The 56371-nt window shown below is 72.4% G+C and carries 50 protein-coding genes and 1 rRNA gene (1 of these 51 cut by a window edge); 15 read left to right on the top strand and 36 right to left on the bottom strand.

Annotated features, from left to right (window positions below; genetic code table 11):
• The 4 genes from ABD298_RS17045 to ABD298_RS17060 form a co-directional block, all read right to left on the bottom strand.
• Window positions 1-64, bottom strand: a 16S ribosomal RNA gene (locus ABD298_RS17045); the annotation flags it as partial.
• Between the two features lie 468 nt (window positions 65-532).
• Complete coding sequence (gene tyrS / locus ABD298_RS17050; RefSeq protein ID WP_344301007.1) at window positions 533-1843, bottom strand: tyrosine--tRNA ligase; 1311 nt, start codon at window positions 1841-1843, stop codon at window positions 533-535.
• A gap of 51 nt (window positions 1844-1894) precedes the next feature.
• Window positions 1895-4141, bottom strand: coding sequence for a HelD family protein (locus ABD298_RS17055; protein WP_344301008.1), 2247 nt, complete (start codon window positions 4139-4141; stop codon window positions 1895-1897).
• An 85-nt stretch (window positions 4142-4226) separates the two neighbouring features.
• Window positions 4227-4745, bottom strand: coding sequence for an adenine phosphoribosyltransferase (locus tag ABD298_RS17060; protein ID WP_344301075.1), 519 nt, complete (start codon window positions 4743-4745; stop codon window positions 4227-4229).
• 156 nt (window positions 4746-4901) lie between these two features.
• Here ABD298_RS17060 and ABD298_RS17065 point away from each other — a divergent pair, with 156 nt between their 5' ends.
• Window positions 4902-5528 carry a GNAT family N-acetyltransferase gene (locus tag ABD298_RS17065; protein WP_344301009.1) on the top strand — a complete coding sequence of 209 codons (627 nt, stop codon included), beginning with the start codon at window positions 4902-4904 and terminating at the stop codon, window positions 5526-5528.
• A 36-nt stretch (window positions 5529-5564) separates the two neighbouring features.
• Here ABD298_RS17065 and ABD298_RS17070 read toward each other — a convergent pair whose 3' ends face one another.
• On the bottom strand, window positions 5565-6200 hold the full coding sequence (locus ABD298_RS17070) for a DNA-3-methyladenine glycosylase (protein WP_344301011.1): 636 nt from the start codon (window positions 6198-6200) through the stop codon (window positions 5565-5567).
• 3 nt (window positions 6201-6203) lie between these two features.
• Complete coding sequence (locus ABD298_RS17075) at window positions 6204-6965, bottom strand: maleylpyruvate isomerase family mycothiol-dependent enzyme (RefSeq protein WP_344301012.1); 762 nt, start codon at window positions 6963-6965, stop codon at window positions 6204-6206.
• A gap of 123 nt (window positions 6966-7088) precedes the next feature.
• Between ABD298_RS17075 and ABD298_RS17080 the strand changes: the two genes are divergently transcribed.
• Window positions 7089-9794, top strand: a complete 2706-nt coding sequence (locus tag ABD298_RS17080; protein WP_425564479.1) for a PEP/pyruvate-binding domain-containing protein — start codon at window positions 7089-7091, stop codon at window positions 9792-9794.
• On the opposite strand, the gene ABD298_RS17085 is transcribed toward ABD298_RS17080, so the two are convergent.
• The 3 genes from ABD298_RS17085 to ABD298_RS17095 are packed head-to-tail and all read right to left on the bottom strand — an operon-like array spanning window position 9791 to window position 13270.
• Complete coding sequence (locus tag ABD298_RS17085; RefSeq protein ID WP_344301014.1) at window positions 9791-10579, bottom strand: PIG-L deacetylase family protein; 789 nt, start codon at window positions 10577-10579, stop codon at window positions 9791-9793. The two genes, ABD298_RS17080 and ABD298_RS17085, sit on opposite strands and share 4 nt — an antisense overlap.
• A gap of 39 nt (window positions 10580-10618) precedes the next feature.
• Window positions 10619-12058, bottom strand: coding sequence for an argininosuccinate lyase (argH, locus tag ABD298_RS17090; protein WP_425564476.1), 1440 nt, complete (start codon window positions 12056-12058; stop codon window positions 10619-10621).
• 6 nt (window positions 12059-12064) lie between these two features.
• The gene (locus tag ABD298_RS17095) at window positions 12065-13270 is read right to left on the bottom strand and encodes an argininosuccinate synthase (RefSeq protein WP_208712266.1); all 1206 of its coding nucleotides are present in this window, start codon (window positions 13268-13270) and stop codon (window positions 12065-12067) included.
• A gap of 180 nt (window positions 13271-13450) precedes the next feature.
• Here ABD298_RS17095 and ABD298_RS17100 point away from each other — a divergent pair, with 180 nt between their 5' ends.
• Window positions 13451-14827, top strand: a complete 1377-nt coding sequence (locus ABD298_RS17100) for a M20/M25/M40 family metallo-hydrolase (protein WP_344301016.1) — start codon at window positions 13451-13453, stop codon at window positions 14825-14827.
• Between the two features lie 20 nt (window positions 14828-14847).
• Here the strand turns inward: ABD298_RS17100 and ABD298_RS17105 are convergent, their stop codons facing one another.
• The 8 genes from ABD298_RS17105 to argC form a co-directional block, all read right to left on the bottom strand.
• Window positions 14848-15744: an RNA polymerase sigma-70 factor gene (locus tag ABD298_RS17105; RefSeq protein WP_344301017.1), complete on the bottom strand. Its 897-nt coding sequence runs from the start codon at window positions 15742-15744 to the stop codon at window positions 14848-14850.
• 24 nt (window positions 15745-15768) lie between these two features.
• Complete coding sequence (locus tag ABD298_RS17110) at window positions 15769-16998, bottom strand: NAD(P)/FAD-dependent oxidoreductase (RefSeq protein WP_344301018.1); 1230 nt, start codon at window positions 16996-16998, stop codon at window positions 15769-15771.
• A gap of 121 nt (window positions 16999-17119) precedes the next feature.
• Window positions 17120-17638, bottom strand: coding sequence for an arginine repressor (locus tag ABD298_RS17115; protein WP_344301020.1), 519 nt, complete (start codon window positions 17636-17638; stop codon window positions 17120-17122).
• Window positions 17639-17643: 5 nt separating this feature from the next.
• Window positions 17644-18621, bottom strand: coding sequence for an ornithine carbamoyltransferase (gene argF / locus ABD298_RS17120; protein WP_344301021.1), 978 nt, complete (start codon window positions 18619-18621; stop codon window positions 17644-17646).
• The gene (locus ABD298_RS17125) at window positions 18618-20015 is read right to left on the bottom strand and encodes an acetylornithine transaminase (protein ID WP_344301022.1); all 1398 of its coding nucleotides are present in this window, start codon (window positions 20013-20015) and stop codon (window positions 18618-18620) included. Before ABD298_RS17125 ends, argF begins: the two co-directional genes overlap by 4 nt.
• Window positions 20012-20929: an acetylglutamate kinase gene (gene argB / locus ABD298_RS17130; protein ID WP_344301076.1), complete on the bottom strand. Its 918-nt coding sequence runs from the start codon at window positions 20927-20929 to the stop codon at window positions 20012-20014. The genes ABD298_RS17125 and argB overlap by 4 nt, the downstream gene beginning before the upstream one ends.
• 63 nt (window positions 20930-20992) lie before the next feature.
• Entirely contained in the window at window positions 20993-22159 is a 1167-nt protein-coding gene (argJ, locus tag ABD298_RS17135) for a bifunctional glutamate N-acetyltransferase/amino-acid acetyltransferase ArgJ (protein ID WP_344301023.1), read from the bottom strand.
• Entirely contained in the window at window positions 22156-23202 is a 1047-nt protein-coding gene (argC, locus tag ABD298_RS17140; RefSeq protein ID WP_344301024.1) for an N-acetyl-gamma-glutamyl-phosphate reductase, read from the bottom strand. The genes argJ and argC overlap by 4 nt, the downstream gene beginning before the upstream one ends.
• 112 nt (window positions 23203-23314) lie before the next feature.
• Here argC and ABD298_RS17145 point away from each other — a divergent pair, with 112 nt between their 5' ends.
• The 3 genes from ABD298_RS17145 to ABD298_RS17155 all read left to right on the top strand — a co-directional run bounded on the left by ABD298_RS17145 (window position 23315) and on the right by ABD298_RS17155 (window position 29691).
• Window positions 23315-24280 (top strand): quinone oxidoreductase family protein, encoded by a 966-nt coding sequence (locus tag ABD298_RS17145; RefSeq protein WP_344301026.1) that lies wholly within the window; start codon window positions 23315-23317, stop codon window positions 24278-24280.
• Between the two features lie 78 nt (window positions 24281-24358).
• Entirely contained in the window at window positions 24359-28321 is a 3963-nt protein-coding gene (locus tag ABD298_RS17150; RefSeq protein WP_344301027.1) for a Pls/PosA family non-ribosomal peptide synthetase, read from the top strand.
• The gene (locus ABD298_RS17155; protein ID WP_344301028.1) at window positions 28318-29691 is read left to right on the top strand and encodes a M1 family metallopeptidase; all 1374 of its coding nucleotides are present in this window, start codon (window positions 28318-28320) and stop codon (window positions 29689-29691) included. The genes ABD298_RS17150 and ABD298_RS17155 overlap by 4 nt, the downstream gene beginning before the upstream one ends.
• Before the next feature lie 88 nt (window positions 29692-29779).
• Here ABD298_RS17155 and ABD298_RS17160 read toward each other — a convergent pair whose 3' ends face one another.
• Genes ABD298_RS17160 through pheS form a run of 3 tightly spaced genes read right to left on the bottom strand, consistent with a single transcriptional unit; the run spans window position 29780 to window position 34195 of the window.
• On the bottom strand, window positions 29780-30577 hold the full coding sequence (locus ABD298_RS17160) for a 4'-phosphopantetheinyl transferase family protein (RefSeq protein ID WP_344301029.1): 798 nt from the start codon (window positions 30575-30577) through the stop codon (window positions 29780-29782).
• Window positions 30578-30591: 14 nt separating this feature from the next.
• Window positions 30592-33141, bottom strand: a complete 2550-nt coding sequence (gene pheT, locus ABD298_RS17165) for a phenylalanine--tRNA ligase subunit beta (protein ID WP_344301030.1) — start codon at window positions 33139-33141, stop codon at window positions 30592-30594.
• A gap of 4 nt (window positions 33142-33145) precedes the next feature.
• Complete coding sequence (gene pheS, locus ABD298_RS17170) at window positions 33146-34195, bottom strand: phenylalanine--tRNA ligase subunit alpha (RefSeq protein ID WP_344301077.1); 1050 nt, start codon at window positions 34193-34195, stop codon at window positions 33146-33148.
• A 75-nt stretch (window positions 34196-34270) separates the two neighbouring features.
• Here pheS and ABD298_RS17175 point away from each other — a divergent pair, with 75 nt between their 5' ends.
• Genes ABD298_RS17175 through ABD298_RS17185 form a run of 3 tightly spaced genes read left to right on the top strand, consistent with a single transcriptional unit; the run spans window position 34271 to window position 36453 of the window.
• Window positions 34271-34696: a hypothetical protein gene (locus ABD298_RS17175; RefSeq protein WP_344301031.1), complete on the top strand. Its 426-nt coding sequence runs from the start codon at window positions 34271-34273 to the stop codon at window positions 34694-34696.
• Complete coding sequence (locus ABD298_RS17180) at window positions 34693-35328, top strand: SIMPL domain-containing protein (protein WP_344301032.1); 636 nt, start codon at window positions 34693-34695, stop codon at window positions 35326-35328. The genes ABD298_RS17175 and ABD298_RS17180 overlap by 4 nt, the downstream gene beginning before the upstream one ends.
• Window positions 35329-35385: 57 nt before the next feature.
• Entirely contained in the window at window positions 35386-36453 is a 1068-nt protein-coding gene (locus ABD298_RS17185) for an Rv2578c family radical SAM protein (RefSeq protein ID WP_344301033.1), read from the top strand.
• Window positions 36454-36487: 34 nt separating this feature from the next.
• Here the strand turns inward: ABD298_RS17185 and ABD298_RS17190 are convergent, their stop codons facing one another.
• Window positions 36488-36958 carry a (deoxy)nucleoside triphosphate pyrophosphohydrolase gene (locus tag ABD298_RS17190; RefSeq protein WP_344301034.1) on the bottom strand — a complete coding sequence of 157 codons (471 nt, stop codon included), beginning with the start codon at window positions 36956-36958 and terminating at the stop codon, window positions 36488-36490.
• 259 nt (window positions 36959-37217) lie between these two features.
• Here ABD298_RS17190 and ABD298_RS17195 point away from each other — a divergent pair, with 259 nt between their 5' ends.
• Window positions 37218-38360, top strand: a complete 1143-nt coding sequence (locus tag ABD298_RS17195; RefSeq protein ID WP_344301078.1) for an MFS transporter — start codon at window positions 37218-37220, stop codon at window positions 38358-38360.
• 126 nt (window positions 38361-38486) lie between these two features.
• Here the strand turns inward: ABD298_RS17195 and ABD298_RS17200 are convergent, their stop codons facing one another.
• The 5 genes from ABD298_RS17200 to infC all read right to left on the bottom strand — a co-directional run bounded on the left by ABD298_RS17200 (window position 38487) and on the right by infC (window position 42560).
• The gene (locus ABD298_RS17200) at window positions 38487-39455 is read right to left on the bottom strand and encodes a cation diffusion facilitator family transporter (protein ID WP_344301035.1); all 969 of its coding nucleotides are present in this window, start codon (window positions 39453-39455) and stop codon (window positions 38487-38489) included.
• An 89-nt stretch (window positions 39456-39544) separates the two neighbouring features.
• Window positions 39545-40408, bottom strand: a complete 864-nt coding sequence (locus ABD298_RS17205; protein WP_344301079.1) for a TrmH family RNA methyltransferase — start codon at window positions 40406-40408, stop codon at window positions 39545-39547.
• Window positions 40409-40531: 123 nt separating this feature from the next.
• Window positions 40532-40915: a 50S ribosomal protein L20 gene (rplT, locus tag ABD298_RS17210; protein ID WP_208712247.1), complete on the bottom strand. Its 384-nt coding sequence runs from the start codon at window positions 40913-40915 to the stop codon at window positions 40532-40534.
• 93 nt (window positions 40916-41008) lie between these two features.
• Complete coding sequence (gene rpmI / locus ABD298_RS17215) at window positions 41009-41203, bottom strand: 50S ribosomal protein L35 (protein WP_208712246.1); 195 nt, start codon at window positions 41201-41203, stop codon at window positions 41009-41011.
• A 163-nt stretch (window positions 41204-41366) separates the two neighbouring features.
• Window positions 41367-42560 (bottom strand): translation initiation factor IF-3, encoded by a 1194-nt coding sequence (infC, locus tag ABD298_RS17220; protein WP_344301036.1) that lies wholly within the window; start codon window positions 42558-42560, stop codon window positions 41367-41369.
• A gap of 332 nt (window positions 42561-42892) precedes the next feature.
• On the opposite strand from infC, the gene ABD298_RS17225 reads away from it, so the two are divergent.
• Complete coding sequence (locus ABD298_RS17225) at window positions 42893-43324, top strand: DUF1844 domain-containing protein (RefSeq protein ID WP_344301037.1); 432 nt, start codon at window positions 42893-42895, stop codon at window positions 43322-43324.
• Between the two features lie 103 nt (window positions 43325-43427).
• Here the strand turns inward: ABD298_RS17225 and ABD298_RS17230 are convergent, their stop codons facing one another.
• From ABD298_RS17230 to ABD298_RS17265, 8 genes are all read right to left on the bottom strand, one after another.
• The gene (locus ABD298_RS17230) at window positions 43428-44777 is read right to left on the bottom strand and encodes an MFS transporter (RefSeq protein ID WP_344301038.1); all 1350 of its coding nucleotides are present in this window, start codon (window positions 44775-44777) and stop codon (window positions 43428-43430) included.
• 33 nt (window positions 44778-44810) lie between these two features.
• Window positions 44811-45728 (bottom strand): SseB family protein, encoded by a 918-nt coding sequence (locus ABD298_RS17235; RefSeq protein ID WP_344301039.1) that lies wholly within the window; start codon window positions 45726-45728, stop codon window positions 44811-44813.
• Window positions 45728-46468 carry a bifunctional 1-(5-phosphoribosyl)-5-((5-phosphoribosylamino)methylideneamino)imidazole-4-carboxamide isomerase/phosphoribosylanthranilate isomerase PriA gene (gene priA, locus ABD298_RS17240; RefSeq protein WP_344301040.1) on the bottom strand — a complete coding sequence of 247 codons (741 nt, stop codon included), beginning with the start codon at window positions 46466-46468 and terminating at the stop codon, window positions 45728-45730. Before priA ends, ABD298_RS17235 begins: the two co-directional genes overlap by 1 nt.
• Before the next feature lie 43 nt (window positions 46469-46511).
• Window positions 46512-46670 (bottom strand): hypothetical protein, encoded by a 159-nt coding sequence (locus ABD298_RS17245; protein WP_208712240.1) that lies wholly within the window; start codon window positions 46668-46670, stop codon window positions 46512-46514.
• Complete coding sequence (hisH, locus tag ABD298_RS17250) at window positions 46671-47387, bottom strand: imidazole glycerol phosphate synthase subunit HisH (RefSeq protein ID WP_344301082.1); 717 nt, start codon at window positions 47385-47387, stop codon at window positions 46671-46673. It lies immediately after the preceding gene.
• 56 nt (window positions 47388-47443) lie between these two features.
• Window positions 47444-48085, bottom strand: a complete 642-nt coding sequence (gene hisB / locus ABD298_RS17255) for an imidazoleglycerol-phosphate dehydratase HisB (protein ID WP_208712239.1) — start codon at window positions 48083-48085, stop codon at window positions 47444-47446.
• Between the two features lie 103 nt (window positions 48086-48188).
• Window positions 48189-49289, bottom strand: coding sequence for a histidinol-phosphate transaminase (locus ABD298_RS17260; protein WP_344301041.1), 1101 nt, complete (start codon window positions 49287-49289; stop codon window positions 48189-48191).
• Between the two features lie 112 nt (window positions 49290-49401).
• Window positions 49402-49845 (bottom strand): LysM peptidoglycan-binding domain-containing protein, encoded by a 444-nt coding sequence (locus ABD298_RS17265; RefSeq protein ID WP_344301042.1) that lies wholly within the window; start codon window positions 49843-49845, stop codon window positions 49402-49404.
• Window positions 49846-50178: 333 nt separating this feature from the next.
• On the opposite strand from ABD298_RS17265, the gene lexA reads away from it, so the two are divergent.
• A complete protein-coding gene (gene lexA / locus ABD298_RS17270) occupies window positions 50179-50886 on the top strand; it encodes a transcriptional repressor LexA (RefSeq protein ID WP_208712236.1) in 708 nt (235 codons plus the stop codon).
• A 25-nt stretch (window positions 50887-50911) separates the two neighbouring features.
• On the opposite strand, the gene ABD298_RS17275 is transcribed toward lexA, so the two are convergent.
• Window positions 50912-52969 (bottom strand): ATP-dependent DNA helicase, encoded by a 2058-nt coding sequence (locus ABD298_RS17275; RefSeq protein WP_344301043.1) that lies wholly within the window; start codon window positions 52967-52969, stop codon window positions 50912-50914.
• Window positions 52962-54596, bottom strand: a complete 1635-nt coding sequence (hflX, locus tag ABD298_RS17280; RefSeq protein WP_344301044.1) for a GTPase HflX — start codon at window positions 54594-54596, stop codon at window positions 52962-52964. Before hflX ends, ABD298_RS17275 begins: the two co-directional genes overlap by 8 nt.
• A 302-nt stretch (window positions 54597-54898) precedes the next feature.
• On the opposite strand from hflX, the gene ABD298_RS17285 reads away from it, so the two are divergent.
• The 3 genes in view from ABD298_RS17285 to ABD298_RS17295 are tightly spaced (at most 60 nt apart) and all read left to right on the top strand, a layout consistent with a single transcriptional unit that may run on beyond the window.
• Window positions 54899-55510, top strand: coding sequence for a class I SAM-dependent methyltransferase (locus ABD298_RS17285; protein ID WP_344301045.1), 612 nt, complete (start codon window positions 54899-54901; stop codon window positions 55508-55510).
• 60 nt (window positions 55511-55570) lie between these two features.
• Window positions 55571-55912: a VOC family protein gene (locus tag ABD298_RS17290; protein ID WP_208712232.1), complete on the top strand. Its 342-nt coding sequence runs from the start codon at window positions 55571-55573 to the stop codon at window positions 55910-55912.
• A gap of 15 nt (window positions 55913-55927) precedes the next feature.
• Window positions 55928-56371 carry the 5' portion of a DUF488 domain-containing protein gene (locus ABD298_RS17295; RefSeq protein WP_344301046.1) on the top strand. It continues 75 nt past the right edge of the window, so the window shows 444 of its 519 coding nt (coding positions 1-444); the start codon lies at window positions 55928-55930; its stop codon lies beyond the right edge, outside the window.

The following is a 56371-nucleotide window of genomic DNA, read 5'->3' on the forward strand; positions in this document are numbered from 1 at the left end:
CGACTTGCATGTGTTAAGCACGCCGCCAGCGTTCATCCTGAGCCAGGATCAAACTCTCCGTCAAAAACAGAAGAACCAGCCGGCAAGGCGGGAAAACACCCAAACCGGCCAGCACAATCCAAAACTGGCATAAAAACCCGGCCACGCACACGGGGGTGCACGCAACCAGGCAATCAACACCATCAAAAAAATGGCATCAACGAACTTGGCACACTATTGAGTTCTCAAACAACAGGCCCCCCGGGTAACGCGCTCAGCCGTTCCGGCCTTGCGCCTCCCCGAAGCACGATCCATAACTCTACCGGTTTTCATCCGCGGAATCAAATCCGCGTCTTCTTCGAAAACCTGATCCGGGGCGCTGCAGGAAGGCCGGAATTCCGGCAGTCCGAGCATTTCCCGGTTGAGTTCTGGGGTTTTTCGCCTCCGCTCTGCGTTGGCGACTCGGAATACATTACCCCCCGGCTGCTGCCCTCGCAAGTCGGGCGTACCGCCCGGGCGTGTCGGCTGGCGGCGCGGCCCGCCAGCGCGACCGTCAGTCCTCGAGGACAGCCGTGGCCAGGTGCTTCTTTCCCCGGCGGACGAGGAAGTACCTGCCATGCAGGGCGTCCTCGGCGGGGATCACGGCCTCCGGATCGGTGACCTTGGTGTTGTTCACGTACGCTCCGCCTTCGCCGACGGTGCGCCGCGCCGCGGACTTGCTCTCGGCCAAGCCCGTGGCGACCAGGAGCTCGACGATCCCGAGCTGCTCGGGCGTCACGGCCGCCGTCGAGAGCTCGGCTGTCGCGGCGGAGAGCGTGCCCTCGTCGAGGACACCCAGGTCGCCGTTGCCGAACAGCGCGGCCGAGGCCGCGATGACCTTCTCGGTGGCCCCGACGCCGTGGACCAGCGAGGTGACTTCGTAGGCGAGCCGGCGCTGGGCCTCCCGGGCGAACGGGCGCTCCGCGACCGACGCCGCGAGCTCCTCGATCTGCGCACGCGTGAGGAAGGTGAACACCTTGAGCCGGTCCACGACATCGGCGTCCTGCGTGTTGAGCCAGAACTGGTAGAAGGTGTACGGCGAGCACATCGCCGGGTCGAGCCAGATGGCATTGCCCTCGCTCTTGCCGAACTTCGTCCCGTCCGAATTCGTGATGAGGGGCGTGCCCAAGGCGTGCACGGTCTTGCCCTCGACCTTGCGGATGAGCTCCGTCCCGCTCGTCAGGTTGCCCCACTGGTCTGAGCCGCCGGTTTCCAGGAGGCAGTCGTACTGGCGGAACAGCTCCAGGTAGTCCATGCCCTGGAGGATCTGGTAGCTGAACTCGGTGTAGGAGATGCCCTCGTCCGAGGAGAGCCTCGATGCCACCGCGTCCTTGCGCAGCATCGTCCCGACACGGAAGTGCTTGCCAACCTCACGCAGGAAGTCGATCGCCGAGAGCGGCGCCGTCCAGTCGAGGTTGTTGACGATCCGTGCCGCGTTGTCCCCCTCGAAGGAGAGGAAGCGGCTCACCTGCGCCTTGAGGTAGCCCACCCACTCCGCCACGGTGTCCTTGGTGTTGAGGGTGCGCTCGGCCGTGGGGCGCGGGTCGCCGATGAGCCCGGTGGAGCCTCCCACGAGGCCCAGCGGCTTGTGGCCTGCGAGCTGCAGCCTGCGCAGCACGAGCAGCTGCACGAGGTTGCCCAAGTGGAGGCTCGGAGCGGTGGGATCGAAGCCGCAGTAGTACGTGATCGGCTCACCGGCGAGGAGCTTCTCGAGCTCGGCCTCATCTGTGGAGACGTGGACGAGTCCCCTCCACTTGAGCTCCTGCCAGATGTTCGGGAAGCTCGGATCGTTCTTCTGGGAGTCGAGAATTGCTGTCTGCGGCACGGCTTCTACGGTATCAGCGCCCGTGGTCGCCCAGCGCATCCCTGCCCTGCTTCAGCGGCCCTGCTCGATGCCGGCGGGGATGGGTCCCTCGGCGATGAGCCGGAGGCGCTGGGTGGGCCGCGTCATGGCGACGTACAGGTCGCCGACCTTGCCGTGCTCGTGGTCCAGCAGCGCCGCGGGCTCGAGCACCACGACGACGTCGAACTCGAGGCCCTTCGCCTCCCGTGGGTCGATCACCACGATGTCCTGCTCGAAGCTGCCCGCGCCGCTGCCGACGCGGGCCCCGTAGGCGCCGCGCAGCGCCTCCCGCGCGGTGCCGGCGAGGCTCCCCTCCGCGATCACGGCGACCAGACCGCCGTCGGCCGCCTCGATTTCCTCCGGCAGGACGGCGAGGAGACGTTCGACGACGCCTCCCGGGCCCACGCGGTCGACGATCGGCTCCCAGCGGCCCTCCCGCACGGCCTTGGGCGCGGAGACGACGAGGCCGGCCGCGGCCGCCATCCGGGCGGCGGCCTCCGCGATCTGGGCCGGCGTGCGGTAGTTGACGGTGAGCTCCTCGAGCGTCCAGCGGTCGCCGAAGAACGGCGTGAGTGCCCGACTCCAGGAGGACGCGCCGGCAGCCGACGACGTCTGGGCGATGTCGCCCACGATGGTGAAGGACTTGAGCGGGCAGCGGCGCACGAGCAGGCGCCACTGCATGTAGGAGAGCTCCTGCGCCTCGTCCACGATGATGTGGCCGTAGGCCCAGGTGCGGTCTCCCACAGCGCGCTCAGCCGCCGTCATCCGCGCTTCGGGGCCCTGCTGGTAGTCAGCGAGGTCCTCCGCGTCGATCACTCCGTTCAGCCCGACCTCGCGGAGCGCGGCGTCCACGTTCTTCAGGGCCTGCTGCGCGTTCTCGAGGTCGCGGCGGCGCTCGGCCTCGCGCCGGGCCGCCTCGTGGCCCGTGGTCGCGTCGAGCTCCCCGAGGAGCTCTGCCGCCTCGTCCAGAAGGGGGACGTCGGCCTCGGTCCACGGCGAGTCCGCGGGCCGCCGTAGGAGGTCGCGCTCCTCCTCCGTGAGGGCCGAGCCGACCGCGTCGAGGATGCTGCGCCTGCTGAAGAGCTCCGAGACCAGCTGCTCCGGCGTCATGGGCATCCAGCACAGGTTGACGGCGACGCGCACGTCGCGGGACTGCCGGACGTCCTCGGCCAGGTAGGAGCGGTCCGCGGTGTTGCCCGCGTTGCTCGCCTCGACCTTGGACTGCAGCTGCTCCGTGAGCTCACGCAGAAGGATCTTGACGAAGGTGTTGCGGGCCTCGTTGTACGGCTTGCCCGTGGCCCGGGCCTTGTCCCGGGCCCGGCGCACCTGCCGCGGGGTGAGGAGGAGCTTGTAGCCCTCGACCTCGAGGATCCTGTCCCCCGCCGGCACACGCTGGCGGTTCGCGACCGCGGCCGCGACGAGGTCGACCATGCGCTTGCTGCCCTTGAGCGCGGCGACACGGGCATCCGCCTCGGGGACGGCCGTGATTCCCGGCATGAGCCTGCCGACGCTGGACATCACGACGCCGGTCTCGCCGAGCGACGGAAGCACCCTCTCGATGTACTTCATGAACGACGACGATGGGCCGACGAGGAGCACACCCGCGCTCTTGAGGCGCTCCCGGTGGGAGTAGAGGAGGTATGCGGCACGGTGGAGCGCGACCGCCGTCTTGCCGGTACCCGGACCGCCCTGCACCACCAGGGCCCCGGGCATGGGAGCGCGGATGATCCGGTCCTGCTCGGCCTGGATGGTGCTCACGATGTCGGCCATGCGGCCGGTGCGCTTGGAGTTCAGGGCCGCCAGGAGCGCGCCCTCGCCCTGGTGGCTGGTCGAGCCGTCGAGCATCTCGGCATCGAGCACGTCGTCCTCGATCGCCTTGACCTCCCGCCCCTGGAGGATGAGATGACGGCGGCGGCGGACGCCCTGCCGGTCGAAGGCCGTGGCCTGGTAGAAGTGGCTGGCCTCAGGGGCGCGCCAGTCGACCATGAGCCTGCGAAGGTCGTCGGTGCTCAGGCCGATGCGGCCGATGTACTGCTGCTCGCCGCCGTCGAAGTCCAGCCGGCCAAACACGAGCCGGTTCTCGACAGCGTCGAGCTGGGCGAGGCGGTCCTCGTACATCGCGGCGAACGCGTCACGCTCGGAAACATTCTGCATCGACCCGATTGCCCCGGCCTTGCGGACGGCGTCGAGCTGACCCCTCTTCTCCTCGCGCAGCTCGTCGAGCCGCGCGTAGAGGCCCCGGACGTATTCCCGTTCGTGGGACAGGTCGGCGTCGAGCATCTGTGCGTTCCCCTCATACTGAAAAGCTGGACCGTCCATTCTACAGCGATTTGGGTGAACGACGGCGAAACCTGCCCTCCAGCGGTCAGTCGACCCGCTGGAGCGAGTGCACCGGGCGGCCTGCGAGCGCGGCGCGGCCGCCGAGGGCCGGCAGTTCGAGGACGACGCCGATGCCGACCACGTGCGCCCCGCACCGCTCGACGAGCCGTGCGGCAGCCCCCACCGTGCCGCCTGTCGCGAGCACGTCGTCGAGGATCAGGACGCGGGCGCCGGGGGCGAGGTCGGTCGTGTGGATCTCGAGGGTCGCGGCCCCGTACTCGAGCGCGTACTCCTCGGCGTAGGTCTCCCGGGGCAGCTTGCCGGCCTTGCGGATCGTGAGCACTCCGGTGCCCGTCGCGTAGGCCGCCGCCGCGGCGAGGAGGAAGCCTCTGGCCTCGATGCCCGCGATGAGGTCGAAGTGGCCGACGAAGGGCTCGACGATGGCGTCGACAACGGCTCTCAGACCCTCCGCATCCGCGAACACCGGGGTGAGGTCCTTGAACGAGACCCCCGGCGCGGGATAGTCGGCGACCGTGGCGCACAGGCGGTCGAGAATGTCCTCCACAGGGTGCTCCGCGAAGGCAGCGGGGCGGGCCTCGTCGTCACTCTGCGGCGTGATGCCGGGGTGGGGTTCAGTCACGCCTCCACGTTACCCAAAGTTCATATCCACATCCGCCGCCGCGGCGTACCGGACGGGTTTCCCGGGTGCTTCAATGTCGGCATGCATCACGCGCTCACGCTCGCCGGGCACGGCGTCCGGCTGGTGCCGCTTGCGCCCCTGCACGCGGAGCACCTCTTCCGCCACGTCGACGTCCCGATGTGGTCCGGGATGGCCGCGCGCCGGCCCCAGTGCGTCGAGGACCTGGCAGAGATCTTCTCCTCGCGGCTCGAGGACCCCTCGGCTCTGCCCTTCGCCGCCTGCGATCCCGGCACCGGGGCCGTGGCGGGGACGACCGGGCTCTACGATCTCGACGTGCGGCTGGGCCGTGCCGAGGTGGGCGGGACGTTCTTCGCCCGAGAGCACTGGGGCTCCGGCATGAATCCGGCGACGAAGCTGCTCCTGCTGGGCCATGCCTTCGACGATCTAGGCCTGAGCCGGGTCGCCTTCCGGGTGGACACGCGCAACGGGCGCAGCGTGAACGCCCTGCTCAAGCTCGGAGCGGTGCACGAAGGAACCCTGCGCGCATATCGGCCAGGGCACGACGGCGCGAGGGTGGACACGGCGGTGTTCTCGGTCCTCGGAGCCGAGTGGCCGCTCGTTCGCGCCAGACTCCTGGCCCGGCTCGAGCGCCGGGACCTCACGGGCGCGGACCGTGTGGGCGCGACGGCTCCAGTCGACGCGGCCTAGCCGTCAGACGGCCGGGGTATCAGACGGCCGTGGGTGTCAGGCTTGGGGCCGTGGGCGGGGCTTCGCCGGGCGGTAGGCGGAGACACTGGGCTCGCCGGGGAGCCAGAACCGCCAGGGGTAGTCCGCCGACCCTCCGGGGCCGGCAACCCCGACCCGCGGACCGGAGAGCACCCCGGCACCACGGTGGGATGGCGGCTCGAGCCGGAACCGCCCGCCGTCGAGCGCGGCGCCGTTGTCCCCTCGGCCGATCGCGAGGGCCTGGGCGAGCCGGGCCGGGCCGCGGGCCAGATCCGCATCGCGCTTGGCGGCCGGACGTCGGGAGCGGGCGAGGTCGATGCCCTCGACGACCTCGCCGGCCCGCAGGAGGCAGCCGGAGGAGCTGCCGGCAGGGCCGCACACGACGTTCGCGCAGAAGTGCATCCCATACGTGAAGTAGACGTAGAGGTGCCCGGGCGGTCCCCACATGACCTCGTTGCGGGGCGTGCGCCCGTTGTAGGAGTGCGAGCCCGGGTCGGGATGCTCGGAGTCACGGTGCCCGCGGTACGCCTCGACCTCGGTGAGCCGGACGGAGACGGCGCCTTCCGGAGACGTGTGGGTCAGCACGGCGCCGAGAAGGTCCGGGGCCACGAGCACGGGGTCCCGGAGCAGCCACGCGGCCAGATCGTCGGGCATGCCCTACTTCGCCGACGACGCGGCCGGCCACGGGCCGATCTGCGGCAGCGGCACGGCCTCGCCCGCGTGCTCCGCGCGCACCGAGGCATGGTCGACCGGCCGGCCGGCGAGCCACGCGAGGATGTCCGCCAGACGCCCGTGGACGTCCACGGTGTCCGGGCCCGAGCCGATGAGCAGGTCCGGACGGCCCTGGGGATGCAGCGCGAAGGACATGCCCTCGGGCACGCGCGCGGCGAGGAAGCCGAGGAGATGGCCGCAGAACGCCTCGTCCCAGCCCTGCTGGCTCGCACCGGTGCCGAGATCGGTGCGATGGATGACGAGCTCGCGCCAGAGGGCGAGGCCGCCGTCCCGGACCACACCGTTGCGGTACGTGATGGGCCGGTCCCACCCCTCGGGGCCGAGGCCGCGGAACGCCTCGAGGGCGCGGTCCAGCGCGGCGCCCGTCCGCTCGCGGTGCTCCTCGGCACTCGACGCCGCGCCCGCTTCGATCTCCTTGGTGCGCCCCTCCTGGCCGCCGTCGTACAGCTCGATGAGCTCGCCCCGCTCCGCGTACTCGAGCTGGCGGGCCATCCCGCGGCACACCCCAGCCACGTGCGCGAGGACGTGCCCGCGGGTCCAGCCGGGCAGCAGGGAGTCCTCTGAGACCGAGGTGTCCGTGAGGTGCGCGAGCTCGGTGCGGATGCCCTCGGCGGCGCTCTCGATGCCTGCGAGGAGGCGCTCGTCGTCGAGGCCGGCCGGCGAGGTGGGGGCAGCAGCGGTATCCATGGGGCCAGCGTACCGCCGGCCCACGACACGCGAGCGAGCCGGGTCTATCCTGAGGCCGTGCTCGGCAGCGGCGCATCGCCCGCGCTGCCCGTGGTCCTGCCACTGGAGGCTCTGCGGGCGACCATGGCCGCCGAGGCTGGCGGGAAGGCCGCCAACCTCGGCGAGATGCTGTCCGCGGGCTTCGACGTCCCGGCCGGGTTCTGCGTCCTGGCCGCCGCCTACCGGGAAGCGCTCGGGGCGGCCGGCCAGAGCCTCGCCGAAGAGGTCGACGCGGCGGACGACGACGAGCGGCGACGCGCGCTCTCCGCCCGCCTGCGCCGCCTGCTCGCCACCGCGGACCTGTCCCCCACCACCGCTGCCGCGGTCCTGGAGGCCTACGCGGCCCTCGTGCCCGCCAGCGCCCCGTCCGCCGGTGCCCCGTCGCCGGGCAGCCGGGGTGTCCCGGTCGCCGTCCGCTCCTCGGCCACGACCGAGGACCTGCCCGGAGCCAGCTTCGCGGGCCAGCAGGAGACGTTCCTCAACGTGGTCGGCGGCGACGCCGTGCTCGACGCCGTCCGCCGCTGCTGGGCCTCGCTGTGGACAGACCGCGCCGTCGCCTACCGCCGCCGCGCGGGATTCCGGGGAGCGGAGGCGGCGCTGGCCGTCGTCGTCCAGCCGCTCGTGGACGCGGCCGTGGCCGGCGTCCTGTTCACGGCCGACCCGGTGGCAGGGACTCGGACGAGGATGGCCATCGACGCGAGCCCGGGACTCGGCGAGGCGGTGGTCTCCGGGGCGGTGGACCCCGACCACTTCGTGGCGGACGCGGCCACTGGCAGGATCATCGAGAGCCGGGTGGGCGCGAAGGCGCTGGCCGTCAGGCCCACCCCGGGCGGCGGCACCGAGCGGCTCGTGCTCGCCGGCGCAGATCCGCGGCTGTGCCTGGGCGCGCACGACGTCGAGACGCTCGTCACGCTGGGGCGTCGCCTCGAGGAGCACTTCGGCGGACCTCAGGACGCGGAATGGGCAATCTCAGCGGACGCAAAGGTCTGGCTCACCCAGACCCGTCCCATCACGACCCTGCATCCCATCCCGACGCGCACGGACCAGACGAGCGGGACGCGGGCGTGGTTCTGCTTCTCCCTCGCCCAGGGCCTCACGCGGCCGCTCACGCCGATGGGCCATGCGTGCATCCGCCTGCTGGCCTCCTCGGTAGCCCGGCAGGCGGGATTCCGCGCCACCGACCGTGAGGACGGCCCGGCCGTGGTCGCCGAGGCCGGTGGCCGGCTCTTCGTCGATGTGACGGCCGTGCTGCGCAGCCGCGCGGGCCGGCAGCTCGCACCCCGCGTGCTGGACGTCATGGAGACCCGCTCCGCCGCAGTGCTGCGGAGCCTCGCGTCCGATCCGCGCTTCCCGCTCGCCGCCCGCTCCCCCCTTGGGCTCGTACGCCGGATAGGGCCGATGGCTCTGAGGAACCGGGTGCCCGAGACACTGCTCGGCGCCGTCCTCCGTCCTGACTCCGGCCGAGCCGCTGTCCGGCGCTTCGGCGCCGGCCTCGAGGCGCGCCTGCACGTCCCGACGCCCGCGGAGCCCGCCGCGCGCCTGGCCCGCGCGCAGGAGCTCATGGCTCGCGAGGCCTTCCCCATCGTGCCGGCGACCCTGCCGGTTGCGGCCGCCGGGTTCGTGAGCCTCGGGCTCGCCGCGGCACTGCTGCGGGGCATCGCCCGGCCGGGCGAGGTCCAGGAGGTCCTGCGCGGCCTCCCGGGCAATGCCACGACGCTCATGGACGAGGAGCTCCGCGTGCTCGCCGAGCGCGTCCGCCGCGAGGCTCCCGACGCCGCCCGGGACCTTGCCGGGCGCATCGGAGAGGACCTCGCCGGACGGCTCGCCGCGGGCACGCTCCCGGAGGTTCTCGCGGACGGCATCGCCGGGTTCCTCCGGCGGTACGGGCAGCGGGCCGCGGCCGAGATCGACGTCGGTGTCCCGCGCTGGCGGGAGGACCCCGCACCCGTGCTGTCGATGGTCGCCGCACTGCTCCGGCGTGACCCGGGTACCGGCGCCCTCGCCGCTGCGGCCCGCGCCGGCCAGGACGCCGCGAGCACGCTGTCCGCCCGCGCGAAGGACCGCAGCCGGCTCCGCGGAGCCGCGGCCGAAGCGTTCCTGAAGCGGGCGCGGGCCCTCGCCGGCCTGCGGGAGGAGCCGAAGTTCCTCCTTGTCCGCGTCTTCGACGCAGTCCGCACGGAGCTGCTGGCCGTCGGACGGCACCTCGCCGACACGGGCGTCCTCCCCGACCGGGACGCCATCTTCTTCCTCACGTTCGCAGAAGCCCGCTCGGCGCTCGCACTCGCGCAGCCCTCCCGTACCGCCGGCGGGGCGGCGGACGACGGCGTGCGGCGGCTGCGCGCCGTCGTCGCCCGCCGCCGGGCCGACTACGCGCGCGAGATGCGCCGCCGCCATGTGCCGCGGGTCCTGCTCTCGGACGGGACGGAACCCGAGGCGGCGCTCGGAGCGGGGACGGCGGGAGTGCCGCAGGAACCGGGAATCCTGAGGGGCGTTCCCGCGTCCGCCGGTACGGTCGCCGCGGCGGCGCGCGTGGTCCTCGATCCGGGGAACGCGTCGCTGCTGCCCGGGGAGGTGCTCGTCGCGCCGTCGACCGATCCGGGGTGGACGCCGCTCTTCCTGACAGCAGGAGCGCTCGTCATGGAGATGGGCGGGTCGAACTCGCACGGGGCCGTCGTGGCGCGGGAGTACGGCATCCCGGCTGTCGTGGGGGTGCCGGGCGCCACCGAGCGGATCGCCACCGGGGACCGGATCGAGGTGGACGGCGGCGCCGGGACCGTGCGGCTGCCCTAGAGCCCTTCGAAGATGTCCCTCAGCATGGGCATCCCGCGCTCGCGAGGGGGCCACGCCTGGACGAAGTACTCCCGCGCGGCGATCGAGTGCCACGCATCGAGGCCCGCCGGCGGGGCCATGAGGGAGAGCTGCTGGCTGCGGTGCTCCACGACCCCGGCGACAACGCGCCCGGCGACGGTGCGGGTGTCGACCCGCATGTCGATGAGGTCGTCCGGGACGCCGCGGAAGTGGTAGACCTCCTTCGGGTCCCACGGGGGAAGGCCGAGCCGCAGCCGGGCCCGGTTCATCGTGAGCCACGAGGAGTGCTTCACGGCCCAGTGCAGGAGCCTGCGGAAGCCGGGGCCGCCGTCCGAGGCAAGTCCCAGGAACGCGGCGTCGGCGGCCTGGCCGACCGCGATGTGGTCAGGGTGTCCCGTGATGCCGTCCGGCCCGAAGGTGTAGACCACATCGGGGCGCTCCTCGGCCATGATCGCCCGGATCCGCAGGGCCAGATCGGACGGATCTGCGTCGGCGACGCGCCCGTCGTCGTACTCGAGCCACTCGTGGCGGTCCGGCTCGCGCCCGTGGGCGAGCCAGGCGCGGCGGTCCTCCTCCCGGCGGACCGAGCCGAGGGTCGACGGCGTCGCGTCCACTCCGGGAGCGATCTGGCCCGCGGCGCCGTCGGTCGCGTGGACCAGCACGAAGCGGAACGCCGGCTCGTCGCCGTGGAGGGCGATCGAGCCGGCGATCCCGTACGCGTCGTCGTCGGGATGGGCCACGACGACCATGAGCGTGCGCGACTGCACGCAATGATGATGCGCCCGGCGGATGCCCGCCGGGAAGGGTCAGCCCGCGAAGGCGCGCGCGTCGGCGAGCTGGGCCTTGAGCGCCGTGAGCTGGCGTGCGACGGCGGACGGCGCGGTGCCGCCCTGCGCGCTCCGGCTCGCGAGCGAGCCCTCGGTCGAGAGCACCGTGCGGACCTCCGGGGTGAGGGCGGGACTGATCGCCGCGTACTCCTCGTCCGTCAGGTCCCAGAGCTCGACGCCGCGCGACTCGGCCTGCTTCACGGCGGCGCCGGAGAGCTCGTGCGCCTCCCGGAACGGCACGCCCTGACGGACGAGCCACTCGGCGATGTCGGTCGCGAGGGCGAAGCCCTGCGGGGCGAGCGAGGCCATGCGCTCGGTGTTGAAGACGAGCGTGGCGACCATGCCCGAGACCGCCGGAAGCAGGAGCTCGAGGGTGTCCGCCGCATCGAAGACCGGCTCCTTGTCCTCCTGCAGGTCCCGGTTGTAGGCGAGCGGAAGCCCCTTGAGTGTCGCGAGCAGGCCGGTGAGGTCGCCGATGAGGCGCCCCGCCTTGCCGCGCGCGAGCTCGGCCACGTCCGGGTTCTTCTTCTGCGGCATGATGCTCGACCCCGTGGAGTAGGCGTCGTCGAGCGTGACGAAGGAGAACTCCTTCGTGGCCCAGAGGATGACCTCCTCGGAGATCCGCGAGAGGTCCACCCCGATCATCGCCGCGACCCACGCGAACTCGGCGAAGACGTCCCGCGAGGCGGTGCCGTCGATCGAGTTGTGCACTGCGGAGTCGAAGCCGAGGTCCGCGGCGACGGCCTCGGGGTCGAGTCCGAGCGAGGAGCCCGCGAGCGCGCCGGATCCGTACGGCGAGACCGCGGCGCGCCTGTCCCAGTCCTGCAGTCGCTGGACGTCGCGGAGCAGCGCCCAGGCGTGGGCGAGGAGGTGGTGGCTGAGCAGGACGGGCTGGGCGTGCTGGAGGTGGGTCCGGCCCGGCATCGCCGCCTCCGGGTGCGCCTCCGCCTGGGCCACGAGCGCGTCGACGGTGGCGAGGACGCCGCGGGCGACGATCCGGGCGTGGTCGCGCAGGAACATGCGCCCGAGCGTCGCGATCTGGTCGTTGCGGGAGCGCCCGGCGCGGAGCTTGCCGCCCAGGTGGGTGCCCGCACGCTCGATGAGGCCGCGCTCGAGTGAGCCGTGCACGTCCTCGTCGGACTCGGCGGCGGTGTAAGCGCCTGAGGTGACGTCCGCATCGAGCCGGTCCAGGGCGTCGAGCATCCCGGCGAGCTCGGCGTCGTCGAGCAGGCCGGCCCGGTGCAGGACCCGCGCGTGGGCGCGGGAGCCCGCGATGTCGTAGCGGGCCAGGCGCCAGTCGAAGTGCGTCGACTTGCTCAGCGCGGCGAGCGCGTCCGCCGGTCCCCCAGCGAAGCGCCCGCCCCAGAGGGCGCCCTCATTGGTGGCGGGTTTCGACTCCGCCGCTTCGCTCCGCTCCACCACTGTCTACTCGCCCGCGACGCGCTGGTCGCGGCTCGAGGCCACCTTCGAGGACATGCCCCAGATGTCGATGAAGCCCTTCGCGTTGGACTGGTCGAACGTGTCGCCCGTGTCGTAGGTGGCGAGGTTGAAGTCGTACAGCGACGTGTCCGAGCGGCGTCCGTTGACCACGGCGGTGCCGCCGTGGAGGACCATGCGGATGTCGCCGGAGACGTACTGCTGGGAGTCCTCGATGAAGGTGTCGAGGGCGCGCTTGAGCGGGGAGAACCACTGGCCGTCGTAGACGAGCTCGCTCCAGCGGCGGTCCACGCCGGCCTTGAAGCGGGCGTGCTCGCGCTCGATCGTGATGTCCTCGAGGTGCTTGTGCGCCGTGATGAGCGCCATCGCGCCGGGGGCCTCGTAGATCTCGCGGCTCTTGATGCCGACGAGGCGGTCCTCGACGACGTCGATGCGGCCCACGCCCTGGGCGCCGGCGCGGCGGTTGAGCTCCTGGATGATCTGCAGCGGGGACATCGCGACGCCGTCGAGCGCGGTGGGCGTGCCCTTCACGAAGGTGATCGTGACCTCGTCCGGGGCCGGCGGGAACTCCGGCGTCTGGGTGTAGTCGTAGATGTCCTTGGTCGGGGCGTTCCAGATGTCCTCGAGGTAGCCCGTCTCGACGGCGCGGCCCCAGACGTTCTGGTCGATCGAGTAGGGGTTCTTCTTGGTCGTGATGATCGGGAGGTGCTTCTCCTCCGCGTACGCGATGGCCTTGTCGCGGGTCAGGGCAAGGTCGCGGACCGGGGCGATGCACTTCAGGTCCGGGCCGAGGGTCTGGATGCCGACCTCGAAGCGGACCTGGTCGTTGCCCTTGCCGGTGCAGCCGTGCGCGACGGTGGACGCGCCGAACTCGCGGGCGGCCTTGACCAGGTGCTTGACGATGACCGGGCGGGAGATCGCGGAGACCAGCGGGTAGTGGCCCTGGTACAGGCCGTTGGCCTTCAGGGTCGGCATGCAGTACTCGTCCGCGAACTCATCTCGCGCGTCGGCGACGTAGGCCTCGACGGCGCCGCAGCCCAGAGCCCGCTGGCGGATCGTCTCCATGTTCTCGCCGCCCTGCCCGACGTCGACGGCGACGGCGACGACCTCGGCGCCCGTCGCGTCGGCGATCCAGCCGATCGCGACGGAGGTGTCCAGACCGCCCGAGTAGGCGAGGACGATGCGATCCTTCACGGTGTTCTCCTTAGGCACAGGTTCCCTGGAAGCAGGGCAAGCACGAATTGTTATGCATCAGTCTACATAGATATGCATGGCGCGCAATCCGCAGGGGAGACGGCACTCAGGCATTCTCCGCCGCGCGGCGCCGGGCGTACAGTGCTTGGCTCGGCCGAGCCCCTCTGGGAGGGTGGGCGCATGATGCCTTTCACGGCTGCACTGCGCGCCGAGACGGAAGCAGGCTTCGACGACGCCATCGCGAACCTCGGACAGCTGGTGGCCATCCCGGGCTCGGCGTGGGCCGCGCTCGACCCGGCCCCGCTCGAGCGCAGCGCGCAGCTCGTGGCGGAGCTGTTCGAGGGGGCTGGCTTCCGGGAAGTCGGCATCGTTCGCGAAGCCCGCCCCGACGGCGCCCCCGGCGCCCCGTCGGTCCTCGCCAGCAGGCCAGCCGCGCCCGGGCGCCCGACCGTGCTCCTCTACGCGCACCACGACGTCCAGCCGGCCGGCGATCCCCACGCCTGGCACACCCCTCCCTTCGAGGCGACCCGACGGGACGGACGGCTGTTCGGCCGCGGCGTCGCCGACAACAAGGGCGGGGTGGTCCTCCATCTGGCCGCGTACCGTGCCTTCGCCCGGGCGGCGGGGGCGGAGAACGGGCTCGGCGTCGTCGTGTTCATCGACGGAGAGGAGGAGATCGGCTCGCCGTCGCTGCCGCAGCTGCTGCGCAACCGCGGGGACCTCCTGCGCGCCGACGTCGTGGTGGTCGCCGACTCCGGCAACTGGCGCGTGGGGGTGCCCGCGCTGACCACGAGCCTCCGGGGCATCGCGACAGCGGTCATCGAGGTCCGCGTGCTCGACCACGCCCTCCATTCCGGCACGTTCGGCGGCCCCGTCCTCGACGCGCTCGCGGTCACGTCCCAGCTGGTCGCGAGCCTGTACGGACCCGACGGCAGCGTCGCCGTCGCCGGGCTGGGCGGGTGGGACTCGAGCCAGGTGGACCTGAGCGAGGACGATTACCGGGCGGACGCGGGCGTCCTCCCGGGCGTGCGGCTGGCCGGCTCCGGAAGCATCGCCTCCCGACTCTGGACGAAGCCGGCGCTGTCCGTGGTCGGCATCGACGCCCCGGGCGTGGACGTCTCCTCCGACGCCATCGTGCCTGCCGCCCGGGCGAAGATCAGCCTGCGGCTTGCCCCCGGGGACGAACCGCTGCGGGCGCTGGAGGCCGTGCGGGCCCATCTGGAGGCCCACACGCCCCTGGGCGCGCACGTCTCGCTCGTGCCCGGGAGCGCGACCAAGTCCTTCGCCGGCGACGGCGAATCGCCGGCCGCCCGCACCATGCGCCGTGCCATGGAGGAGGCGTGGGGCGTGGCCCCGGTGCTCATGGGCGTGGGCGGCTCGATCCCCGCCGCGGCCGAGCTCGCGGCGTCGTTCCCTCACGCGCAGGTGCTCATCAACGGGGCCGAGGACCCCGATTCGCGCGCCCACGGCGCCGACGAGTCCATTGACCTGGCCGACTACCGCCGCGCCATCTTCGCCGAGGCGCTGCTCCTGGCGTCATTGGAGCAGGGCGCGTGAATCGGGGCGGCGGGGAGGCGTCACCGACGGGTGAGCACGGTGTTCGAGGCGAGTCGGGTCAGCTTCTCCGGATTGCGCACGTAGTAGAGGCCCGTGGCCAGCCCCTCCTCGACGCGGACCATGAGGACGCCGTCGAGCTCGCCGCTGATGCGGAACTCGAGCGCCGGCGTCCCGTTGACCGAGGCGAGCTCGCACGTGATGCGCCCTGGGGTCTTGGCCGAGATGCCGGCGAGGAACCGGACGGCCTTCTCGGCCCCGACGATCGGCCGGAGCGCAGCCTGCTTGAGGCCTCCGCCGTCGCTGACAAGGACGACGTCGGGGGCGAGGACGCCGAGCAGGCCCTGGAGGTCGCCGGTATCGACCGCGTGCTGGAACGAGGCGAGCGTCGTGGCGACCTGGCGCGGCGACACGGTCTCCCGCGGCCGGCGCGCCTCGACGTGCTGGCGCGCGCGGGACGCAATCTGCCGGACGGCGGCCGGGCTCTTGTCGACGGCGGCCGCGATGTCGTCGTAGCCGACCTCGAAGACCTCGCGCAGGACGAAGACGGCGCGCTCAGTCGGCGAGAGCGTCTCGAGCACGAGCAGGAGGGCCATCGAGACGCTTTCGGCGAGCTCGACGTCGTCGGCCACATCCGGCGAGGTGAGCAGCGGCTCGGGGAGCCAGGGGCCGATGTAGGCCTCCCTGCGGCGCGCCATGGTCCGCAGCCGGTTGAGCGCCTGCCTCGTCACGATCCTGACCAGGTACGCGCGCTCGTCCCGGATCTGGTCGGGATCGACGGCGACCCAGCGGAGCCATGACTCCTGCAGGACATCCTCGGCGTCGGCCGCCGAGCCGAGCATCTCGTAGGCCACCGTGAACAGCAGGTTCCGCTGGTCGACGAAGGCCTGAGTGGCACGCTCGGTGCGGTGGTCGGTCATGGATCGTCCTCCTTCCCATCCACGCTACGCGGGGCGCACCGGGGCGAGGCCCTCCCGGCGCGCGGCCTCGAGGAGGTGCCGCCGCCTGCCGTCCGTGAGGAGGGCCCAGTTGACGGTTCCGGGCCGCTTGGCCTCGAAGAGCAGGCCACGGTAGGTCGACCGGCAGACGCCTTCCTTGATCGCTGCCGCTGTCCGTCCGGCGAGGAAGGCCTTCCGCGCACGGTCGTCCGTCGATGCAGCCTGGACCAGCCCCGTGCGTCGGCCGACGCTCAGGCACTGTCCGACGAAGCCCGGGGAGACGGCCTTGGGCGTCGTGCCCGCGACGCGCGCCAGCACGGCGTCGGCGGCCAGCGAGCCGAGCGGGATCGCGGCTTGGCAGCTCATCCGGTACGGGAGACCCGACGGCGAGGCCGCGTCGCCGGCGGCGATGATGCGCGGATCGTCCACGCTTGCGAGCGTCTCGTCCGTCAGGAGGCGGCCGCCGTCGGCGGTGGCCAGTCCGCTCTCTGCAGCGAGGTCCGGGACGGCGAAGCCGGCCGTCCAGATCGTGACGGTGCTGGGCACTTCGCGCCCGTCCTCGAGGCGCACGACGCCGGGACGCACCTCCGCGGCCCGGGCACCCGGGCCGTCGAACACCGTCACGCCGAGGCGGCTGAGTCGCCCCGCAAGTGCCAGGCGTGCCTCGGGGTGCAGGTACGGGCCGAGCACGCTGCCGCATACGAGAGCCACCGGGCGGCCGCCCTCGGCGAGCTCTGCGGCGGTCTCGATGCCGGTGGGGCCGCCGCCGACCAGGGCCACGGCGGCGCCGGCCGGGGCGGCGTCGAGCGCGGCACGCAGCCGCTGCGCGTCCTCGAGCGTGGCGAGGGGGTGGGCGAACTCGGCCGCGCCCGGCACGTCCGGACGCGCGCCCGCGCTGCCGACGGCGTAGACGAGGTAGTCGTAGGCGATCCTGGCGCCCGTTCCGAGCGCGACAGTGCGGCGCGGCAGGTCGATCCGGGTCGCCGTGCCGACGACGAGTCGAACGCGCGGGGCGAGGACGTCACCGAGGTCGTGGACGGCCCCGTGCGTTCCGGCGACGAGCTGGTGCAGGCGGATCCGCTCGACAAACTGCGGGCGCGGGTTGATGAGGGTCACATCCACGTCCCGGCGCTGCGTGAGGCGGTTGGCCGCCATCGTGCCGGCGTACCCGCCGCCGATCACGACGACACGGGTCTGCGTGGTGCGGGTGTCTGCGGTACTGCTGTTCTCGGCCACGGTGTTCTCCTGACGCTTCCGGATCCCGCGGGCGCGGGATTCCGGCCACAAGACACCGGACGGCCGGATTGTGTGACAACCCGGGCTGCGCCGGGCGCGGGCCTCCGCCTCGTCGGCGGCCCTACGCCCCCTGGGAGGCTAGCTCGAGGAATCGGGCAGCGACGGACTCTCCGCCCCCCGGCTCCCGGGTTACGATCATGACGGTGTCGTCGCCGGCGATGGTCCCGAGGATCGAGGGGATCACGGAGTGGTCGATCGCGAGGGCCAAGAAGTTCGCCGCACCCGGCGGGGTCCGCAGGACCACGATGTTCGCCGACGCCTCGGCGGTCACCAGCAGATCGGCGCACAGCTTCGCGAGGCGCGCGTCGAGGACTTCGGGGGCCTGGCCCATGCGTGGGCTCCGATCCCCTCCCTCGCCGCGGACCGCGTAGACCAGGCCGCCGTCGGCGCCGCGCACGCGCACGGCCCCGATCTCCACGAGGTCACGCGAGAGGGTCGCCTGGGTGACCTGCACGCCGTCGTCCGCGAGGAGGGTGGCGAGCTCCGCCTGCGAGCGCACCGAGGTCCCCGCCAGAAGCGCACGGATGCGCGCCTGGCGGGCGGCCTTGGTCTGCGGTGCGGAGCTGGGTATGGCGCTCATGTCGCTCAGGAGACCGCCGGGAGGCCCTCGACGACGGCCTGGCCCGAGTAGTGCAGGACCCACGCGAGCAGGGCCTTCTGGGCGTGCAGGCGGTTCTCGGCCTCGTCCCAGACCACGGACTGCGGACCGTCGATGACCTCGGCGGCGACCTCGTAGCCGCGGTAGGCCGGGAGGCAGTGGAGGAACACGGCGTCAGGCGCCGCCTTGGCCATCGCCGCGGCGTCCACGGAGTAGTCGCGGAACAGCTGCATCCGCTCGGCCTTCTCGGCTTCCTGGCCCATCGAGACCCACGTGTCGGTCGTGACGACGTCGGCACCCTCGAGCGCTGCGGCCGCATCCACGGTGACGAGCACCGAGCCGCCGGTCTTCGCCGCGACGTCCTCAGCCTCCGCCACGATCTCCGGCGCGGGCAGGTAGCCGTCCGGCCCGGCGATGCGCACGTGCATGCCGGCGGTTGCGCCCGCGAGGAGGTACGAGTTGGCCATGTTGTTCGCGGCGTCGCCGAGGTATGCCATGCTCAGGCCGGCGAGCCGGCCCTTGTGCTCCTTGACGGTCAGGAGGTCGGCGAGGAGCTGGCACGGGTGGTAGTCGTCGCACAGGGCGTTGACCACGGGCACGCGCGAGTGGGCGGCCATGTCCACGAGGCCCTGGTGCGCTCCCGTGCGCCACACGATCGCGGCGACCATCCTCTCGAGGACCTTGGCCGTGTCCTCGACCGACTCCTTGTGCCCGATCTGCGCCTCGCCCGGGTTGATGATGAGCGGGGTGCCGCCCATGTCGGACACGCCGGTGGCGAAGGAGACCCGCGTGCGGGTCGAGGTCTTGTCGAAGATGACGGCGACCGTCCTGCGGGCCGAGCCCTCGGCCGCGAGCGGCTGGACCGAGTAGGGGGCGGCCTTCATGCGCACGGCGAGGTCGAGGACCTCCGCCTGCTCGGCGGGGCTGAGGTCGGTGTCCTTGAGGAAGTGCCGGGTGCTGGTCACTTCGCCTCCTTCGGTGTCTGCGCGGCGGCGAGGCGTTCTGTGGCTGACGCCACCAGGCCCGGCAGCGCCGCGACGAACGTGTCGGCCTGCTCGGCCGTGAGGATGAGCGGCGGCGCGAGGCGGAGGGTCCGCGGGCCCGGCGCGTTGATGATGAAGCCCGCCTCGAGTGCCTGGTTCACGACGGCGGCGGCGAGGTTCGCGCCGTCGGGCAGCGGTGCTGTGTGCCCCGCGGGAACCGCCAGGTCGATGCCGATCAGCAGGCCGCGGCCACGGACCTCGGCGACCTCGGGCAGCGCGGCGAGGGCGGTGCGGAGCCGCTCCCCCACGGCGCGGACGTTCGCGAGGACGCCCTGCGACTCGAGCGCGTGGACCGTGGCCAGCGCGGCGGCGGTCGCGACCGGATTGCCGCCGAACGTCGTGCCGTGCTGGCCCGCGGTCAGGAGTGCGCTCACGTCGGGGCCGAACGTCACGAGGGCCCCGATGGGGAAGCCGCCGCCGAGGCCCTTGGCGAGCGTGACGGCGTCGGGCACCACGCCCGTGCCCTCGATCGCGAGCCACGCGCCCGTACGGCCGATCCCGGTCTGGACCTCGTCGACGATGAGGAGGGCGCCGGCGTCGCGGGTGATCTTCCGCGCCTCGGCGAGGTAGCCCTTGGGGAGCGGGATCACCCCGGCCTCGCCTTGGATCGGCTCGAGGAACACCGCCTGGGTGGTCTCGTCGACGGCAGCGCGGAGGGCCTCGACGTCGCCGAACGGGATGTGCACGACGCCGCCGGGCAGCGGCTCGAACGGCTCGCGGTACGCCTTCTTGGCCGTGAGGGCTAGGGCGCCCATGGTGCGGCCGTGGAACGCGCCCTCGAGGGCGATGACCTTGGTGCGCGGCCCGCCGCCCGCGTTGGTGCTGTTCCGGCGCGCGAGCTTGAACGCGGCCTCGTTCGCCTCGGTGCCCGAGTTCGCGAAGAACACCTTGGACCCAGCGGGCGCGCCGGTGATCTCCAGCAGCTTCTCCGCCAGCGCCACCTGGGTGGGGCTCGTGAAGAAGTTCGAGACGTGGCCGAGCGTGGAGAGCTGGCTCGAGATCACGCTCGTGACGAACGGGTGCGCGTGGCCGAGTGCGTTGACGGCGATGCCGCCGAGCAGGTCGAGGTACTGCTTGCCGTCGGCGTCCCACACGTAGCAGCCCTGCCCCCGGACGAGGACGCGCTGCGGGGTGCCGAAGACGCCCATGAGCGAGTCCGAGTAGCGCTGGAGCCACTCCCTGCCCGAGCTCACCTCCGGTGACTGCGCTGGAGCGGGCGTCCCGCCCAAGGATGCCCACCGAACCCCGGACGCCCGCTCCAGCTCCGTCACCTCAGCGTCGATGGTCGCCTTGTCGCTGTTGGAGTTCTCACTCATGCGTGCTGTCCTTCCCCGTCGGGCATCACCTGGGTGCCGACGCCGGCGTTCGTGAAGATCTCGAGGAGCATCGTGTGGGGGCTGCGGCCGTCGACGATCGCGGCGCGGTCCACGCCCTCCGTGACGGCCTTGAGGCAGGCGCCCATCTTGGGGATCATGCCGGACTCGAGGGAGGGGAGCATCTCGCGCAGCTCGGAGGCGGAGATCTGGGATACGAGCGAGTCCCTGTCCGGCCAGTTGCTGTAGAGGCCCTCGACGTCCGTCAGGACCACGAGGCGCGAGGCGTTGAGCGCGACGGCGACCGCGGCCGCGGCGGTGTCGGCGTTGACGTTGAGGACCTGGCCGGTCGGCTGGAACCGTTCGACGCCGTCGGGCCCGGTCTCGGCAGTGACCTCCGGGGCGACGGTGGAGACGACGGGGATACGGCCCGCGCCGAGGATGTCCAGGATGGCGCCGGGGTTGACGCCGACGACCTCGCCCACGAGCCCGAGGTCCACCTCCTCGCCGTCGACCTCCGTGCCCGTGCGGACCGCCCGGAGGAGGCCGGCGTCCTCACCCGACATGCCCACGGCGTAGGGGCCATGGGAGTTGATGAGGCCGACGAGCTCGCGGCCCACCTGGCCCGTGAGGACCATGCGGACCACGTCCATGGCCTCCGGCGTGGTGACGCGGAGGCCGCCCTTGAACTCGCTCTCGATCCCCACGCGGGCGAGCATCGCGTTGATCTGCGGGCCGCCGCCGTGCACGACCACAGGGTGGATGCCCACGTGGTGCAGGAAGACGATGTCCTCGGCGAAGGCGCGCCGCAGCTCGTCGTTGACCATCGCGTTGCCGCCGTACTTGACCACCATGGTGGTGCCGGCGAAGCGCTGGATCCAGGGCAGGGCCTCGATGAGGGTCTCGGCCTTGTCCATGGCGAGGCGGATGTTCGGGCTCGTCGTGCCGCTGCTGGTGGTCTCAGCCACGCGCGTCCCCTTTCAGCTCGAGTAGGCCGAGTTCTCGTGCACGTAGTCGTGCGTGAGGTCGTTGGTCCAGATGGTCGCCTCGGCGTCCCCGGCGGCGAGGTCGATCTCCACGAGGACTTCGCGCGGCTCGAGGTCCACGAGCGAGCGGTCCTGACCGATGCCGCCGTTCTGGCAGATCTGGACTCCGTTGATCGAGACGTTGAGCGAGTCCGGCTCGAACGCGGCGTCGGTGGTGCCGACGGCGGAGAGCACGCGGCCCCAGTTCGGGTCCTTGCCGAAGATGGCCGTCTTGAACAGGTTGGACCGGGCCACCGCCCGCGAGACGGTCTCCGCGTCGCGCTCGCTGGCCGCATTGAACGTGCGGATCGCGATATCGTGCGCGGCGCCCTCGGCGTCGCCGATGAGCTTGCGGGCCAGCTCGGCGCAGACCTGGGTGAGCCCGGCGGTGAGGGCAGCCGTGTCGGGCACCGCCCCCGAGGCGCCGGAGGCCATGAGCACCACGGTGTCGTTGGTGGACATGCAGCCGTCGGAGTCGGCGCGGTCGAACGTCACGCGGGTCGCGTCGCGCAGGGCCGCGTCGAGCACCTCGGGATGGACCTCGGCGTCGGTCGTGAGCACGACGAGCATCGTGGCGAGGCCTGGGGCGAGCATTCCGGCGCCCTTCGCGATCCCGCCGATCGTGAACTCCACGCCCTGCGTGTCGGCGCCGGTGAACACGGCCTCCTTGGGCACGGTGTCCGTCGTCATGATCGCGACCGCCGCGTCGTGGCCGCCGTCCTCGGAGAGGGCTGAGGCGAGCGAGTCGATGCCCGGGATGATCTTGTCCATGGGGAGCTGCTCGCCGATGAGGCCGGTCGAGCACACGACGACGTCGCCGGCCGAGATGCCGAGGGCGTCGGCGGTCTTCTCCGCCGTGGTGTGGGTGTTCTGGAACCCCTTCGGGCCGGTGCACGCGTTCGCGCCGCCGGAGTTCAGCACGACGGCGTCCACGCGCCCGTCCGTGACCACCTGCTTCGACCAGCGCACGGGGGCCGCGGCGACGCGGTTGGAGGTGAAGACGGCCGCGGCGTTCCTGTCGGGTCCGTCGTTGACGACGAGGGCCATGTCCGGCTTGCCGGAGGCCTTGAGGCCCGCGGTGATCCCGGCGGCCCGGAAGCCCTGGGGTGAGGTGACGGTCACGGTGCGACTCCCAGCTGTGCGAGGCCGGCGCCCTCGGGAAGGCCCAGCGCGATGTTCATGGACTGCACCGCCCCGCCGGCGGTGCCCTTCGTGAGGTTGTCGATCACGGAGCTCACGATCACGCGGCCTGCGTGCTCGTCGAACGCGAGCTGGATCGCGGCGTGGTTCGAGCCGATGACCATCTGCGTCGCGGGCCACTGGCCCTCGGGCAGGACGTGGATGAAGCTTTCGCCGGCGTAGGCGTCGTCCCACGCGGCGCGCAGCTGCCCCGCGCCGACGCCGGGCTTGACCCGGGCTGTCGCCGTCGTGAGGATGCCGCGGCTCATGGGCGCGAGGGTCGGCGTGAAGGAGACGGAGACGGGGACGCCCGCCGCATTCGAGAGGCCCTGCTCGATCTCAGGGGTGTGGCGGTGGCCCCCGCCCACTCCGTACGGGCTCATGGAGCCCATCACCTCGGACCCCAGCAGGTGCGGCTTGGTCGACTTGCCGGCGCCGGACGTGCCGGAGGCCGAGACGATCACGACGTCCTCCGGCTCGAGGAGGCCCGCGGCGAAGCCAGGGGTGAGGGCGAGCAGCGCGGAGGTCGGGTAGCAGCCCGGGACCGCGACGCGGCGTGCGCCGACGAGCTTGTCCCGCTGCTTCGCGCCGCCGCCGAGCGGGAGCTCCGGCAGGCCGTAGGGCCAGGTGCCCGCATGCTCGGAGCGGTAGAAGCGGAACCAGGCCTCGGGGTCCTCGAGGCGGTGGTCCGCCCCGGCGTCGATCACCAGGGTGCCCTCGGGCAGCGCCGCGGCCACCTCTGCCGATGCCCCGTGCGGGAGGGCGAGGAACACGACGTCGTGCCCCGCCAGGTTCTCCGCGGTCGTCTCGACGATCACCCGGTCCGCGAGCGAGAGCAGGTGCGGCTGGAGCTCGCCCAAGCGGCTGCCGGCGCTCGAGTGGGCCGTGATGGCGCCGATCTCGACGTCGGGGTGGTTGGCCAGCAGGCGGAGGACCTCTCCTCCGGCGTAGCCGCTGGCTCCGGACACTGCTGCGGTAATAGTCACCCGGCCACTGTAGGCAAGTTTATGCATGGGAGTCAATATTTATGCATTGGCAGATTGTCGGCGTCCGTAGGATGGATCCCGAGCCTAGACGCACGCCACCAGAAGGAGAGCCATGATCAACGCCATCGTCGCCGCCGCGCCCGGAGGGCCCGAGGTCCTCGCGCCTGCAGAGGTGGAGATGCCGCATCCCGGTCCCGGCCAGCTCCTCATCCGGGTCGCCGCGGCGGGCATCAACTTCATCGAGACCTACCAGCGCCAGGGCATCTACAAGATCCCGTTCCCCTTCACTCCCGGCGCCGAGGCCTCCGGCGTCGTGGCCGAGGTGGGCGAGGGTGTCGAGGGATTCGCCCACGGCGACCGGGTCGCGACCGCCGAGGGCGTCAGGACCTACGCCGAGTACGCGCTGGTCGACGCGGACAAGGCGCTCCCGATCCCCGAGGGCCTGGACCTCCTCACTGCGGCGGCCCTCCCGCTGCAGGGCATGACGGCGCACTACCTCGTGACCTCGACCTTCCGCGTCGAGTCCGGCCAGACGGCCCTCGTGCACGCGGGAGCGGGCGGCGTCGGGCTCCTCCTCATCCAGATGCTCAAGGCCCGGGGAGCGCGGGTCATCACGACGGTCTCCACCGACGCCAAGGCCGAGCTCGCCGACGGCGCGGGCGCGGACCACGTGATCCGCTACCACGAGTTCCCCGACCAGGTGCGCGAGCTGACGGGCGGCACCGGCGTCGACGTGGTGTACGACGGCGTCGGGCGGGACACGTTCGACGGATCGCTCGCGAGCCTCCGCGTCCGGGGAATGCTCGTGCTCTTCGGCGCGGCGTCGGGCCCGGTGCCCCCGGTCGACCCCCAGCGGCTCAACACGGGAGGCTCTCTCTTCCTCACCCGCCCGACCCTCGCGCACCACCTGCTCAATGCCAACGAGCGACGGTGGCGCTCCTCCGAGGTGTTCGGCGCCGCGGCCGACGGCTCGCTCAACGTGCGCGTCGGGGCCCAGTTCCCGCTGTGGGAGGCGGCCGACGCCCACCGCGCCCTCGAGGGGCGGAGCACGACCGGGAAGGTGCTGCTCGTCCCCTGATGCTGTGACGACCGCCGCCTACGAAACCGGCCCCCGTTCCCGGTCCGCGGTGCCGCGCTCTGCAACAATGGCCGGGAGATGACAGCCCCGAGCGAGCCCGAAGGCCCGGCAGTGACAGATGCTCCAGAACGCGTTGCAGAGGCCGCGCCGCGGCCCCACGCTCCCCAGCTGCCCGGCTCGGGCCGGACGCCGCCGGCGAGGACCCTCATCGACATCCTGACCGCGAGCGCGGAGGCCTTCCCCGACGCCCCGGCGATCGACGACGGCGTCCGGGCCCTCTCCTACGCCGAACTGCTCGAGGAGGTCCGTGCCACCGGCCGGACGCTCCACGCGGCAGGCCTCGGCGCCGGTGACCGCATCGGCGTGCGGATCCCGTCGGGCACCGCGGAGCTGTACATCGCGATCCTTGCCGTGCTGCTCGTGGGCGCCGCATACGTCCCCGTGGACGCCGACGACCCGGACGAGCGCGCGAAGCTCGTCTTCGGCGAGGCAGGGGTCGCGGGGATCATCCGCGGAGGCGGGTCTCTCGTGGTGGGCAGGAAGCGGCCCAAGCCGTTCCCCGCCCCACGCATGCCCCGCCCTGAGGACGACTGCTGGATCATCTTCACCTCCGGCTCGACGGGCACGCCGAAGGGCGTCGCGGTGTCCCACCGCTCCGCGGCCGCCTTCGTCGACGCCGAGGCCCGCCTCTTCCTCCGGCACGAGCCGGTCGGCCCGGAGGACAGGGTCCTGGCCGGGCTCTCCGTCGCGTTCGACGCCTCGTGCGAGGAGATGTGGCTCGCCTGGCGGCACGGGGCGTGCCTGGTCCCCGCTCCGCGGGCACTGGTGCGCACCGGCATGGACCTGGGGCCGTGGCTCGTGCAGCGCGGCATCACGGTCGTCTCCACCGTCCCCACGCTCGCGGCGCTGTGGCCTCCCGAGGCGCTCGAGAACGTGCGCCTGCTGATCTTCGGCGGGGAGGCGTGCCCGCCCGAGCTCGCCGCCCGCCTCGCGGCCGAGGGCCGCGAGGTCTGGAACACGTACGGGCCCACCGAGGCCACCGTGGTCGCGTGCGCCGCGCAGATGGACGGCGTCGGGCCCGTCCGGATCGGGCTCCCGCTCGATGGCTGGGACCTCGCAATCGTCGACGCGCACGGCGCACCGGTGCCCGAAGGCGGCGTGGGCGAGCTGATCATCGGTGGCGTCGGCCTGGCCCGCTACCTCGACCCTGCCAAGGACGCCGAGAAGTACGCCCCCATGCCGAGCCTCGGCTGGGAGCGGGCCTACCGTTCGGGAGACCTCGTCCGGTTCGAGCCCGAAGGCCTCCTCTTCCAGGGCCGCGCGGATGAGCAGGTCAAGCTCGGCGGCCGCCGCATCGAGCTCGGCGAGGTCGACGCCGCCCTCCAGTCGCTCCCCGGCATTGCCGGCGCGGCCGCGGCCGTGCGCACGACGGCGGCAGGGAACCAGATCCTCGTCGGGTACCTCGCGCCCTCCGACGGCGTGACGCCCGACCTCGCCGCGTCCCGGAGGCGCCTCGCGCGGGAGCTGCCGGCCGCGCTCGTGCCGGTGCTCGCCGTCGTCGACTCCCTCCCGACCAAGACGAGCGGCAAGGTGGACCGCAACGCGCTCCCATGGCCGCTGCCGGGTCAGGACAACGACAAGGGACCGGACCTGGAGCTGCCGGAGGATGCGGCGTGGATCGTCGAGCAGTGGGGCGCCGTGCTCGGCACGCAGGCCCCCGGCCTCGACGCGGACTTCTTCGCCCACGGCGGCGGCTCGCTCTCCGCCGCGCAGCTCGTCTCGGCGTTGCGCCGGAGGTATCCGACGGTGACCGTCGCGGACGTGTACGCGCACCCGCGGGTCGGCGCGCTCGTCGAGGCCGTCCTGGGAACGGGCGGGGCAGCGGCTGAGCCGCGGGAGCGGACCGTGCGGCCCACCTCGCGCCGGACACAGGTGGTCCAGACCCTCACGGGCATACCGCTCTTCATCCTCGTTGGCGTGAGGTGGCTCACGTACCTCGCCGCGGGCAACAACGTGCTCGCGGCGATCGGCGGGTGGTCCGCGGCGCCCACACTCTCGTGGTGGTGGGTCGCGGCCATGTGGCTCGTGTTCGTGAGCCCGTGGGGCAGGATGGCCATCTCTGTCGCGGCCGCCCGGGTCCTGCTGCGCGGGGTGGAGCCCGGCCGGTACCCGCGCTCGGGCAGCGTCCACCTGCGCCTGTGGCTTGCTGAGCAGATTTCCGACCTCGCCCAGGCCGTGAGCCTCGCGAGTGCGCCGTGGGTCCCCTACTACGCGCGGGCCCTGGGCGCGAAGATCGGCCGGGACGCCGTGCTGCACTCCGTGCCCCCGGTCACGGGCATGCTGTCTGTTGGCCCGGGTGCGTCGGTGGAGCCCGAGGTGGACCTCTCCGGCTGGTGGATCGACGGGGACTGGGTGCACATCGGCGGCATCAGCATCGGCGCCGGCGCGGCCGTGGGCGCGCGCAGCACGCTCCTGCCGGGGGCGCGCATCGGCGCAGGGGCGGTCGTGGACCCCGGCTCGGCCGTGTCGGGGAAGGTCAAGGCCGGCCTGCGCGTGGCTGGCTCACCCGCCACGCGGGTGGGGAAGGCGAAGCCGGGCTGGCCGGAGGCCCCCGTGCGCCGGTCCAGCGTGCGCGAGGGCGCGTGGATCGCCGCGTTCGCGGCGGCATCGACCCTGCTGGCCCTCATCCCGTTCGTCTCGGCCGCGGCCGCCGCGCTTGTGCTCGTCTGGGCGGCGCGGGGGCACGGTTCGCTGCATGGTGCCATCGGCCCGCTGCTCGCGGCGACGCCCCTCGCGGCGGCCGCCTGGTTCGTGCTCAACCTGGCGCTCGTCGCTGGCGTGACGCGCCTGCTCGGGCTCGGGCTGGCCGAGGGGTACCACCGCGTCCGCTCCCGGACGGGCTGGCAGGTCTGGGCCACCGAGCGTGTGCTCGATCTGGCCCGCGACGTCCTGTTCCCCATCTACGCGAGCCTCTTCACCCCGGTGTGGCTGCGGATTCTGGGGGCGACGGTCGGCAAGCACGTCGAGGCGTCGACGGTCCTCCTGCTGCCGAAGATGACCACGGTGGCCGACGGCGCGTTCCTCGCCGACGACACGATGATTGCCAGCTACGAGCTCGGAGGCGGCTGGGTGAAGATCGCCCCGGCCAAGGTCGGCAAGCGCGCGTTCCTGGGCAACTCGGGCATGACGGCGGCCGGCCGCGCCGTGCCCAAGGACGGACTCGTCGCGGTCCTCTCGGCCACACCCAAGAAGGCCAAGTCGGGCTCGTCCTGGCTGGGCAGTCCTCCCGTCCGCCTCCGCCGCACTGCCATCTCATCGGACACCGAGCGGACCTTCAACCCGGTCCCGCGCCTCAAAGTGGCCCGGGCCCTGTGGGAGCTGTGCCGCGCGGTGCCGGTCGTGCTCACGGTGGCGATCGCCGTCGTCGTGCTCGTTGCCCTCGACTGGCTCGCCTCGGCGTGGGGGTACCTGCCCGCGGCGCTGCTGGGCGGCGCCGTCATGCTTGCCGCCGGTGCGGTCGCCGCGGTGTCCGCGACGGTCGCGAAGTGGCTCTTCGTGGGGCGCATCAAGGCCGGCGAGCACCCGTTGTGGAGCTCGTTCGTGTGGCGCAACGAGGTTCAGGACACGTTCGTGGAGATGGTCGCGGCACCCTGGTTCGCGCGTGCGGCGTCCGGCACCCCGGCGCTCGTGTGGTGGCTGCGGTCCCTCGGGGCGAAGATCGGCTCGGGCACGTGGTGCGAGAGCTACTGGCTGCCCGAGGCGGACCTCGTCTCGCTCGGCCCGAGCTCCACCGTGAACCGCGGCTGCGTGGTGCAGACGCACCTGTTCCACGACCGCATCATGGCGATCGACGCCGTCGTGCTAGGCGAGGGCGCGACCCTCGGCCCGCAAGGAGTAATCCTCCCCGGGGCGGAGATCGCCGACGGCGCGACGGTTGGACCGGCGTCGCTCGTGATGCGGGGCGAGCACGTCCCGGCGGCCAGCTACTGGCGCGGCAACCCCGTGGCGCCCTGGAAGGAACCGGAGGCACCCACGCGGTGAGCCAGACGACGCACGCCCGACCCGGGAAGAAGTCGAAGGACGAGGCCCTGCCGGACCCCTACACGCCCGGCCACGGACAGGCGGGTTACGTCGTGGCGCACTACGACCTCGAGCTCGCCATCCGCCTCGCGAGCAACCGCCTGTCCGGGCGTGCGCGCCTTCGGTCCACTGCGCGGGACCGGCTCGAGACCGTCGTCCTCAGCCTCGCCGGCCTCCGCGCGACCAAGGTCCAGGTCAACGGCGCGAAGCCCGCCAAGACGTCCCAGCGCGCCGACGAGCTGCGCATCACGCCGTCAGCCCCCATTGCGAAGGGCCAGGACTTCCACCTCGAGATCCGCTACGAGGGCAACCCGGAGCCGGTGGACGGGCTCTGGGGCGAGGTCGGCTGGGAGGAACTGTCCGACGGCGTGCTCGTCTCCGGCCAGCCGGTGGGCGCTCCCACCTGGTTCCCGTGCAACGACCACCCGAGCCAGAAGTCGACCTTCCGCATCACGGCGACGGCGGACGCTGGCTACCGGGTGGTCTCGAACGGGCTCCTCGTGGGCCACCGGCGCAAGGCCAGCCGAGAGACCTGGGCCTACGAGGTCCACGAGCCCATGGCGCCCTATCTCGCGACCCTGGTCATCGGGCGCTACCAGTTCCTCGAGCTCGGGCGGGTGCGGGCGCACGGCTCCCCCGCCGTCAGCGTGTTCGCCGCCGTGCCGCCGGCGCTGCGCGGCGCGGCGCTGACGGGCCTCCGCGACCAGGTGCGCATGATCGAGCTGTTCGCCGAGCTCTTCGGGCCGTACCCGTTCCGCGACTACACCGTCGTCGTCACCGACGACCCCCTCGAGATCCCGCTCGAGGCCCAGACGCTCTCCATTGTGGGGCGCAACCACATCACGCGGTCGTGGGATTCCCAGCGGCTCCTCGCGCACGAGCTGGCCCACCAGTGGTTCGGCAACTCGGTCACCGCGCGCCGTTGGGAGGACATCTGGCTCCACGAGGGATTCGCCTGCTACGCGGAATGGCTGTGGAGCGAGCACTCCGGGCAGGGAACCGCCGCCGCGCGGGCGGCCGACGCGTGGAGGCTGCTCTCGGCGCAGAAGGAGGACATCCTCGTGGGGGCGCCCGGCGCGGAGCTCATGTTCGACGACCGGGTCTACAAGCGGGGCGCGCTGGCGCTGCATGCGGTGCGGCGCGCCGTCGGGGACGACCGGTTCTTCCGGGCGCTGGCGGCCTTCGGCTCCGAGCGGCGGCACGGCAATGCGACGACGGCGGACTTCACCGAGCTGCTCGGACGCGTCGGCGCCGGCGCACGCGGCTTCCGCGGCGAGGACCTGCTGGGGCCCTGGCTGTTCGAGCGCGCGCTCCCGCCGCTCCCCCGGTAGCCTGCGCAGCCACCCCGGCGGCCCCCCGCCCCCCTCCCTCTGGGGGTCGCCTCCTGGAGGTCACCTTCTGTGGGTCGCCTCCGGGAGGTCAGCTGCAGCGCGTCTGGGCGACGGCTGCGACGAATCCCGGCGGCAGGCCGAGAGCTGCCGAGCTGATGTCGCGCACCCGCGGGTCCTCGAGCGTCTCGATCGACTGGGGATCTCCGCGCAGCCCGCTGCCGAGGGCCTTCAGAAGGGCTTCCTTGCGCGCCCAGATCCTCGCCGCTTCCCGCGCGGGCTCTGCCGCCTTCGACGCACGACGGCGCTCGGCCGCTGAGAAGACAGCGTCCGGGATTGCGGTGCGAAAGTCGGCGACTGCGGCCACGTCGACGCCGAGACCCTGCACAAAGCCGGTGACCTCGGCGCCACACCGGGCGACCTCGGCGCCACACCGGGCGACCTCGGCGCCACACGGGGCGACCTCGGCGCCACACGGGGCGACCTCGGCGCCACACCGGGCGACCTCGGCGCCACACGGGGTGACCTCGGCGGCGAGGAGGGCCCAGCCCCCGGTGCGGGACATGCTCGCCGCGACCGGAAGGAGCCTCCCGAAACCGCGAAGCGGCAGGCGGGCGCCGCCGTCGTGCGCGGAGGCAGCGAGCACGAACCCGGGCGCGCCATGCTCCCCCCGCCCGCAGTCGGGGCAGGTGTACGCCGGGAGCACGAGCCGGGGATCGGTCCCGACGGCTTCGGCCACGAGTTCCCTGAGCGCGAGCCGCCCGGCGAGGAACTCGTGGCGCCGGACGGGCTCGAGGATCGCGGCGGCCCGCTCGATCTCCCCGGGGGTGCAGACGCCGGCGGGCAGCACCGACCCGGGCGACCCGAGCGGCACTGCCCGCAGGAGCACGGCGGCGGGAGGTGCTAGCCGCGCTGGACCGCGCCGTACCGCTCGGCGGCGAGCGCCACGGCGGCCGCGCGGGCCTCGGAGGCCTCGTCGGCGGTCAAGGTGCGGTCGCCGGCGCGGAAGCGCAGGCCGAAGGCGAGGGACTTCTTGCCTTCCTCGATGCCCTTGCCGGTGTACACGTCGAACAGGTGGACGTCCTCGAGGAGCTCACCGGCCCCCTCGCGGAGCGCACCGAGCACCTCGCCCGCCGGCAGCGCCGCGTCGACGATGAGGGCGACGTCCTGAGTCGCGACCGGGAACGTGGAGAGGTGCTTGGCCACGACGACGTCGGCCGCCGCCTCGAACAGCGCGTCGGCGTCCAGCTCCACAGCCACTGAGCGCGCCGGCATGTCCAGCTCGGCGAGCAGCTTCGGGTGCAGCTCGCCGGCGAACCCGACGACCTCGCCCGAGCGCAGGGCAAGCTGCGCCGCCCGCCCCGGGTGGAACGCCTGGTGCGATCCCTGGCCGACCACGAGCTCCACGCCGAGCACGTCGCCGGCGAGGCGCGCGACGTCGAGCGCGTCGGCCCAGTCCCACGCACGAGGCTCGGTGCCCGGCGCCTGGGGCGAGTCCTTCCCGGTCAGGACGGCCGCGACGTGCAGGGGCTGGTTCGGCAGCCCGTCGTAGAGCGCGTCGAGGACCTCATCGGCGGGACGGACGCCGAGCGGGGGAATCTCCGGCGTCCCGAGCGCGCCGTCCTCGGGCAGGAAGACCAGCCCGGCCTCGAAGACCGCGAGGTCGCGGAAGCCGCGGCCATGGTTCCGCTTCACGGTGTCGATGAGGCCCGGCAGCAGGGAGGTGCGGAGCCACCCGTGCTCCTCGCTCAGCGGGTTGGCGAGCTTCACGGCGGGGCGCGCGGCCCCGGCCTCGGCGACGCCGAACGTCTCGTTCTGCCTCCTGGAGGCGAACGGGTACGAGAGGACCTCGGTCAGCCCCGCGTCGGCGAGCGCCTGCACGAGCCGACGGCGCTGCTGCTGGGTGCGCGTGTAGCCGCGCCCGGGAGGGGCCACCGGCAGGGTCGCGGGGATCTTGTCGTAGCCGACCAGACGCGCGACCTCCTCGGAGAGGTCCTCCTTCGTCTCCAGGTCGTTGCGCCAGCTGGGCGGCGTCACGAGGAAGTCGGACCCGGACCGCTCGATGCGCGCACCGAGGTCTCCCAGCGTGCGGGTGATCAGCTCCTCGCTGAACTCCATTCCGATCCGCTCGGACGCGAAGTCCGCCGGCAGAGGAATGCGGATCGGCTCGGGCGCCGTCCCGACGTCGGTGCCCGCCTCGTCCGCGACGCCGCCGCCGAGCTCGACGAGGAGGTCGACGACGCGCTGGGCCGCCACGTGCGCGACATTCCAGTCCACGCCCCGCTCGAAGCGCTTGGACGCCTCCGAGGGCAGCTTGTGGCGCCGGCGCGAGCGGGCGATGCTCACCGTGTCGAAGTGGGCCGCCTCGACGAGGACGTTCACGGTCTCGTCGCTGCACTCGGTCGACGCACCGCCCATGACGCCGGCGATGCCGATGGGCCCCGACTCATCGGTGATGAGGAGGTCCTCGGGGTCAAGCTCGCGGACCTTGCCATCGAGGGTCTCGAGCTTCTCCCCCGGCGCGGCGCGGCGCACCGTGATGGGGCCGGTCAGCTTGTCGAGGTCGTAGTTGTGGATCGGCTGGCCGAGTTCGAACATGACGTAGTTCGAGATGTCCACGGGCAGGGAGATCGAGCGGACGCCGGCGAGGCGCAGCCGCGAGACCATCCACTGCGGCGTCGGCCGGGTGGGATCGATGCCGCGCACCGTCCGCGCGACGAAGCGGTCGCAGCCGGGCACGCCGTAGATGGGTGCCTGGTCGTCGAGCACGACGCCGTAGCCCCCCTCGAGCGCCTCAGGCGCCTTGACGAGCTCGGCCGGGTCCGTGAACTCGGTGCCGGTGGCGTGGGAGTACTCGCGGGCGATGCCGCGGATCGAGAAGCAGTAGGCCCGGTCCGGGGTCACGTTGATCTCCGCCGCCTCGTCGGTCAGGCCGAGGAGCTCCAGCGCATCGGTGCCGACCTCCGGGTCGAGCCCGATGCGCGAGAGCACGAGGATGCCGTCGTGGTCGTCGCCGATGCCGAGCTCGCGCACGGAAGCGATCATGCCCGCCGACACATGGCCGTACGTCTTGCGGGCGGCGATGTGGAAGTCGCCGGGCAGCGTCGCTCCCGGGAGGGTCACCACGACCTTGTCGCCGGGCGCGAAGTTGTGCGCACCGCACACGATGCCCTGGACGCCGGAGGGGTCAATGCCCTTGCCGGTAAGCGTCTGCTCCTGGCCCTCCGGGACCACGCGCACCTCGCACCAGTTGATCGTCTTGCCGTTGCTCTGCGGCTCCTTGACGGCGCAAAGCACCTGCCCCACGACGATGGGGCCCCGGATCGAGTCGGACGGACGGTGGACGTCCTCCTCCTCGAGCCCAACCTTCACGAGGTCCGCCATGAGGTCCTCTGCGGTCGCGTCTGCAGGGAGCTGCGTGTACTCGCGCAGCCATGAAAGGGGGATTCGCATTGAACTAGATCTCCATCCCGAAGTGCTGGCTGAAGCGGACGTCGCCCTCGATCATGTCGTGCATGTCGGCGACCTCGTTGCGGAACATGAGCGTGCGCTCGATGCCCATGCCGAAGGCGAAGCCCGAGTACTCCTCGGGGTCGATGCCCGCCGCGCGCAGCACGTTCGGGTTGACCATGCCGCATCCTCCCCATTCGATCCACTGAGGGCCGCCCTTGGCGCCCGGGTGCCAGATGTCCAGCTCCGCGCTCGGCTCCGTGAACGGGAAGTAGTTCGGGCGCAGGCGGATCTGCGCCTCGGCGCCGAACATCTGCCGGGCGAAGTGCTCGAGGGTGCCGCGCAGGTCGGCCATGGACAGGCCCTTGTCGATGGCAAGGCCCTCGAACTGGTGGAACACGGGCGTGTGCGTCGCGTCGAGCTCGTCGGTGCGGAAGACCTTGCCTGGGCACAGGACGTAGATCGGGACCTCCCGCTCGAGCATCGAGCGGACCTGCACCGGCGACGTGTGCGTGCGCAGCAGCAGGTGGGCCTCGGGCGGGTCGACGAAGAAGGTGTCCTGCATTTCCCGCGCGGGGTGGTCGGGCTTGAAGTTGAGGGCGTCGAAGTTGAACCACTCGGACTCGACCTCGGGACCTTCGGCGATCTCCCAGCCCATCCCGACGAAGATGTCGCTCACGCGGTCCTGGAGCGTCGAGAGCGGGTGACGCGCCCCGGCACGACGGCGGCGCGGAGCCGCCGTGACGTCGACGGTCTCCTCCACGAGGATGCGCGCATCGTTCTCTGCCTCGAGCACGGCCTGGCGTTCGGCGATGGCCTTGTTCACCCGTCCCCGGGCGCCGCCGACGATCTTCCCGGCGGCCGCCTTCGACTCCTTCGGGAGCGCGCCGATCGCGCGGTTCGCGAGGGCCAGCGGAGACTTCTCGCCGGTGTGGGCAATGCGCGCAGCCTTGAGCGCATCGAGGTCCTCGGCAGCCGCGACAGCGGCCAGGGCGTCCTCGACGGCGGCGCTCACAGCGGCCTCGTCGACAGGATCGGGGACACTCGTCTCGGTCACGGGAACCTCGGTATCGGCAGGTTGCGGTGTAGTCTCGGGCACCCGCCAAGTCTAGTTCACGGCTACCATGCCCCTGTGCGCCTTGGGAGCCGGGCACGGGCGGTGCTCAACACCCTGAACCTCTCGACGCCGCTGGGCCTGGCGCTCGCGGCGAGTGCGCGCACGCCGCTGCACCGTGGTCCCGACGGCCTCTTCATCGCCGAGGGCTACCGCCCCAGGCTGCCCCTCGCGGGGGCGTTCGTTGTGGGAAACGTCGTCTTCACCAGGGGCAGCGCTGGGGCGCTCATGGCTCGGCCTGCGCTTCTGGCTCACGAGTCCCGGCACGCGACCCAGTACGCGTTCTGCCTGGGCCTTCCCTTCCTGCCGCTGTACTTCGCCTCAGCGCTCTGGTCGTGGGCGCGGAGCGGGGACCCTGCGGCCCTGAACCCCTTCGAGAGGCTGGCCGGGCTCGCCGACGGCGGGTACGTCGCCGAGCGCGGTCACGAGAGAGGACGTCCATGAAGACCGGGGAGTCGATCACCATCACCGGCACCGGCGTGGTGCGGGTGGCGCCGGACACCGCGGTGCTGCGCCTTGCCGCGGAGTCCCGCTCCCCCCGGCTCGCCGAGGCGTTCGCCGAGGCCACGAGGGCGGCGCAGGCGATGGTCTCGGCAGCCCTCGCCGGAGGGGTGCACCGGGAGGACATCACCTCCAGCGCCCTCTCTGTCACGAGCGAGACGGCGTGGCAGGAGGGACGCGGCCACCAGCTGCTCGGCTACGCCGCCAACCGGGGGCTCACGCTGGCGGTCCGGGACCTGGCGGCCGCCGGAGACCTGCTCGACGCCGTCGTCGCCGCCGGCGGGGACGCGGCGAGGATCCACGGGGTATCCCTCGTCGTCTCGGACCCCTCCCCCGCGAGGACCCGGGCGCAGGAGGCCGCGTTCGAGGACGCCCGGTCGTCCGCGGAGCGGCTCGCCTCGTTCGCGCAGCGCCACCTCGGGCCCGTGGTGAGGATCGACGCCGGGGCCAGCGCGCCCGAGGGCCAGCCAGTGCCCCTGCGCCGCGTCGCGCTGGCCGCCGACGCCGGCCCCGGGCTGGAAGCGGGGCAGGCCGAGGTCGCGGCGAGCGTGACGGTGACCTGGACGCTGGACTGATCCGACGCGCCGGACGCCTTCTTGACAGGTTATCGAACATAGTTTCGAATAGACGCCATGCGATGGAACACGCAGGCGGTCTCCGAACTCCCCCTCCAGGGGACCGCCGACGAGCCGGCCCAGCCGCCCCTCCTTCCCCTGGCAGGGGCGCTGCGCACGGTCAGGACGCCGGAGTTCCACGGAATCACCTTCCACGAGGTCGCCGCGAAATCGGCGCTCAACAAGGTACCGCCGGCGTCCTCCATGCCCTTCCGCTGGACAGTCAACCCCTACCGCGGCTGCAGCCACGCGTGCGTGTACTGCTTCGCCCGCAACACCCACACGTACCTGGACCTCGACGCCGGGCTCGACTTCGACCGCCAGCTCGTGGTCAAGGTCAACGTGGGCGAGGTGCTCCGGGCCGAGGTGTCGAAGCCCTCCTGGAGCCGGGAGCACGTGGCGCTGGGGACCAACACCGACCCGTACCAGCGCGCCGAAGGGCGCTACGCCCTCATGCCCGGCATCATCCGGGCGCTCGCCGATTCGGGCACGCCGTTCTCGATCCTCACCAAGGGAACGCTGCTCGCCCGGGACATCCCGCTGCTAAAGGCCGCCAGCACCCACGTCCCGATCGGGACTAGCATCTCCCTCGCCGTCCTGGACCCCGACCTGCAGTCGGCGCTCGAGCCGGGGACGCCCTCGCCCTCGGCCCGGCTGAGGCTCATCTCCCGCCTCCGCGAGGCCGGGCTGCCCTGCGGCGTGATGGCCATGCCGATCCTGCCGTGGCTGACCGACTCGGAAGAGCACCTCGACGCCCTCATGGGGGCGCTGGCCGCCGCGGGTGCGACCGGCGTGACGGCGGGCGCCCTCCACCTGCGCCCCGGGACACGCGAGTGGTTCATCGGTTGGCTCGCCCGGAGGCACCCGCAGCTCGTGGGCCGATACCGCAGGCTCTACTCGAAGGGCGCCTACGCCCCGGCAGAGTACCGGACATGGCTCGCCGGGCGCGTCTCCGCGGCGAAGAAGCGCCACGGCTTCGGCCGCACCGAAGGGTTCGGGCATCGTGACGCAGGGGTGCGGGAGGCCGGGCAGCCGGCGGAGGCGACCGCGGCCCGTCAGGACTCCGGCCAGCAGACCCTCTTCTGAGAACCCAGGTTCCGAGCACCCAGGTTCTGAGCACTCATCGACCCGCGGTCGCCTGGCTCCGCACAGCGTCCACGATGGGAAAGTCAGCCGGGATCCACGGGAGGTCCTGGAGGGCGCGTCCCTCGAGGGAGACCCAGAGGAGCTCGTCGTGGTCCTCGAGCGGCTCGGGGACGCCGGCCGCGACCTCCGCCAACCACACGCGCATCGCGGCACGCGCGTTGAGGGGCCACCCCTGGGCGAGTGGTCCGGGGACCTCGTCCCCCAGCACGACGTCGATGCCGAGTTCCTCAGCGAGCTCGCGCCGCAGCCCGTCCTCGGGGGCTTCCCCGGGCTCGACCTTGCCGCCCGGGAACTCCCACAGGCCGGCCAGCGCGGGCGGGGCCGTCCTGCGCGCGGCCAGCAGCCGGCTGGGCCGCTCGAGCGAGTCGACGATGGCGCCTCCGACCACCTGGACGAGCGTCGCGGCGGCCGCGCCGTTCGGGGTCTCCTGCCTCTCCTCATGCATCGGGCCAGTCTAGGAGGGAATGGACCGGCGTCCCGTAGTGTTGAGGGCAGATCGAGGGCCGACGGCGTTCCTCACCGCCCCCCGCCCCGACCTATCCCAAGGACACCCCACCGTGCCCCAGCCCGATCCCGCTCTCCTCCCGCCGACGGCCGCTGCCGAGGCCCAGGCCTCCGCATCCGCGGCGCGGGCCTCCCAGACCACGGCGGCCGCGCCGCGCCACGGGTCCACCGTGCTCGCCCCGCGCCCCCTCTTCTGGGCGATGCTCGCCCTCGGCATCGGCGGCTTCGCCATCGGCACTGTCGAGTTCGCGACGATGGGGCTGCTGAAGGAGGTCGAACGCGGCCTCTCCATCAGCACGCCGGAGGCCGGCCAGCTGATCTCGGCGTATGCGCTCGGCGTCGTCGTGGGCGCGCCCGTGCTCGCAGCCGTCGGGGCGCGCCTGCCGCGCAAGGCCCTCGCGCTCGGGCTCATGGCGTTCTACGCGCTCGCCAACCTCTCCTCCTTCGCTGCCGCGGACTACGGCACGATGATGATGTCCCGTTTCGCCGCGGGCCTCCCCCACGGGGCCTACTTCGGCACCGCAGCAGTCATCGCGGCCTCGCTCGTGGCCCCGACCAAACGCGGCTGGGCAATCGCGACCGTCATGTCCGGGCTGACCATCGCGAACGTGCTCGGGGTTCCGGCGGCGACATGGCTGGGCCAGGCGTTCGGGTGGCGGCTCCTCTTCGTGGCAACAGCGGTGATCGCGCTCGCGTGTGTCGCCCTCGTGGCCCGCTTCGTCCCGTTCGAGCCCGCGCACCCGGAGGCCAGCGTCCGCCGCGAGCTGTCAGCTCTGCGCCGGGTGCAGCTCTGGCTCGCGCTCGCCGTGGGCGTGGTGGGCTTCGGCGGCTTCTTCGCGACCTACACCTACATCGCGCACACCATGACCGCGGTCGCGGGGCTCCCGGAGTCCCTGATCCCCCTCGTCGTGGCGCTGTACGGGCTCGGCATGGTCGTGGGCAACGTGGTCGGCGGGAGGCTCGCAGACCGCTCCGTCATGGGCACCATCTATTGGGCGCTCGCCTCCGTCGCGGCCGTCATGGTGGTCTACGGACTGGCAGCGTCGTGGTGGCCCACCGCGCTCCTCATGGTGTTCGTGGTGGGCGGCTCCGGGTCCATCCTCATCCCCGCGCTCCAGTCGCGGCTGCTGGACTCGGCCCCAGGTGCAGCGACGCTCGCGACGTCGCTCAGCCACTCCGCCCTGAACGTCGCCAACGCCCTCGGCGCATTCCTCGGCGGGGTCGTCATCGCGGCCGGCTGGGGATTCACCGCCCCCGCCTACGTCGGAGCGGTGCTCGCGGTGCTCGGCCTCGCGATCGCGCTCCTCAGCGGCCGCCTCGAGCGCCGCCACCCCGTCTCCTAGCGCGACGCGAGCGAGCGCGACGGCGGCAGCCCAACCCGGGCTGCCCCCGTCGCGCTTGATCCCGCCGCGGACGCCGGGTCACGGATCCGTCCGCCTCCACCGGAGACTGGAGTCCGCCGCCGATTCTCAGTGCGACCCCGTGCGGGGCACCTCCGGCTCGGCAGCGGGGGTTCCCCGGGAGGGCCGGTCCCGCTGGATGTCCGGTTCGATGTAGATCACGCGGGCTGCGGGAACGGCCTCCCGGATGCGCACCTCGGTGGCGTCGATGGCCTGGGCGATCTCGGCCCCCGATGCCCCCGGCGCGACGCTGATCTTCACGCCGACGAGGAGCTCATCCGGGCCCAAATGCATGGTGCGCAGGTGGATGATGCGGGTCCCGTCGGACCGGATGGCTCCCTCGATCTTCGCCACGTCGGTCCTCGTGGCGGCTTCGCCGAGCAGGAGCGAGCTCGTCTCGACGGCGAGGACCCCGGCGATGATGACGAGCAGGATGCCGATCATGGCGGTGCCGAGGGCGTCCCAGACCCCGTTGCCGGTGATGAGCGTGAGCGAGACACCGAAGAGTGCGAACACCAGGCCGAGGAGGGCACCGAAGTCCTCGAGCAGGATCACCGGCAGCTCGGGCTGCTTGGCGCTGCGGACGAACGAGACCCAAGACTGGTTCCCGCGGATCTGGTTGGACTCGTGGATCGCCGTGCGGAAGGACAGCCCCTCGGCGATGACTGCCCCGACGAGGACGGCCAGGGGAACCCACCACCACGACCCCTCGATCCCGTGCGGGTCGTGGAACTTCTCCCACGCTTCGAACAGCGCGAAGAGGCCGCCCACGGTGAAGAGGACGATCGAGACAATGAAGGCGTAGATGTACCTCGCCCGGCCGTAGCCGAAGGGGTGCTCGGGGCTCGCCTGCTTCCCGGCCCGCTTGCCGCCGACGAGCAAGAGGACCTGGTTGCCCGAATCGGCCACCGAGTGGATGGCCTCCGCGAGCATCGACGACGACGCCGTGAGCAAGAACGCGACGAACTTCATCACCGCGATGGCCAGATTCGCGGACAGCGCCGCGACGACGGCCTTGGTCCCACCGCCAGAAGCCATGATGGTGCCTGCTTTCTCCTCAAGTCCCGAAGTGCGATCGGTACCAACCTACCCGTTGGGGCACGCCGGGAACCGGCCTCGGCTCGGGGTCAGCGCCTCTGGCTGCGGGCGCTCGCGTACAGGCAGACGGTGGCGGCGGTGCCGACATTGAGGCTCTCGGCCGCGCCGTAGAGCGGGACGGCCACACGGTGGTCGGCGAGGGCCTTCTCTCCCTCGCTGAGGCCCTGAGCCTCGTTCCCGAACAGCCACGCGGTGGGCGCCTCGAGGCGGTACTCCCCGGCAGCGGCGGCGGTGCCCATGCGCCTTGCCGCCGACTCGTCCTGGAGCCGGTCGAGATCGACCGGGCCGTCGCCGTCGGCTGCCAGGATCCCGAGCCCGGCGGCGCGGGCCGCAGCAGCAAGGTCCTCCGGTTCGACACCGAGCACCACGGGGACGTGGAAGAGCGACCCGGCGGTACTGCGGACCGCCTTCGGGTTGTAGATGTCGACGCTGCCGGCCGTGAGCACGACCGCGTCGGCACCGGCCGAGTCCGCGGCGCGGAGGATGGTGCCTGCATTGCCGGGATCCTGGACCCGGCACATGACGGCCAGGAGCCGCGGGCGGCGGGCGAGGACGTCCTCGAGCGCGACGTCGAGCATCGTGCACACGGCGACGACGCCCTGCGGGTTGACGGTATCCGCCATGGCGGCCAGCACGTCGTCGGTCGCGAGGCGGAGCTGGCCGGTCGCCGCGGCCGGCCCGGCGATCTCGGGATAGCGGTCCAGGCAGGCCTCGCTCGCGTACACCTCGGCGACGACGGCGTCCCGCCCCTCGGCGCGCCGCTCAGCGTCGAGGCGCAGCGCCTCACGCACCGCCTGGGGACCTTCGGCGAGGAAGCGGCGACGCCGGTTCCTCGCCGCGCGCGTCGCCAGCTTGGCGACGTCACGCACACGGTCTGCGCGGGGATTGGCCATGGTCTCGGTCGGTGTCACGGACCAACTCTAGCGACGCCGGGGCGCCCCGGGACGCGGCAGCGCCCGCGCAGCAGGGCTGCACGGGCGCTGTCGAAGGGGGTCGCGGGCCGCGACGTCCGCTCGCTACTTGGCGACGGGGGCGTTGACGTCGGCCGGGAGGGCGTTCTTGGCGACCTCGACGAGGGCGGCAAACGCGGTCGCGTCGGAGACAGCCAGCTCGGCGAGCATGCGGCGGTCGACCTCGACCTCGGCGGCCTTGAGGCCCTGGATGAGGCGGTTGTAGGTCAGGCCGTTCGCGCGGGAGGCGGCGTTGATGCGCTGGATCCAGAGGCGACGGAAGTCGCCCTTGCGCTTGTGGCGGTCCTGGTAGCTGTACACGAACGAGTGCAGCAGCTGCTCCTTGGCCTTGCGGTACAGGCGCGAGCGCTGGCCGCGGTAGCCGGAGGCCCGATCGAGGATGGTCCGGCGCTTCTTGTGGGCGTTGACCGCCCGCTTCACACGTGCCACGTGCGTACTCCTTTTGAATCTCTCCCAGACACCCGGGCGATGCGCCCGGCCGGGATGGCTAGTGGCCCCGGAGGGGCCGGTGGGTGGAAGAAATCAGACGCCCAGCATCCGCTTGATGACCTTGGCGTCGCCCGGGGAGACGATCTTGTCGCCGGCGAGGCGGCGCGTGAGCGTAGTGGGCTTGTGCTCGAGGTAGTGGCGGCGGTTGGCCTGCTGGCGCTTGAGCTTGCCCGAGCCGGTCAGCTTGAAGCGCTTCTTGGCGCCACTGTGGGTCTTCATCTTCGGCATGGGAACCGATCTCCTTACGTACCCGCGGCGCGAGGCCGCGGCTTTCTCTGGCGGTCAGCTTGCGCGGACCGACTGGTTTCTCCGCCCGCCGGCAGGCCGGCGGCGGTGGACTGGCTGGGCGGAACGGCGCCCTCTCAGGCGCCGGTCCGTCTGCCGGGTCTGGCTAGTTGCCCCGCCGGCCGGACGGCCGGGGTGCCGTCGGCTTCGGGGCGGAGGGCTTCGGCGTGGCCGCGGACGGGCGCGGCACACCGGGCTTGGGAACGCTGGGCTTCGGCGCCGCCGGCTTGGGCGCCGAGGGGCGCGCGGACGACGGCGACGGGACCGGCTTGGGCGCGGCCGGAGCCGCCGGCTTGGACGCACCCGAGGCGGCGGGCTTCGGCGCGGCGGTCTCACGGGCGGGCTTCGGTGCTGCGGTCTCGCGGGGAGCCTTCGGCTCAGCGGGCTGCGCCTTGGCCTGGGAAGGCTGGGCCGCCACGGGCTCGGCCTGCGGCTTGTCCGCCTCGGGGGCCGGAACCTCCTCGGGGGCCGGAGCCTCCTCGGGGGCCGGAGCCTCCTCGGGGGCCGGAACCTCCTCGGAGCCCTGGGCCTCCTCGGCCGCGGGGGCCTCCTCAGGAGCCGAAGGCGCCGCGGTGGGCGTCTCCTCGACCTCGGGCGCCTCAGCCTCGGGCGCCTCGGCCTCGCGGGCCGTGGCTGCCTGGAGCAGCTCCGCAGGGATGGAGTCCGCGAGCGACTGCGTCAGGGGGGCGCCGTCGGCGGTGACATTCCCCGCCTTCGCCGCCTCCGCCTTGGCCTTGTCCGTGGCGCGCTGGGCTGCGCGACGGGCCTCCGCCTTGGCCTCCGCCTTGTTCTTGAGCGGGCCGATCACCATAACCATGTTGCGTCCGTCGATGCGCGGGGCGGACTCGACAGCACCCACCTCGGCGACGTCCTCAGCGAACCTCTGGAGCAGGCGGATGCCCATCTCCGGGCGCTGCTGCTCACGGCCGCGGAACTGGATCATGGCCTTGACCTTGTCGCCCGCACCGAGGAAGCGGAGGGCGTGGCCCGTCTTCGTCTCGTAGTCGTGCTTGTCGATCTTGAGGCGGAAGCGGATTTCCTTCAGGACCGTGTTGGTCTGGTTCTTGCGCGCCTCACGCGCCTTGACCGCGGCCTCGTACTTGTACTTGCCGAAGTCCATCAGCTTGCACACCGGCGGCTTGGCCTGCGGTGCTACCTCAACGAGATCGAGGTCGGCCTCAGCGGCCAGGCGCAAGGCATCCTCGATGCGGACGATGCCGACCTGCTCTCCGGCGGGCCCGACGAGGCGCACCTCGGGGACGCGGATTCGCTCATTGATGCGTGGATCGCTAATGTTCAAGCTCCTGTACATGTGCGGACGTGCCCGGCAACAAGGAAGGCCCCCGATTGCCGGTGCAATCGGAGGCCTCGGATGGACACGCCCCGCTGGAGCGCCTGCCCGGAGCGACGGCGCGCGCCGTCCGGCCAACCTGAGTACCCGGCAGCTTTCCGGCCGTGAGGCCCGGACGCCGACAGGTGGGAGAGATCTCCGCTTGCAAACTATCTGTCAATTATACAGGGTTGACGCAGACAACCGTGCAACGGAACGGTCCCGGGGAACCGGTGCGTTGTCGGTGAGGCGCCCGCCACTGGAATAACGACATCCAGTCGGTCTGTGACAAGCTTATCAGCATGAGCAGCAGCACCCCGAACCCCGCGTCCTCCGACGCGCCGTCCACCACGCACGACGCCCACCGCCACAGTTTCGGCGACTCCGCCGACGCCGCACCGGACGTGAGCGCGCAGGTGCGGGACATCGCGGAGGTCGCCGCTGTCGAGGTGATCACGACGACGGCGGTGCACCTCATGAGCGCTGCCGCGGTGAAGTGCGGGCTCGCCGAGGGCCCGGACGCCGAAGGGCTCAAGGACCTGGATGAGGCCCGCAAGCTCATCACCGCCCTCGCCGGGCTGGTCACGGCGGCCGCCCCCGAAATCGGCTCGCAGCACGCCGGCCCGTTGCGCGACGGCCTGCGTTCGCTCCAGCTCGCGTTCCGCGAGGCGTCCGCCATCCAGGACGCGCCGGGCAAGGGCCCGGGCGAGAAGTACACGGGCCCGGTCAACTGACACCCGCCCGCACACGGGCGGTACGCACCCTCTAGGGGTCACCTTCTGGAGGTCACCTCCTGGCGGTCGCATCGTGTGACCCCCAGGAGGTGACCTCCAGACGTTAGGCGCCGGGTGAGCCGGGGGCGGGCGCCCGTCGGCGCCGTCGTGCGCCCTGTGCCGCGAGGCCCGCCGAGCACAGCAGCACTCCGGCCGCCCCGATCCCGGCGAAGCCCGCCCCCGGTCCGACCGCGTCGATGAGCGTGCCGGTCAGAGGAGAGCCCAGCGCCGTGCCCGCGGTGAGCGCAGAGCCGTACCACCCCATCGCCTCGCCTCGCCGTTCCTCGGGCACGAGCTCCGCCACGCGTTCGGAGGCTGCCGACAGGGTGGGCGCGCACAGGAGCCCCGGCAGGATGGACAGCACGCTGAGGGTGCCGGTGTCGTGCGCGAAACCCAGCGGCATCGTGAGCACGCTCATCACGAGCAGGAGCACCAGCGGGGAGACCGGCCGGTGCATGGCACCGTAGACGATCCCCCCGACCAGGGACGCCGCGCACCAGAAGAAGAAGACGATCCCGAGCTGGGCCGCGTCCCCGTGACTGCGCAGGATCGCGACGATCCCGACGTCGGTGCCGGACAGCACCATGCCGGCGCCGGCGGCGACGGCCATGACGACGACGACGGCGACCCCCACCCGCCACCTCCCCCGCGGCCTCGAGTCCGCCCCACGCACCCGGGTCAGGAGGCGGCGGAGCCCAGAGGCCCCGTCTGCCTGGCCCGCGGCGACCTCCGCGGGGGCAGGCCGGGCGGCGGACTCGAGCCCGGAGGGCAAGTCGTCCGGGGACTCGCCCATGCCGAGCCCAGCGCTGTCCCTGGAGAGGGCGCCGGGATGGCCCGTGCGCGTCGGCGGGTTGAACCACATCAGCGCCAGCCCAGCAGCGGCCGCGGAGGCGCCGACGGCAGTGATCCCCCAGACGGTGGAGGCCTGCACGGCGGCGACGGCGGCGAGGGCGGGCCCGACCATGAAGGTCACCTCGGTGCAGATCGAGTCGAGGGCGAAGGCCGTGCGGCGCTGCGCAGCGTTCGTCATGACGCCGAGCGACTGCCGCACCACGGAGAAGATCGGCAGGGCGAAGATCCCGCCCACGAACGCCGCCGCCAGGAGCCAGGGATACTCGAGGTGGGGCGCCACGCTCCACACGAGTGCCTCGGCGAGGATCGAGGGGACGAGGGCGGCGCGCAGACCTGCGGTATCCACCCGCCGGCCGCGCCAGGGCGCCCCCACAGCGATGCCGACGGTCAGCACGGCGGCGACGGCGCCCGCGGCGGCGTACCCGAGGCCCAGGGTCTGGACGACATGCAGCGTCAGCAGGACTCCGGCGGCGGAGTGCGGGAGCCGCGCGACCATGGCGACCAGGAGCAGCCGGCGCACCATCGGCGTGCGCCAGAGCTGGCCGTAGTGCGCGAAGTCCATGGTCCCCTCCCCCGGGCGGTGCGCGGTTCGGGCTCAGCTGGTCGCCGGGCGGACCTTGATCTCGATCGAGTCGACCGACTCCGCGAAGCGCGCGCTGCCGGCCAGCCGGCCGTGCAGCTCTGACACAGTCTCACGCACTGCCTCTGCTGGCAATCCGGGCGTGAGGGCCACGGTCAGGCGGAGCTCGGGCCCGGGGCCGCCGCCCGCGAGCACACGTCCGGACGCGTCGCGCGAGGCGACGCCTGCACCGGGGCCGATCTCGATGCCCCGCACCGCCTCGATGCCCTCCGACGCCCGGCCGACCTCGCCGACCAGGTCCGCGTCCGCGTACGACGGCGTCCACTCGCGCTGCTGAGCGAGCGCCCAAACCCCGGGCCGGCGGAGCACGAACGTCACGTCCGCCCCGGGGTCGAGGACGAGGAGCTCGGCGCCCTCGGAGACTGCCGAGAGCGCCGCCCGCGGGGCGAACACGGCCACAGGGCGGGCCTCGGGGTGCCACGCGGCGAGTCGCTCGACGGTCGTGAAGACGGGCAGCGCCTTGCGGCCGTCGGGTGCCGCGACGGTCACGAGGGCCATGTCCGCCTCCTTGTCCTCGGCGAATCCGTGCTCACCGAGGCCGCCCTCGGCGAGCTCCGCGACGACGGCGACGAAGACGCGGGCCGTGGCGAGCGCACGGTGGACTGCCGTCTCGTCCCCGGCGCCCGTGGCGAGGGCGGCGAGCGCCGCCGCGACGCCGGCGTCGGCCGCGCCTTCGTCGCCGTCGAAGGTGTGGAGGGGGTTGCCGTCGCCGCTCAGGTCACGGCCGGCCCACGGCTGCCCCGCCGAGTCGGCGGTGCTCCCGGCTCGGGCCAGTGCGGCCGCGATGTGGCCGGGCAGATGCCGCTGCGGCCCACCTGCGCCGTGGGCGTGGTGCGCGCCGTGCGCATGGCCGCGGTCGCCGTCGTGCGCCATCAGCGGCGCCCGGCCACGTCCAGCGCTTCGGGGAGCGTGAACTGGCCGGAGTAGAGCGCCTTGCCCACGATCGCGCCCTCGACCCCGAGCGGAACGAGCTCGCGCAGCGCGCGGAGGTCATCGAGGCCGGAGATCCCGCCCGAGGCGACGACCGGCTTGTCGGTGCGCTGGCACATCTCGCGCAGGAGGCCGAGGTTGGGCCCCTGGAGGGTGCCGTCCTTGGTCACGTCGGTGACGACGTAGCGGGCGCAGCCGGCGTCCTCGAGGCGTGCGAGCACCTCCCAGAGGTCGCCGCCCTCCTTGGTCCAGCCACGTCCGGCGAGCGTGGTGCCGCGCACGTCGAGCCCGACGGCGATCCGGTCGCCGTGGCGCTCGATGGCCTTGGCCGTCCACTCGGGATTCTCGATCGCGGCGGTGCCGAGGTTGACGCGCGCGACCCCCAGCGCGAGGGCCGCGTCCAGGCTCGCGTCGTCGCGGAGGCCGCCGGACAGCTCGACCTTGAGCGACAGGCTGCTGACCACGTCCGCGATCAGGGCGCGGTTGTCGCCCCGTCCGAAGGCCGCGTCGAGGTCCACGAGGTGCACCCATTCCGCGCCGGCCTGCTGCCACGCCAGCGCCGCGTCGAGCGGCGAGCCGTAGCCGGTCTCGCTGCCCGCCTCTCCCTGCACGAGGCGTACGGCCTGGCCGTCCACGATGTCGACGGCGGGCAGGAGTTCGAGGATGGGCTCCCCAGCGCTCATGTGGTGTGTCTCCTGGAGGGAAGGGATGGGAACATTTCGGAGGTCATGCGGCCGGAAGGGTCAGCACGTAGGCCGCCACAAGGGCGGCCACGGCCAGCGCGCCGAAGGCGATCCACGTCCAGTTGGGAAGGCCCTGCTTGCGGAACGAGATCGCGCCTCCGACGAGCAGGCCGGCCAGGCCGAACAGCAGGACGGACCACATTCAGGCGGCGTCCTGGGCGGCGGAGGGAGTCGCCCGGCGCAGTGACTGGACCCAGTTGTGCAGGAGCCGCGCGCCCGCGTCTCCCGACTTCTCGGGGTGGAACTGGGTCGCGCAGAGGGGACCGTTCTCGACTGCCGCGATGAAGGGGGCGCCGTGCTCGCTCCACGTCACCAGCGGCGGGGCCATGCGCGGCTGGGCGACTTCGAACTCCCACTTCTGGACACCGTAGGAGTGCACGAAGTAGAAGCGCTCGTCCTCGACGCCGGCGAAGAGCTTCGACCCCTCGGGGACCGTGACGGTGTTCCAGCCCATGTGCGGGACGACGTCGGCGGGCAGCAGTTCGACGGTGCCCGGCCATTCTCCGAGGCCCTCGGCCTCGACACCGTGCTCGATCCCGCGCTCGAACATGATCTGGAGCCCGACGCAGATGGCCAGGACCGGGCGCCCGCCGGCGACGCGGCGGCCGATGATGCGCAGGCCGTCCACGGCCTTGAGCTCCTCCATCACGGTCGCGAACGCGCCGACGCCGGGCACCACGAGGCCGTCGGCGTTGAGCGCGTCCTCCGCCTTCGCGCTCAGCGTGACGGCGGCTCCGGCCCGTTCGAGTGCGCGCACGGCCGACCGGACGTTGCCCGAGCCGTAGTCGAGCACGACGACGGTGGGCCGCCCCTCGGGGTCCGTCGCAGGTCCGCCCGCGTTCCGCGGGTCCACGGCCACGCCTCCCGGGGCATCCGCCGGCGCCTCGGGAAGGGAGTCCGCTCCGGGTACGGTGCTCACAGGGCTCCCTTTGTCGACGGGATGGCGTCCCCGATGCGCGGGTCGGGCTCGACCGCGGCGCGGAGGGCACGGGCGAAGGCCTTGAACTGGGCCTCGACAATGTGGTGGGGGTCGCGGCCGGCGAGGACGGTCATGTGCAGGCAGATGCCGGCGTGCAGGGTGATCGCCTCGAACACGTGCCGCGTGAGCGATCCCGTGAAGTGGCCGCCGATCAGGTGGTACTCCTGCCCGGCAGGCTCGCCGCCGTGCACGAGGTAGGGGCGCCCGGAGACGTCGACGACGGCGTGCGCGAGGGCCTCGTCCAGCGGCACGCTCGCCTCGCCGAAGCGGCGGATGCCCGCCTTGGTGCCCAGCGCCTGCTTGAGGACCTCGCCGAGGGTGATCGCGATGTCCTCCACCGTGTGGTGGACATCGATGTGGGTGTCCCCCGTCGCCTTGACGGTCAGATCGATGAGCGAGTGCTTGGCCAGGGCCGTGAGCATGTGGTCGTAGAACGGGACGCTGCTGGAGATGTCCGAGCGGCCGGTGCCGTCCAGGTCGATCTCGACGAGGACCGACGACTCGCTCGTCGTGCGCTCCATCCGCGCGCGTCGCCCAGTCCGCTCCTGGAGGTCCGCGGTCTGCAGCTCGGTGCTCATGGATGTGTCCTTCGGGTGAGGGGGTGTGGTCTCTATTCTATTCGCCTCGCAGGACGCCCCGTGCCGGGGGCGCGGGGCGGCGCGCGGTCAGGGACCGCCGCGCTCAGTGCGCGAGCAGCTCCTCGAGCCGCGTGAGGAACGCGGTGGTCTCCGCTTCGGTCCCGGCGGTCACCCTCAGGCTCCCGGGGATTCCGACGTCGCGCACCAGCACACCGACCTCGAGAAGTCCGCGCCACACGGCCTGCGGGTCCTCGAAGCCCGTCACGAACACGAAGTTGGAGTCCGAGGCGGCGGGGGCGAGCCCGAGCCGGGTCAGCTCGCGGACGATCCTGTCGCGCTGGGCCTTGATGGCCTCGACCTCTGCCATCAGGGAGTCGCGGTGCCGGAGCGCTGCGAGCGCGGTGGCCTGGGTGACGGCCGAGAGGTGGTAGGGAAGCCGCACGAGGCGGAGGGCGTCGATCACCTCGGGCGCCGCCGCGAGGTAGCCGAGCCGGGCACCGGCGAGGGCGAAGGCCTTGCTCATGGTCCGCGTGACGACGAGCCGGGGGCGCCCGGGAAGGAGCGTGAGCGCCGTGGACGTCCCTGCCTGGGCGAACTCGGCGTACGCCTCGTCGACGATGACGATGCTCTGGCTCGCCTCCCCCGCCTCGTAGACGGCCTCGACGACATCGAGGCCGAGTGCCGTCCCGGTCGGGTTGTTCGGCGAGCAGAGGATGACGATGTTCGGCGCGTGCTCACGCACCTGGGCGGCTGCGGACTCGGGGCTCAGGCTGAAGTCGGCCGACCGCTCGCCCCGGAGGTACGCCGTCCCGGTGCCGCTCGCGAGCAGGGGGTACATGGAGTACGTGGGCGGGAAGCTCAGGACCGTGCGGCCGGGCCCGCCGAAGGCCTGCAGGAGCTGCTGCAGGACCTCGTTGGAGCCGTTCGCGGCCCAGAGCTGCTCTGCGGACAGCCCGTGGCCGAGGTACTCGGCGAGGGCCTCGCGCAGCTCGGTGAACTCCCTGTCGGGGTAGCGGTTGAGACCGCCGGCCACCGCGCGGACGGCCTCGACGATGGCCTCCTGCACGTCCGCGGGCACCCCATACGTGTTCTCGTTGACGTTGAGCTGGATGGGGACGTCAAGCTGCGGCGCACCGTAGGGGTGCTGTCCGCGGAGATCGTCGCGGAGGGGGAGGCTGTTGAGTCGTTCGAGCTGGTCGTCCACCGGTCCAGCCTACGCCAGCGGCACCGGCGCCCACATTCCGGGGGGCGCAGCCGAAGACCCCGCAACCGGCGCCGTGCAGCTCGCCGCGGAGAGGTTCGGCGGGCGGAGAGGTTCAGCGGGCGAGCGGAACAACGATCTGCTCGCCGGGGAGCACCCTGGTGCTCTCCAGGTCATTGAGCTGGCGGATCTGGCTGATCGTCACGCGCGGGTCCTGGTCGGGCACGCGGCCCTCGGCGATGCTCCACAGCGACTGGCCGGGCTGCACGGTCACCGTTTCGACGGCGCCGGGGCCGACCGCCTCCCCGCCCGCCTTCGCCGGCGCCATGAGCGCGGACCACGCGACGAGCACCGCCAGCGCCGCAGCGAACACCGGCAGGACGACGAGGACGAGCCTTCCCCTGCGGGTCAGGCGCAGCGGGGCCTGAGCGGCCCCGGACCGGAAGTCCGTGCCCGGCGCCGCCGCGCGGCAGTGGACCACCTTCAGCCGGCGGCGTGCCTCCTGCTTGGCCGGAAGGGGAGCCCCGTGCCCATTTCCGGCGAGGATCGCGAGTGCCATGATGCGCCTTCCCCTGCGCAGTCGCCGAACGACGTCGAGTGCGAACACATCGGCGGCACTCTGCGCAGTGTTTCGAAGAAACGTTCGAAGTGATGACTCTTTCTTAGCACCTGTCCACGATGCGTGTCCAGACACGGTCGAACACATGTTTGAAAGGCCTGTCCGACTGGCCTACGGTGGGGGTAGCACCGGGTTCCACGCCGAGCTGCCCGCCCCCGTCGACCATGACGACATCCTGCCGAGGGGGTACGACAGTTCTCGCAGGGAGGCCCCGGGGCATCGACGGACGGGATCCCGGAGCGCGTGGCGCCCCCGGTGGAGAGGCAGGACGGCATGGCATCACGGACCAGAGCAGCCAAAGGACTGACGGCGCGCCAGAAGAGGATCCTCGAGACGATCCAGCGCTCCGTGCAGCTCAAGGGCTACCCGCCGTCCATGCGCGAGATCGGGGACACGGTGGGCCTCGCAAGCCTCTCAAGCGTCACGCACCAGCTGATGCAGCTCGAGAAGCTCGGCTACCTGCGCCGCGATCCCAAGCGCCCCCGCGCCATGGAGGTCCTGATGCCGCTGACGCTGGATGAAGGCGAACTGAGCGTTCCGGCCGAGGAGGCCGCCGCACTGCGCGGCGCGACTGGGGTCCCGCTCGGGGACATGGCCAGCGCGGCCGACACGGCGCTCGTTCCGCTGGTCGGGCGCATCGCCGCTGGTGGCCCCATCCTTGCGGACCAGGCGGTCGAGGACGTCATGCCGCTCCCCCGGCAGCTGGTGGGCTACGGCGAGCTGTTCATGCTCAAGGTCAAGGGCGACTCCATGATCGACGCCGCCATCTGCGACGGGGACTGGGTGGTCGTGCGGCGGCAGAACGCGGCAGAGAACGGCGACATCGTGGCCGCGCTGCTCGACGACGAGGCGACGGTCAAGACCTTCCGCCAGCGCGACGGGCACACCTGGCTCCTGCCGCAGAACACCCGCTACGAGCCCATCCTCGGCGACCACGCCACCATCATGGGCAAGGTCGTCTCGGTCCTGCGCTCGGTGTGAGCCGGCCGTTGAGCCGGCGGCCCATTCAGCCGGCGGCGGCGAGCCGCCTGAGGGCGTCGGTCACGACCTTCCGGTCGGCCGTCCCCCACAGCGGCGGGAGCGCTCCGCGCAGGAACGCCCCGTAGCGCTCCGTCGCAAGCCTCGAGTCGAGGACGGCCACGACTCCGCGGTCCTCGGTCGAGCGGATGAGCCGCCCTGCGCCCTGCGCGAGGCGCACGGCCGCATGGGTCGCCGAGACGGCCATGAAGCCGTTCCCGCCTGCCTGGGCGACAGCGCGGGAGCGCGCCGTCGTGAGCGGATCGTCCGGCCGCGGGAACGGTATCCGGTCGATGACGACCAGACGGCACGAAGGGCCTGGGACATCCACGCCCTGCCACAGCGACATCGTCCCGAACAGGCAGGTGTCGGGTTCTGCGGCGAACTGCTTCACGAGGGCACTCATCGATGACTCGCCCTGGCAGAGGATCTCGACGTCGAGCCGGAGGCGCAGCTCGGCTGCGGCCTCCTCGGCGGCCCTCCGGGAGGAGAACAGGCACAGCGCCCCGCCCGAGGAGGCCCGCAGGAGTGTCTCGAGCTCGTCGACCGCCTCCGGGGAGAGTCCGCGTCCCGGTCGCGGGAGGTGCTTGGCGACGTAGAGCATCCCCTGCCTGGGGTAGTCGAAGGGGGATCCGACGTCGACTCCCGTCCACGAGGGCGCCCCTGCGCCCAGCAGCCCCAGTCCGCCCGCGGTCGGTTCGAACGCGGACCCGATCGCGAGGGTCGCGCTCGTCAGGACGACCGTGTGCCCGTCGAAGAGCCCCTCGCGGAGCCGGCCGCCCACGCCGAGCGGCGCGATGTGCAGCATGGCGGAGGCGTCGTCGTCGGCGGCTGCGTAGCCCGTCACGGGGTCCGGCGCGCCCGTGCGGGTCACCCACATGACCTCCCGGTTGGCCTCCGCCTCGAGGATCCGCTCGCAGACCTCGAGGACGGCGAGGAGGCGCGACCGGGCGATCTGGCGCCCTCCGTCCGCCGCCTGCCCGTCCCCGGGCTTCGAGTCCGACAGCGCCACGCGGCACGCGTCCCGCACGAGGGCGACATCCTGGGCCTGCTCCTCGTTCAGTCCGCGCGCGAGCAGGCCCGTCGGCGCGGAGGTGAGCGAGAGCTCAAGGGCGGTCGCGGCGGCCTGCAGGGAATCGACGGTGATCCCGCAGTGGCGGCGCGCGCTCGATGCCGCGGCCTGGATCATCTGGGCCGAGAGCTGGCCGCTCACCGCCCCCGTGACGCGGTCGGCGAGCTCGTGCGCCTCGTCGACCACCACGACGTCGTACTCCGGGAGCACGTTGAGGCCCTCGAATGCGTTGATCGCGAGGAGCGCATGGTTCGTCACGACGATGTCGGCCTCGGCGCCGCGCTGCCGCGCGAGCTCGCTGAAGCACTCGGCCGCGAACGGGCACTTCTGCGCCCCGAGGCACTCGAGCGCCGTGACGGAGACCTGCCGCCACGCCCGGTCGGTGACCCCGGGCACGAGGTCGTCGCGGTCCCCCGTCTCCGTCTCCTCGGCCCACTGGCGCAGGCGCGCCACCTCCCGTCCGAGCTGCGTCGTCGGGCCGGCTCCGGGATGCCCGACGGCGGCGTCCTCGCCCATGCTGAACAGCTGCCCCTCCGCGGCCTCGTCGGTCGGGAAGCCACCCTCCAGCTTGTGCCGGCACAGGTAGTTGGACCGGCCCTTGACGAGCGCGACGTCGACAGGCCGGTCGAGCTTGGGGGTGATGGCCGCAAGCAGGCGCGGGATGTCGCGCCCCACGATCTGGGCCTGGAGCGCAAGCGTCGCCGTCGCGACGACCGCGGGCCGGTCGCTGTGCTGGGCGTGCGCGATCAGCGGAACCAGATAGGCCAGGGACTTCCCCGTCCCGGTCCCCGCCTGTACGAGCAGGTGCTTCTGCTCCTCGATGGCAGTGGCAACCTGTCGGGCCATCTCGTGCTGCCCGTCGCGCTGCTGGCCGCCCATCGACGCGACGGCCGCGTCGAGGAGGGAGAGCGCCGTCTCCGCGGCCCCGGCGCTGCCCCGTCCCGCGCTGGCGTGCGCTACCGCCGCCTCAGTCATGGACCACGAAGGGCGCGAGTTCCGCCGCGAGCTCCTCGCGGACCACGACCTCGGCCCGGGTGCCCTCCTCCACATGCTCGAGGGAGCGGATCTCCGAGCTCGAGGTGTGCAGGCGGTTGAGGAGGTCACCGCGGCTGTACGGGACCAGGATGGTCAGCGTCACGCTCGGACGCGGGATGGCGTCGCTGATCGCCTCCTTGAGCTCGGCGATGCCCGCGCCGGTCCGCGCGGACACGACGACGTGGCGCGGCTCCCGCTGCCGGAGCCGCTCGAGGACGAACGGGTCGGCGGCGTCCGCCTTGTTCAGGACGATGATCTCCGGCACCTTGCGCGCGTCGACCTCCGCGAGGACCTGGCGGACCGCTGCGATCTGGCCCTCGGGGTCGGGGTGCGAGGCATCGACGACGTGGAGGATGAGGTCAGCGTCCGCCACCTCCTCGAGCGTGGACCGGAACGCCTCGACCAGCTGGGTCGGCAGCGACCGCACGAACCCGACGGTGTCCGCGAGCGTGTAGGGAAGCCCGTCCGGCGTCTCGGCCCGGCGCACGGTCGGGTCAAGGGTGGCGAAGAGGGCGTTCTCCACCAGCACCCCGGCGTCGGTGAGCCTGTTGAGCAGGGACGACTTGCCCGCGTTGGTGTAGCCCGCGATCGCCACCGAGGGAATCTCGTTGCGCTTGCGGTTCGCGCGCTTCGTCTCGCGGGCCGGCTTCATTCCGGCGATCTCCCGCCGCAGCTTGGCCATGCGGGTGCGGATGCGGCGCCGGTCCAGCTCGATCTTGGTCTCGCCGGGGCCACGCGAGCCGATGCCGCCGCCAGCGGCACCGACACGGCCACCGGCCTGCCGGGACATCGACTCGCCCCAGCCGCGCAGGCGCGGGAGGAGGTACTCGAGCTGGGCGAGCTCGACCTGGGCCTTGCCCTCGCGGCTCTTGGCGTGCTGGGCGAAGATGTCCAGGATCAGGGCGGTGCGGTCGATGACCTTGACCTTGACGATGTCCTCGAGTCCGCGCCGCTGCGAAGGCGAGAGCTCCGAGTCGACCACCACGGTGTCCGCCCCGGTCGCGGCGACGATGTCGCGCAGCTCGAGCGCCTTGCCCGAGCCGAGGAAGGTCCCGGCGTCGGGCTTCATCCGGCGCTGCACGACGCCGTCGAGCACCTCCGACCCGGCTGTCTCCGCGAGCGCGCCGAGCTCGCGCAGGGAGTTCTCCGCGTCCTCGAGCGTCCCCTCGGTCCAGAGTCCCGCGAGCACGACACGCTCGAGGCGCAGCTGCCGGTACTCAACCTCGGTGACGTCCTCGAGTTCGGTCGACAGGCCGGCCACGCGCCGGAGCGCGCGGCGCTCCTCGAGATCCTGCTGCTCGCCGTCGTAGTCGCCGTGCTCGGACTGCAGGTCCGAGAGCGCCAGCGCCTTGCCGTCGCCGAGCCCCCGGCGGGTCCGCCTCTCACCCTCGCCTCCGCGCTCGGCACGGCCGTCAGCGCTCCCGTCCCGTCGGGCACCCTTCGCTGCGGCTGCCTCCTCCTTGGCGAGGATCCGGTCGATGACGGCCTGGATGTCGGCTGGGCTCAGATCCTGCGGGGCCGCGTCGGCGCCGCGGTCAGAGGGCTGATTCGGCTGATTGTCGGTCATGGTCTCCTTCGAAGATGCAATTCCAGAATAGTGCTGGCTCCGGTCGCCGGCAGTGTCAGAGGGAGGGGTCTGTGGAAAAGACCCCGCGGGGTGCTCGGGTGTCACGAGGATTCTCCTGGGAATGTCTGTTCGGTCCGGCCGGAAGGGCACATCGGCTCGGCTCGCTGCGTCCGCGGGCGCGTCTGGGCGTGTCATCTGACACCGGCTGCGCGCGGCGGAGGCATCACTTGAACAGGAACATGCCCTCCAGTATACCGGACGCGCACGCGCCTCCTCGCGCCCGGGCACTAGGCTGGAGGGCTATGGAGCCTGCCCACTACTTCAATGCCGAGCCGGACGTCCCCGATGCGCGCAAGCCGCTCGACGTCGTGCTCGAGGGGCGCCCGGTGAAGCTCACGACGTCGTCCGGGATCTTCAGCCCCGACGGCATCGACAAGGGCACGGCGGTCCTCCTGGGCGAGGCCCCCGACCCGGCCGGGCAGGGCCACCTGCTTGACATCGGGTGCGGATGGGGGCCGATCGCCCTCACGATGGCGCTGCGTTCGCCGGGGGCCACGGTCCACGCCGTCGACGTCAACACCCGCAGTGTCGCGCTCACTCGGGACAACGCGAGCGCTCTGGGCCTGTCCAATGTGGTGGCCGGGCTGCCCGGCGAGGTGGACCCCGAGCTCCGCTTCGCCACGATCTGGTCCAACCCGCCGATCCGGATCGGCAAGCAGGCCCTCCACGAGCTCCTTCTGACCTGGCTCCCCCGCCTCGCGGTCGGCGGCGACGCCTGGCTCGTCGTCCAGAAGAACCTCGGGGCCGACTCCCTCCAGCGCTGGCTCGCGGACGAGCTCGGCGACGCGTTCGAGGTCGCGCGGCAGGCGACCTCGAAGGGCTTCAGGCTGCTGCGGGTCACGCGCATGCGCTGACCGCCTCGTCGTCGTAGGGTTGTGACGCAGTGCACCGCAACCCGGGAGGAAGGCGCGGCCATGGCCAAGGAGCTCAACAACATCGCGATCCCCGTGACGGACCTCGACGCGGCGAAGAAGCTGTACACCGCGCTGCTCGGCGCGGAGCCGTTCGCGGATTCCCCGTACTACGTCGGCTACATGGCGGAGGGCGTGCAGATCGGGCTCGACCCCAACGGCCACGCGCACGGCCACGCCGGCCCGATCGCGTTCTGGAAGACTTCGGACATCGCGGCCGAGGTGGCCACGCTCACGGCCGCCGGGGCCGAGGTGCTCGACAGCCCGAAGGACGTGGGCGGCGGCGCACTTGTCGCGGTGCTCAAGGACGGCGACGGGAACCTCATCGGCCTCGTCCAGGGTTGAACCCGCCGGGTACCGGTGAGGGTTTTCACGGTCGGCCATTCGACGCGCGAGTTCGACGAGCTGCTCGCCCTGCTGCGCCCCCACGGGATCACGCACCTGGTCGACGTGCGCTCGTTCCCGGCGTCGCGCAAGCATCCGCAGTGGAATCAGGACGCGATCGTCGAGGCCCTCCCGCCCGGTCTGGAGTACCGGTGGATCCGTGCGCTCGGCGGCCGGCGGCACACCCCCGCCGGCGTCCCGAGCCCCAACGGCGGGTGGCGTGTGAAGGCCTTCCGCGACTACGCCGACTACATGGCGACGCCGCAGTTCACCACCGGGCTCGGGGAGCTGGCGGAACTAGCGCAGGAGGCCGTCCCGGCCATCATGTGCAGCGAGGCGGTGCCCTGGCGGTGCCACCGGAGGCTCATCACGGACGCCCTGATCGTCGCCGGAATCGAGGTCACGCACCTCATCTCCGCC

This window comes from Sinomonas flava (assembly GCF_039531875.1).
Classification (GTDB): Bacteria; Actinomycetota; Actinomycetes; order Actinomycetales; family Micrococcaceae; genus Sinomonas; species Sinomonas flava.

What these genes read in the sequence shown, in the direction of transcription:
- ABD298_RS17105 (WP_344301017.1), bottom strand. Translation starts at nt 15,744, where the DNA reads ATGACCGACCACCGCACCGAGCGTGCCACTCAGGCCTTCGTCGACCAG.
- ABD298_RS17265 (WP_344301042.1), bottom strand. Translation starts at nt 49,845, where the DNA reads ATGGCACTCGCGATCCTCGCCGGAAATGGGCACGGGGCTCCCCTTCCG.
- ABD298_RS17070 (WP_344301011.1), bottom strand. Translation starts at nt 6,200, where the DNA reads ATGCCCGACGATCTGGCCGCGTGGCTGCTCCGGGACCCCGTGCTCGTG.
- ABD298_RS17075 (WP_344301012.1), bottom strand. Translation starts at nt 6,965, where the DNA reads ATGGATACCGCTGCTGCCCCCACCTCGCCGGCCGGCCTCGACGACGAG.
- hflX (WP_344301044.1), bottom strand. Translation starts at nt 54,596, where the DNA reads ATGACCGACAATCAGCCGAATCAGCCCTCTGACCGCGGCGCCGACGCG.
- ABD298_RS17145 (WP_344301026.1), top strand. Translation starts at nt 23,315, where the DNA reads ATGATCAACGCCATCGTCGCCGCCGCGCCCGGAGGGCCCGAGGTCCTC.
- ABD298_RS17245 (WP_208712240.1), bottom strand. Translation starts at nt 46,670, where the DNA reads ATGTGGTCCGTCCTGCTGTTCGGCCTGGCCGGCCTGCTCGTCGGAGGC.
- ABD298_RS17290 (WP_208712232.1), top strand. Translation starts at nt 55,571, where the DNA reads ATGGCCAAGGAGCTCAACAACATCGCGATCCCCGTGACGGACCTCGAC.
- ABD298_RS17150 (WP_344301027.1), top strand. Translation starts at nt 24,359, where the DNA reads ATGACAGCCCCGAGCGAGCCCGAAGGCCCGGCAGTGACAGATGCTCCA.
- argB (WP_344301076.1), bottom strand. Translation starts at nt 20,929, where the DNA reads ATGGACAAGGCCGAGACCCTCATCGAGGCCCTGCCCTGGATCCAGCGC.
- ABD298_RS17115 (WP_344301020.1), bottom strand. Translation starts at nt 17,638, where the DNA reads ATGAGCGCCATACCCAGCTCCGCACCGCAGACCAAGGCCGCCCGCCAG.
- ABD298_RS17230 (WP_344301038.1), bottom strand. Translation starts at nt 44,777, where the DNA reads ATGGACTTCGCGCACTACGGCCAGCTCTGGCGCACGCCGATGGTGCGC.
- hisB (WP_208712239.1), bottom strand. Translation starts at nt 48,085, where the DNA reads ATGAGCACCGAGCTGCAGACCGCGGACCTCCAGGAGCGGACTGGGCGA.
- ABD298_RS17080 (WP_425564479.1), top strand. Translation starts at nt 7,089, where the DNA reads ATGGCCGCCGAGGCTGGCGGGAAGGCCGCCAACCTCGGCGAGATGCTG.
- rpmI (WP_208712246.1), bottom strand. Translation starts at nt 41,203, where the DNA reads ATGCCGAAGATGAAGACCCACAGTGGCGCCAAGAAGCGCTTCAAGCTG.
- ABD298_RS17275 (WP_344301043.1), bottom strand. Translation starts at nt 52,969, where the DNA reads ATGACTGAGGCGGCGGTAGCGCACGCCAGCGCGGGACGGGGCAGCGCC.
- ABD298_RS17065 (WP_344301009.1), top strand. Translation starts at nt 4,902, where the DNA reads ATGCATCACGCGCTCACGCTCGCCGGGCACGGCGTCCGGCTGGTGCCG.
- ABD298_RS17180 (WP_344301032.1), top strand. Translation starts at nt 34,693, where the DNA reads ATGAAGACCGGGGAGTCGATCACCATCACCGGCACCGGCGTGGTGCGG.
- ABD298_RS17285 (WP_344301045.1), top strand. Translation starts at nt 54,899, where the DNA reads ATGGAGCCTGCCCACTACTTCAATGCCGAGCCGGACGTCCCCGATGCG.
- ABD298_RS17225 (WP_344301037.1), top strand. Translation starts at nt 42,893, where the DNA reads ATGAGCAGCAGCACCCCGAACCCCGCGTCCTCCGACGCGCCGTCCACC.
- ABD298_RS17055 (WP_344301008.1), bottom strand. Translation starts at nt 4,141, where the DNA reads ATGCTCGACGCCGACCTGTCCCACGAACGGGAATACGTCCGGGGCCTC.
- lexA (WP_208712236.1), top strand. Translation starts at nt 50,179, where the DNA reads ATGGCATCACGGACCAGAGCAGCCAAAGGACTGACGGCGCGCCAGAAG.
- ABD298_RS17195 (WP_344301078.1), top strand. Translation starts at nt 37,218, where the DNA reads ATGCTCGCCCTCGGCATCGGCGGCTTCGCCATCGGCACTGTCGAGTTC.
- pheT (WP_344301030.1), bottom strand. Translation starts at nt 33,141, where the DNA reads ATGCGAATCCCCCTTTCATGGCTGCGCGAGTACACGCAGCTCCCTGCA.
- ABD298_RS17185 (WP_344301033.1), top strand. Translation starts at nt 35,386, where the DNA reads ATGCGATGGAACACGCAGGCGGTCTCCGAACTCCCCCTCCAGGGGACC.
- ABD298_RS17200 (WP_344301035.1), bottom strand. Translation starts at nt 39,455, where the DNA reads ATGGCTTCTGGCGGTGGGACCAAGGCCGTCGTCGCGGCGCTGTCCGCG.
- ABD298_RS17125 (WP_344301022.1), bottom strand. Translation starts at nt 20,015, where the DNA reads ATGAGTGAGAACTCCAACAGCGACAAGGCGACCATCGACGCTGAGGTG.
- ABD298_RS17205 (WP_344301079.1), bottom strand. Translation starts at nt 40,408, where the DNA reads ATGGCCAATCCCCGCGCAGACCGTGTGCGTGACGTCGCCAAGCTGGCG.
- ABD298_RS17235 (WP_344301039.1), bottom strand. Translation starts at nt 45,728, where the DNA reads ATGGCGCACGACGGCGACCGCGGCCATGCGCACGGCGCGCACCACGCC.
- ABD298_RS17100 (WP_344301016.1), top strand. Translation starts at nt 13,451, where the DNA reads ATGATGCCTTTCACGGCTGCACTGCGCGCCGAGACGGAAGCAGGCTTC.
- priA (WP_344301040.1), bottom strand. Translation starts at nt 46,468, where the DNA reads ATGAGCGCTGGGGAGCCCATCCTCGAACTCCTGCCCGCCGTCGACATC.
- ABD298_RS17190 (WP_344301034.1), bottom strand. Translation starts at nt 36,958, where the DNA reads ATGCATGAGGAGAGGCAGGAGACCCCGAACGGCGCGGCCGCCGCGACG.